We start from the raw sequence: 55776 nt of genomic DNA on the forward strand, positions 1-55776 counted from the left end.
TGGGTTGGGATACACTCGACGAACTTCTAGCGCAATATCATGACTTTGATATATTTACTGACGACTCCTTAAAAGTGAAGCACCTTAGACCAACAGGTAAAGCATATAACGCTAAAGCCAAATTACTACAAGGCGAAGCCATGTACACCATGGGCTATGGATATTGGATTACCTTTATCGCCTCCTTAAAAATGGCTTGGAAATTAAAGAAACGGAATGCTTTTTTCGATAATATGGAAGGATTTTACAATGCTAGAGAATCACAAAAACCGTTGCTTGTGACCAAAGATGAGGCCGATTTTATTCGAAAGTACCGTTGGCAGAGTATTAAAAAGAAACTATTTTAAATAAAAAATGCCGCTCAAAGAGCGGCATTTTTTTTATAAGTGTAATACTTTATTATATTCCTAATTCTGCCTTCACATCAGCTAAAAGGTTTTTACCTTTAGCAACGATTAAGCCACCACCAACTTGTGCATCGATCACATAATCGAATCCTTGTGCCGCTGCTACTTTTTCAATAGCCGCTTTAGCCTTATCTGAAATTGGTGCAAAAAGTTCACCTTGCTTTTTCTGAAGCTCTCTAGAAGCAGCTTGTTCAGCTTCTTGGATGTTTTTTTGAACACCTTGAAGTTCTAAAGCTCTTTTTTCATTCTCTTCTTTAGATTTAGCCGCCGCTTCATTTTGATATAAAGTAGCTTTATTTTGGAATTCAGCCATTGAACTTTCTATGTCCGCTCTATACGTTTCAGATAACTTTTTTAATTCAGCTTCTGCTGATTTCATTTCTGGCATTGATGTCAACAATTGAGTTACATCAATATGGGCAACTTTGCTCTGTGCATTTACAAATCCGGTTGCAGCGATAAATAATACTAGGGCTACCGCTATTTTCTTTACTTGTTTCATTTGAGTATACTATTTGAGTGTTAATTACTTGTGGTTAATTATTAAAATTTAACTATCGTCTCTACTTTCCGAATCAGAATCGTCTTCATCTTTATCTTTATTACGTTCTGCTTCTTTAGCATCTTTCTCTGCTTGTCGCTCTTCTAAGAGCTTCTGTCTACGCGCTTCGTAAGCTTTCTTACGTTCTTCACGCAATTTTATTTGCTCAGCTCTCCTTTCATCAGCCGTTTTGGCTCGAGCTTCCTGTGCTTGTTTTGCCTTTTCCTGTCGCTCAATTAAAGCTTCGCTTATCCTTTCTTCTTCTCCTTCAACATCAAATTCATCCGCACGACTCTTACTAGCTTTCTTCTTAGGTTTGCTTACTTTTCTAGTTCTAGCAATGCCTCTTAGTATTAAATCGCTAATATCGTGCCTTTTTTCGGAATACAACATTACAACATCCGCAGATTTATCAAAAATAAAATCGTACTTTTTATTAGCACCTATCTTCTGAACCTCATTGAACACCTGATCTTGTATCGGCTGAATCAACATTCTCTTTTGAACTACTAGATCTCCTTGTGGTCCAAAACGGTCTTGTTGATACTCCACCATTTCCTTTTCAGCAATCGCAATTTCCTCTTCACGCTCAGAAATTAACTCATCAGTTAAAAGAACACGTTCAGACATTAAATCTTTCTTCATCTGTTCAACAGCACTCTGCTTCTGCTCTACTTCAACTTTCCACTTCTGAACTTTATTTTCTAGTTGTTCAGTAGCATCACGATATTCTTCTACATTCTCTAAAATGTATTCCATATCTACATATGCCATTCGAACTCCACGTGCTTGCGCTATAGCATTCGATGAAAACAGCACTATTGCTAAAAGTAAAAGAACGTTCGATTTTGTCTTCATTTCTTAATCGGTTTAAACTAAAGAAAATATCGTGCCAAATTTACTAAAACTTTTAAAATGAAGCATTTAGCATATGACAGGATTAATTTTCTGAACTAATTTTTATGTTTAGAACTGTTGACCAATTATGAAGTGCGTTTGTAATCCACTTGGACCGCTGGCGCCAGAAGTTAGATCCTCATCAAACCCATAGCCAAAATCAATACCCAATAGACCAAACGCTGGCATAAAAATGCGAAGCCCCACACCAGCCGACCGTTTTAGTTCAAACGGATTAAATTCCTGAAAATTGTTGAAACCGCGTCCTCCTTCTAAAAAAGCTAGTCCATAAATGGAAGCAGAAGGCTTTAAAGTAAGTGGATATCTTAATTCCAGCGAAAACTTATTATATACAATTGCACCTTCCTGACTGCCTGTAATCTCATCTACAGGGGTAAGTGCTTGATTTTCATAACCTCTTAATTGCACAACATCTCTACCATCTAAGGTGAAATTACCTAGTCCATCACCACCAACAAAGAAACGTTCAAAAGGAACATCACCTATATCGTGATTATAAGCTCCTAAAAAGCCAAACTCTGCATTTGTACGCAATACCAAATCTCCTACAAGGGTAGTATACCAATCGCCTTTAAACTTAATTTTATAGTATTCAAGCCAATTAAAACGCTCTTCTTCTAAGGCTTCACGTTCTTCAGAAAGTGCTTCATAAGTAGTTTCATAAGTAGCACTTGAAGTATCTAATGCACTCAATTCCGTCAACAACTCCGTACTTCTTTCACTTATCGCAGCAAAATCTTTATTGCTAAACAAAGAATATGGTGGTGTTAACTTTGCAGTAAATTCAAAGTTAGAACCGCCCCTTGGAAAGATTCGTCCACCTGTTTGAGAGTTTCTTGAAAGTCCAAATGTATATGTAAATGAATTTGACTTACCATCTCCAAAACTAAACAACCCAATATTGTAATCGTTGAAATCATACAACTGATATCCAATAGAGTGCGAAATGGTAAAGAAATCATCTGGCCATTGAACTCTTTTTGCTAAACCTAAAGTTATACCTGTAATTGAGAAGCCACGATCCGGATCTCTAACAATATTACCACTTGTATCATAAGAGGCAGCAAATTGTTTTGTTTGCGAAGCATTAACACTAAAACGCACCGGTTTCTTCCCTCCTAACCAAGGTTCTGCAAAATTTAAGCTATAAATTCTGTAGGTTCTACTTGCCTGTAGTCGCAAAGCGAAAGTTTGACCATCACCCATAGGTACTGGCTTATATTCCTCGCCTTTAAACAGATTCTTCATAGAGAAATTGCTGAATGAAAGTCCAAGTGTACCTATAAAACCACCACCACCGTAGCCACCTTGTAATTCTATCTGGCTAGATCCTGCTTCTATTAAACCATAATTAATGTCCACAGTTCCCTCATTCGGATTAGGATTTAAAACATCAGGCTTAATTTGTTCAGCATCAAAATACCCTAATTGACCCAATTCACGAATACTTCGAATGATATTCGATTTATTATATTTTTGACCAGGTCTTGTACGTAATTCTCTAAAGATTACATGGTCATTTGTTCTGTCATTACCTTCAACAGTAACGTGATTTAAAAAGGTTTCTTTACCTTCTATAATTCTAATTTCGAAGTTAATTGTATCATTGGCAGCAGAAATTTCTACTGGGTTTATACTAGAGAATAAATATCCATTATTCTGATATAGATTTGTAATGTCTTGCGCATCGGGATCAGAATCATCAGCAATTCGCTTTCTTAATTCAACACCGTTATAGGTTTGACCTTTTTTTATACCCAATACTCGAGCTAAGTCTCTATCAGTATAAACACTATTACCCACAAAATTAATATCACCGAAGTAATACTTATTTCCCTCTTCTACCTTTATCTTTAAAGCAATATTATTATCATCCACGGAGGTTAGCGAATCGTATATTACACGAGCATCACGATATCCGTTTTCGGCGTATTTATCAATTAATAAATCTAAATCGTTCTGATAATCTTCTTCAATATATTTTGACTTTTTCCAAACACGCCAAAACCTTTTCTCTTTGGTTTTTTTCATAGCGCCCTGCAATTTTTTAGCAGAAAGCTGTTCGTTACCTACAAAATCTATTCTTTTAATTTTAACTTTATCCCCGCGGTCAATGTTTACAACCATTTTCTGGGTATTCGAATCTATCGTGTCTTTAGTTGTAATTATATTAACCTTGGTATTTAAGTAACCATCTTTTTTGTATTTATTCTGAAGATAGTTCTTTGTATTTGCGATAAGACTTTCTGTAATCTTCTTTCCTTTCTTAAGATCAGTATCTTCTAATATCTTTTCAACTTTTCGAGGTTTTATACCATTAACCTTTACAGAAGAAAGTGTTGGGCGCTCTTTTATTACTAGTTCCAAGAAAATTTTATCACCTTCAATATTAGTAGTGTAAAAGTCAATAGCACTAAAAAGCTCAAGCCCCCAGAGTTTATTGATAATTGCACTAATTTGATCACCAGGAACGGTAATTGGTTGGCCTTCTCTTAGCCCAGTATATGTTTTTACCGTTTGTTCGTTATAACTTTGCAATCCGGTAACTTCCAGACCCCCCAGTATATAGCGCTTACCTTCGTCATAGGAGCTTTCTTGAGCTACTATGCCGGATACGGCAAAAAACATTAAAATTGTGAATAAAAGTTCAAATGGTTTGAACTTTGTCGAGTAGTTAATTGAGTTGTTCGCTAGTTTTTCCAAATCTTCGTTCTCTATTCTGGTAATTCTTAATGGCTTCCGCAAGATGATGCTCATTAAAATTGGGCCAAAATACATCAATAAAATATAATTCTGCGTAGGCTATCTGCCAAAGTAAAAAATTGCTTATCCTTTGTTCCCCACTGGTACGGATAAGCAAGTCTACGTCTGGCAAATTTTGCGTGTAAAGATGAGTATTAATAATGGTTTCGTCAATATTTTCAGGTGAAATTATATTATTTTTAACTTTGATGGCAATCTCCTTCATAGCAGTAGTTAGCTCTTCACGAGAACCATAACTCAGCGCCAAAGTAAGCGTGAGACCTGTGTTTTCCTTTGTTTTCGCTATAGTCTCCTCTAATTCTATTTGAGCTTTTTTAGGTAAGGACTCAATATTGCCGATTGTATTCAATCGAACGTTATTTTTGTTAAAAGTTTTAAGTTCTTTTTTTAAAGAAGAAACCAAAAGCCGCATTAACGTATCCACTTCTAGTTTAGGTCTGTTCCAATTTTCTGTAGAAAAAGTATATAATGTAAGGTATTCCAACCCCATTTTTACACAATTTTCAACTGTAACGCGAACTGTTTTAACACCATGTTCATGACCAAAAACTCGCAATTTACCTCTTTCTTTAGCCCAACGACCATTTCCATCCATAATAATGGCTAAATGACGGGGCAACTTCGTCTTATCAACATCTTCGATAGTAATCATACCTTGTAGACTTCTTACTGAAAACAATCTTGACAGGGTTTTCTGCCAAAGGTGTAAGTTAAGGTTAATCCGGAGAAAACATACCAGTCATCACTAAAAATATTACCAAATGCAACATCTAGTTGGTTGCTTATTAAATTTGATTTTTCTGGATTACTAGCATCTAAATTATCGGTAAAAGTATACCGAGCCCCTATTTCTGCACCTAAAATTAAAAATTGATTTAATCTATATTTTGCACCAACTGTCATTGGTATTGCCATAGAACCATCAGTTTGATTGAAATTAATAAACTGGCCGGCATCAAAATAATTATAATCGTATCTAAAATAAGTAACCCCAGTATATAAATAAGGTGTAAAAGCAGGTCCTAACTTATGCAAGTTATATTCTACAAAGTTAAACTCCAGCCCTATTGACGCTTCCGTCATTCTATTTTTTACAACGTAACCACGTTGTTGACGCGAAGAAATGCTCGATTTAGTATCATCTGCTTTAAATTTACCATGATAAACACTAGCGCGCCATGCGTATCTTTTACTCTTATTCCATTTAAACAAACCTCCGTATGCAAAACCTGAAGGCAAAATAAAATTGGTTCGCCCAACATCTCCTATATTATTAGCACCACCAGCAAAAACACCTACCTCATAGGTCTGCGCTGAAATTTGACTAACAAGCAAAACAAAGACTATAACGATTAATCGTTTCATGAAACTTAAAAATTTGAAAATATAACGATTGCCCTGACCTTAGAAATAATCGTTTCATTCAGGTTCTCAAATGATAAACAGGTTTTGTACTTATTTATTGTTTTGGTGTAGTTCAATTCCGGCGATCTTCACCCCATAATAATTTGTTACGAAGTGTTTTTAAGAAGCTCTCAGAAGTATACTCAATCATCTTTATTGTAAAGTCGGCTCGTTTTACCATTATTTCTTGGCCATTTTCAATAGACGCTAATCTAGAGTCCAGTGAAACCAAATGGTTTTCTTCTCTACCGGACACCTTAAGTCGTATTTCCGTATCATCAGAAATTACCAATGGTCTTGCGTTTAAATTATGTGGTGCTATAGGAGTTAAAACTAAAGATTTTGCCGAAGGAACAATTACAGGACCTCCACAACTCAACGAATATCCAGTTGAACCAGTTGGTGTAGAAATTATTAAACCATCGGCCCAATAAGAGGTTAAATATTCATCATCCAAATAAGTTTCTATGGTAATCATAGAAGTAGTGTCTTTTCTACTAACACTTACTTCATTAAGTGCAAAATTCATTGTTTCAAATTCTGGTATTTCAAAACCAGCAGAAACTTCAACTAAACTGCGCTCCACTACTCTATACGACCCGCTTAAAAACTCAGTCACCACTTTACGTACATCTTCTTTTTTAAAAGTGGATAAAAATCCCAATCGACCTGTATTCACGCCCACTATTGGTATTCCTAAATCCCGTACAAAAGTTGTAGCCCGCAATATAGTACCATCACCACCAAAACTTACGAACATGTCAAAAGAACCATCTAAGCCAGTTGAGGTTGTAAAAGTGTTGTGATTAATGGATGTATTTCTTGAAGCTAAAACCGAGTGAAAATCTTCCTCTATCCAAACTTCTGAATCATCTTTTTGAAGTTCATTTAAAAGCTCTTCTACTGCGTCTAAGGCATCATCCTGATTATTCAATCCATAAATGGCAACTTTCACAAATAGCTAATTTAAACGTTAAGATATTTTTCTAGATAATCTGATCGCTGCTTTAAGTCTTCCAAAAATTGATCGTCATTATTACCAAATAGTACATTATAATTATAACGTCTGAAAGTCTGCAGCACTTCATTTAAATCTGTAGTACCTATTTTTAAAGTTATTTGAATAACATCGTTACGAATATCGGTAATAAAAGCTCCTATTACCCGTGTATTATTACTTTCAACAATTTGCGCAATTTCACTAAACGAATAATCTTTAATTCCGCGAGCTAAAACAATAATACCACCTGGCTCGGTAAAGAAAGGTTTATCAATAAAAAAGGCACAGATATCAGTTAAATCATAATAACCCAATACTTCAGAATCATCATTAAGCACTGGAATAAGATTGGCTTCATTTCGCGCAAATGTTTCCAAAACATCAAGCCAATTCGTATCTTTTTTAACAAAAAAAGTCTCTAAGCTATATCTATAATCCGCAATATATTTTCCTTCTTCTAATTCATGAGCATCATCTTCGCTCATTATTCCCACGAACTGACCTTTATCAGTAATAGCAACATGCGAGAATGTACTATCATGAAAAAAATCAACGATTTTAGCAATTGAATCCGTCACCGTAAATACGGCAATATCATCAATTATGTGATTTCTTAAAGGCATATTTAATTATATTGGTGCAAAGTACTAATTAAAATATCAAAAGGTGTGCCCAAGAGTGTGTTTTAAACTATATAAATCATTTTTTTCAAACTCTTTTAACACATAACCCCGTTATAATTTTAGACTTAAGCACTGCTATACCGAAAAATTATGCCTAATTCTACACTAAAATAGTCCATAAAAAACCTATTCATACACCTCAAAATACCTTCTGATTCGTAATTTTGCATACACAATAAAAGTATAACGCATTTATGACAAAGCTTAGTGTTAATGTAAATAAAATAGCGACCCTTCGAAATTCTCGTGGTGGCAATGTACCCGATTTACTTAAGGTAGCTGCAGATATTGAATCTTTTGGAGCCGAGGGCATCACCATTCACCCGCGTCCAGATGAGCGACATATTCGATATCAGGATGCTAAGGACTTAAAAAAAATAGTTACTACAGAATTTAATATTGAAGGTAACCCAATTCAAAAATTTATTGATTTGGTTTTAGAGGTTAAGCCTACTCAAGTAACTCTTGTACCCGATGCCGTTGATGCTATTACATCTAATGCCGGTTGGGACACCAGAAAACACGCAGATTTCCTCACCGAAGTTATTGCTACTTTTAGAACAAACGGAATTAGAACCTCAATTTTTGTTGATGCTGATACCAAAATGGTGGAGGGTGCAGCGAAGACAGGTACTGACAGGATTGAACTATACACCGAAAGTTTTGCCCAAGCCTTTTCCAAAGGAAACAAAAAAGGCATTGAACCTTTTGTAAAAGCTGCTAAAACCGCTAATAAATTAGGGGTAGGTATAAACGCCGGACATGATTTAAGTTTAGAAAATATTAAATTTTTTAAGGAGAACATACCAAATCTTTTAGAAGTATCTATCGGGCATGCACTTATTTCAGAAGCCTTATATTTAGGTTTAGATAACGTAATAAACATGTACTTAAATCGATTAAAATAATGAAACTCTTGCATTCTAAAATAATTGGTGAAGGCCAACCATTACTTATATTACATGGCTTTCTTGGAATGTCAGACAATTGGAAAACTCTTGGTAACAAATATGCTGAAAAAGGGTTTCAAGTGCATTTAATTGATCAACGCAATCATGGTAAAAGCTTTTGGTCAGATGAATTTAATTACGAACTATTAGCATCAGATATTGTCGCATATTTACATCACCACCAAAAAGAAAAATGCAGTATTATTGGTCATTCTATGGGTGGTAAAACTGCAATGCAATTTGCAAGCTCTTACCCCAATTACCTGGAAAAAATAATTATTGCCGACATAGCTCCGAAATATTACCCACCGCATCATCAAAATATCATTGACGCTTTAAACATGCTGAATTTATCAGAAATTGATTCTAGATCAGGAGCGGAATCAGAATTAGAAAAGCATATTAGTGAATTTGGAATACGTCAATTTTTATTAAAAAACCTGTACTGGATAAACAAAGGAGAATTGGGTTGGCGTTTTAATTTAAGTGTACTTTCAGAAAAGATGGAAGAAATTGGTGAAAATATAGCATCAAGCTCAATTTTCGAAGGGCAAACCTTGTTTCTAAAAGGTGATCGATCAGAATATGTAATTGCTGCGGATGAAGGCAACATAAAAAATCATTTTCCAAATGCTCAAATCGAGACCATAGACAACGCCGGACATTGGTTGCATGCAGAAAATCCTGTGCAATTTTTTAAAAAATCGCTAAGCTTTTTAAAATCGTAAGACAAACAGATTACCTTTAACACTATAAAATTAGAATATTATGAATCTATTATTAAGAGTTTTGCTAAGTGCAATTGCTGTTGTTATTTTATCTAAAATATTACCTGGAGTTGGCGTTGATAGTTATGTAACTGCTATAATAGTGGCAGTTGTACTGGGTTTATTAAACTTCATTGTAAAACCGATATTGGTAATTTTAACCCTACCAGTAACCATAATAACTTTAGGTCTTTTCTTACTAATCGTAAATGCCTGCATCATTTTATTAGCTAATTATTTTGTTGATGGTTTTAGCGTTTCTAACATTTGGTGGGCTATAATTTTTAGTTTGCTTTTAAGTCTTTTTCAATCGATTCTTTTTTCATTCCTTAAAAAGGATAAATAGCAATAGAAACCACGTAAATACATTGGCAACTAGCTAATTAAAAACTTGCTCCACTAGAGAAAATATACTAATTTTGCATCCCGCTAAAAATGGGATTTAGGAAAAGATATATGAATATTACGAAAGAACAAGTCGACGAGTTGAATGCCATAGTAAAGGTGGCTATTACAAAAGACGATTATAAAGATAATGTCGAAAAAATTTTAAAAGACTATAGAAAGCAGGCGAATATTCCTGGTTTTAGAAAAGGACAAGTGCCAATTGGTCTTATAAAAAAACAATATGGCAAGGCTGTTTTAGTAGACGAGGTTAATAAATTACTACAAGACAATCTTAACAAATACCTAACCGAAGAAAAACTTGATGTTCTAGGTAATCCTTTACCTAAACAACAAGAAAATTTTGATTGGGATAAGGAAGAGTTTGATTTTGAATTTGAATTGGGTCTTGCACCTAGTTTTGAAGTTTCTTTGAAGACCAAAAAACCAATTACACGTTATAAGATAGTAGCTGATCAAAAAATGATTGATGAGCAAGTAGAACGTATTCAAAAGCAATACGGTAAATTGGTTAGCAAGAACGAAGTTAACAAAGTGGACGAAATCAACGGTATATTCAAAAACGAAGCCGAAGAAATCGAAAATAAATTTGTTATAGAACTTGATAAAGTTAAAAGCAAGAAAGCAATTGATGCTTTAGTTGGTAAAAAAGTAGGTGATATTGTTTCACTTAAAACTAAAGGTCTTTTTAAAGAAGACCATCTACTAACCCATGCTTTAGGCTTAACTGCTGAAAAAGGAGAAGGTTTAAATATTGATGTTGATTTTGAAATACAAGAAATTAACGAACGTGAGCCTGCAAATCTAGATCAAGAATTATTTGATAAGCTTTTCGGAAAAGACGAAGTAAAGTCTGAAGATGAATTGAAAGCTAAAATAAAAGAAGATTCTGAAAAACAATTCGAGCAACAAGCAGATCAGAAGCTTCTTAATGATATTACAGAATATTTTATTGAAAACACGAAGTTTGATTTGCCTGTAGAATTCTTAACCAAATGGATTAAGATGACTGGCGAAAACCCATTAACGGAAGATCAGGCAAGCGAAGAGTTCGAAAAATCGGAAAAAGGATTGCGTTACCAACTTATTGAAGGTAAAATTATTCAAGAAAACGATATTCAGGTACAATTCGAAGAATTGAAAGAATTTGCTAAAGGCTTTATTAAGTCACAAATGGCGCAATACGGTCAAATGAATCCGGAAGAAGCTGAGCTTGACGCCATTGCAGCAAGAGTAATGGGCAACCAAGATGAAGTTAAAAGGCTTTCTGAACAACTTATGAGTCAAAAACTTCTTACTTTATATAAAGAAAAAGTTAATTTAAAGACGAAAGAACTTACATATGATAAGTTTGTAACTGAAGTTTACGGCTCGTAGATTCAGTTTATCGAATTAATCTGTGCTTCGCCTTTTTATAAGCACTTTTGAGTACTACAAAAAAGGCGATCTTATATAAATTAGTATCTTTAACGTGCCGAACATTATGCTTCGGCACCTTTTTTTATTAAAATATCACTCAAATATTACATGGACTACGGAAAAGAATTTAAAAATTTTGCCATAAATCACCAAGGTATTAACAGCACTTATTACGATAAAATAATGAGTAGCATGTATCCGGTGAATATGACACCAAATATTATTGAAGAAAGGCAAATGAACGTTATTGCTATGGACGTTTATTCAAGATTAATGATGGATCGCATTATTTTTCTTGGCACTGGTATTAACGACCAAGTTGCAAATATTGTTCAAGCACAATTACTGTTTTTGGCAAGCGTAGACGCTACTAAAGACATACAAATTTATATTAATTCACCAGGTGGTAGTGTTTATGCTGGTTTAGGCATTTATGATACCATGCAATTCATCTCACCAGATGTAGCTACAATTTGTACAGGTATGGCAGCATCAATGGGAGCAGTATTGCTTTGTGCGGGTGAAAAAGGGAAGCGTAGTGGATTAAAACATTCACGAGTAATGATTCACCAACCAATGGGTGGAGCGCAAGGTCAGGCTAGCGATATAGAAATTACCGCAAGGGAAATTCTAAAATTAAAAGATGAATTATATGAAATCATCGCACAACATTCTGGCCAAACCGTTAAAAAAGTACATGAAGATAGTGATCGTGATTACTGGATGAAAGCTGAAGAAGCTAAAAAATACGGTATGATTGACGAATTATTAGTAAGGGAGAAGGAATAAGGTAGACCAAGATAGTATGGCAAAAGAAAATTTAGAATGTTCATTCTGCGGAAGGAAGAAACCAGAGACTAATCTATTAATAGCTGGTCTGGATGCTCACATCTGTGACAGATGTATAGAGCAGGCACATGGTATAGTGGCGGAGGAATCGAAGCAATCGAAAACAAATGATTTGTCTTCAGAATTGATTCTAAAAAAACCCATTGAAATTAAAGAGTTTTTGGACACATTTATTATTGGCCAAGAACGAACCAAAAAAGTAATGTCGGTGGCAGTTTACAACCACTATAAAAGATTATTACAACCTAGTTCTAACGAAGATGATGTTGAAATACAAAAAAGTAACATTATCATGGTTGGGCAAACTGGTACAGGTAAAACCTTAATGGCGAAAACCATTGCTCGTATGTTAAACGTACCATTAGCTATTGTTGATGCTACCGTTTTAACGGAAGCTGGTTATGTAGGTGAAGATGTCGAAAGTATTTTAACGAGGCTATTACAAGCTGCTGATTACAATCTTGAAAAAACGGAAAGAGGTATCGTATTTATTGATGAAATTGATAAAATTGCACGTAAAAGCGATAACCCTTCTATAACTAGAGATGTTTCTGGTGAAGGTGTTCAACAAGGTCTTCTTAAATTATTAGAAGGAACAGTGGTAAATGTTCCGCCAAAAGGAGGAAGAAAACATCCCGACCAAAAATTTATTGAAGTAAATACTGAAAATATATTATTTATCGCTGGAGGTGCATTCGACGGTATTGAACGTGCTATTTCTAAAAGATTGAATTTACAATCAATAGGATATAGTGCTTCTAAAGCGGAAGATAACCTGGATGATACTAATATCTTGCAATATATTATTCCTAAAGATTTAAAAGACTTCGGATTAATTCCTGAAATTATAGGAAGACTTCCTGTGTTAACTCATATGAATCCTTTGGATGAGAAAACATTGCGAGCAATTTTAACAGAACCTAAAAATGCTATTATAAAACAATATGAGAAACTATTCGCTATGGATGGTATTGTATTTACAATTACCGATCAAGCCTTAGATTATATTGTTAAGAAAGCTATTGAGTACAAGTTAGGCGCGAGAGGACTTCGCTCTTTATGTGAAGCCATATTTACAGATGCCATGTTTGAAATGCCTACCAGTGGAGAAAAGGAATTTAAAGTAAGTAAGCCATATGCTGAAAGCAAACTAAATTACGAAACTATTAAAAAGCTAAAGGCGGTTTCATAAATATATTAAATGTAAACCATAAAAAAACCTCGTCTATTCATAACAGACGAGGTTTTTTAGTATATCTATATGCTACTTTTAGACTACTTTTCTTTTCTTGAATTTCACCTTAGTTACATTGGCCAATAAATCTTGACAAACTTTACCGATAATTTTTTCATCTGTATAAAGTTCATGTCCAAAATTTGGTATTATCTCTAATTCAGTACCAACCTTTTCAGCCCAATCTTTTTTAGGCATAAAAGAATCGTTACCTCCATAAATTAAATTCATTGGACAATCTGGTTTTTGATTTTCTTCACGAATTCTTGTCGCTGAAACCGTATATAAAGATTTTACTGGTAAACCCTTTAATGCAGCTTTCCAAGCAATTGTACCTCCCGTGCTAAATGCTAAGTAATGTGAAGCTGTTTTCTCTTTTCGAATTAAATGTGCAACCGCTGTATCAATTCCACCTTCTACAAATGCCTTATGTAAATTCTTTTCATCATTCACAGCTAAATCAATATGAGCTAACTGTTGCACATCGTAGAAAACAATATCATAATACTGTTGAAGATACCCTAAATATGAGGTAATCCATAATCCTTTTTTAACTCCCCACATATCCGATAAGACGACTAGTCTTTCTGCCATAATTTTGTATTTGTTTGTGTGTATAATAAGATTTAGATTGGCAAATTGAACATTAAACGCCTGAAAACAGCATTTATTTGTTTATCGGAAGTAAAAATTCGATATAGTAAGCGATTACGCCTAAATATAGCCAATTACCTGAATGATAATTACACTTTAAACGTTTATAGAGAGTAATTCTTCGATATAATCTCGTTGATTAGAAAGTCGCGGAATCTTGTGTTGTCCACCTAATTTGTTATTAGATTTCAACCAGTCATAAAATAGATTTTCTCTAGCAATATGTACTTTAGGCAAGTTGAGAGTAATACTATTATAGCGCTTTGCTTCGTAGTCGGAATTCAAAGATTTTAGAGCATTATCTAGAAGCTCAGTAAAATAATCTAAATCTTCTGGTGGTCTTCTAAATTCTATAATCCATTCGTGAGCCCCTTTCTCTTTTCCAGCCATAAAAACAGGACCCGCAGTGTAATCTTTAATTTCGGCACCGGTCTTTTTACAAATACTCTTTAACGCTTCTTCAGCATTTTCAATAATTAATTCTTCACCGAATACATTAATATGATGCTTTGTTCTGCCTGTTACCTTTATACGATAAGGATTAGTAGAAGTAAAACGAATTGTATCGCCTATTTTATACCGCCATAAACCGGAATTGGTAGTTATGATAATGGCATAATTTCTACCTATTCGAACTTCCCATAATGGTATTGCTTGTTGTGCTTCAGTGCCATATTGATCCATTGGAATAAATTCATAAAATATACCATAATCTAACATCAACAATAAGTCATCGGCACCATTGCGATCTTGAATAGCAAAAAAGCCTTCAGATGCATTATAGATTTCATAATATTTAAAACTCTTTCGAGGCAGCAGTTTCTTGTATTGTTCTTTATACGGATTAAAACTAACGCCTCCATGAAAATAAACCTCTAGGTTTTCCCAAACTTGGAACAAATGATCTTTACCAGTATCTTCAATTACATCATTTAATAACACCAACATCCACGAAGGGACCCCCGCTAAGCTAGTTACATTCTCTTGAGTACTTTCATTAATGATAGCCTTTAGCTTATGCTCCCACTCACTCATTAAAGAAACCTTATTACTTGGCGTACTACTAAATTCTGCCCAAAGCGGCATATTATCAATTAAAATGGCCGATAAATCACCAAATAAGGAACCATTATCTTCATAAAGCTCTTTACTGCCACCCAAACGTAAACTTTTACCCGTGAACAATTGTGAGTTTTCATTATTATTCAGATAGAGACACAACAAATCTTTACCAGATTTATAATGACAATCTTCAAGTGCCTCGGCACTAACAGGAATAAATTTACTTTTGGCATTTGTGGTTCCGCTGCTTTTAGCAAACCATTTTATTGAAGTAGGCCAAAAAATATTTTGTTCGCCACGACGCGTTCGTTCAATACTAGGTTCTATTTCTTCATAGGACTGAATTGGCAAACGCTCGCGAAAGGTTTGATAATTACTAATAGATTCAAACTCATATCTTTTACCAACCTCTGTTTCGTCTGCTATTTCAAGTAATTGACGCAATACCTCCTCTTGAACTTCTTCTGGATATTTTAGAAAAAGTTCTATCTGATGATAGCGCTTTTTTAAAAGCCATGAAGCAATAGAATTGAATAATGGTATTGACATTTTTAGGTATATTTAGCCTTCTAAAATAATGTATTAAACTATCATTTTCAAATAACAATTTAAGGCATGCAATACGAAGGTGTACTAAGAAAAATGCAAACCGAATTCGGGAGTCCCATTCAATATTATATGGTTTTTGATAATGATTTTTTAAACGTTAATCAAATACTTGACAAACAACTAAGTATCGCTTTTATCAAATATCAATGTCTAAACTGTGGAAAAGACAAACCTATTTATCGACAAGGATTTTGCCAGAGTTGCTTCTTCGAAACACCGGCTGCAGGGGATTGGATTATGAGACCTGAATTAAGCACAGCGCATTTAGGAAAAGAGGATAGAGACCTTGAGTATGAGAAAAGAGCTCAATTACAACCCCACATTGTTTATTTAGCAAATTCAAGTAATGTAAAAGTAGGCGTTACTAGGAAAGCACAGGTGCCTACACGATGGATTGACCAAGGAGCACATGAAGCCATAGAAATTGTTGAAGTACCGAATCGATATTTGGCTGGTATTACAGAAGTAGCTTTAAAAGACCATGTTGGAGACAAAACGAATTGGCGTAAAATGTTAACAAATAAAGTTGACGATGAAAACTTAGTAGAATGGCGCGCAAAACTTAAAGAATTCATACCTGCTGAAGCCCTAGAATATTTTATAGAAAATAATACAGAGACGAATCTTGATTTTCCCGTATTACAGTACCCAGAAAAAGTGAAAAGCCTTAATCTTATTAAAACTCCACACTATTCTGGTGTTTTAAAAGGCATAAAAGGCCAGTACTTTATTTTTGAAGACAATACTGTATTCAATGTTCGTGGAAGCGAAGGCTATTATGTGGGCTTAACTATTAGTTAGTATCACTTTTTTTCTTACCTAAAATACCACCAAGAATACTTTTAGCTTTTTCTTTTACAGCTTCTTCGGTCTTAACTTCTGTTACTGTATCCTTATTTTCCTCGGTAGCTTCTTCTTTTTTACTTCCTAATATTCCGGTTAAAATCTCCTTAGCTCCATCTGTTGTTTTTTCCTCTGTAGTAGCAGAATCGCTTTCAGCTGTTTTATTTCCTAATATACCGGTCAATAAATCTTGTGCTTTATCTTTTCCTTTGCTAATCAGCTTTTGTTTTTCAATTTCAACTAGCTTGGTTGTTAAGCTTTTTACGCCACCTGTTAGGTCTGTAGACACATCTGGACTCGTATAATTACCTCCAATATTAGCAGTAACGGGTACCGTTAAATCCTCTAAAGAACTATCATCTATTTTCGCAATTAAACTATTTACATCACTACCCAAATATTTTGCAGGCACATCAATAGTTGCCGCATAATTCAGCTTTTGATCGAAGGTATGACTACCCGAAATATTCATATCAATATCCTGATACTTCACAGTAAACGGTTTCACTTTAACCGCTCCATTTTCAAAAGTTAATGCGGTCTTCAATCCTTTTAAGTCTAAATTTTCTGGTTTTAGAAAAGTTAACTTCTCCCCTACTTTATTTAAAACAGCTGTCTTTTTAGGGTCCAATTCTGTTTGCATTAACTCAGCTAATACATCACCTGAAATAGTTGCCATGTCAGGTGTAAAATCATCATTTAATTTTCCAGAAATTTCAATCTCTGAATCTAAAACCCCACGTAAAGCACCAGCAACAGGAGCTAGCGTTTTAAACAATTCAAAAGACTCGAAAGTTTCACTGATATTAAAATTCTTCATATCGAGCTTCATTCCAAAATCTGGAACTTCATTCTTAGTAGAAACTACACCATTAAAGGCCATTTTTCCATCAAAAATAGAAGTTGTCATATTTTGTAATGTTGCCTTTTCATCTTTAATCAAAAGCGTTCCCTTAACATCTTTTAAAGTGAGATTATCATATAATACAGTTGACGCATAAGCATTTATATTACAATCCAAAAATGAAGGAATCTTTAGCGATTCTTCACCAGTAGGCTCTGGTGCTGATTCCGAATCTTTCGGCTGCTCTTCAACATCAGCAGTCATAAAATCGTTCAAGGAAAAAGTATTCGATTTTAAATTAAAATTCCCTTTTACTTTCTCATCATTAAACATATAGCCTAACAAATTATCAATAGTACCTGAAGCATTAAAATCAGTTTTACCTGTACTACCTTGCAATTCATTTAAACTAACTTTATTTGGATTAAATGTTAATTTTGTGGTAGCAATCTTTACCGGATTAGCCATTTCTTCTGAATTGTATTCAAAATCTTTCAGGCTAAACGTACCGTCAATTTTTGTGTTCTCGTATTTATTATTTTCAACTGATGCCATATCGAAATTAGCCGAAATATCCGCATCTAAAAAACCTTTCAAATTTAAATCATGTGGTACAGGATAGGCCTGAGAAATATTAGCCAAATTCATATTACCATCTACATGAGCATCCATTTTCATATTACCCATTAAATCTCTAATCTTAGATACCATATTAAATTTATCCTCATCAATCATAAATGACAGCTTATTGATGTCAACATAGGTGTCTTCCGTAATTCCAGTTGCATTATTTATTGCTACATCAATAAAAATATTTCGAACCGACTTTGGTAAATCTGGATATTTAAAAGATGCATTTGTAGAATTCAATTTAATATTGAATGTAGGAATATGTGTTTCATCTACAATTCCCTTAAACTCACCAGCTACTGTAAAATCACCCGTAGTTTTAATATTATCTAAGTTTTTAGAATATTCCTCTGGTATTACCGCTAAAAAGTTTTTAAACTCTGATGAAGGTGTTTTAAAGTTCACATCCACTTCTTGATTATCTTCATTTAACTGAATAAATCCATCAAATACCAATGGTAATTGATTAATTAAGGCTTCATTTTTTAGAAATGAAAATTTCATCTTTTCTAAATCTAATCCAATAAGCGCATCCAAAGCCAAATTATGATTGTTTAGATAATTCGTGCTATCCATTCCAAAAGATACAAAGGCGGTAGTTTTAGTATCTAGTTCAGATGTTGCTAATGAAAGATCTCCACTACCAGAATGATTTAATTCGGTAATCGTCAAGTTCATATTTGTACTGCGGTCGTCATAAACAATTTTAGAATTTTGTATACTATATTCATCCATTGCGAGAGTAAAACTAGATTCACTAGCTGTACTTTCTGTTTCAGCACTTCCATCTTCAAGCGCAATGTCATAATTCGCACGCTCTTCCGTGTCTACTTTGACATTTACATTCGCACCCTCAACAAAAAAACGGTCTATTTTAATAGGTTCATCGGATTCTTTAAAAAATTGACTGATTCCTAATTTTAATTCTACTTCATTGGCAGCAAATAGCGTATCCCCCTCAAATGGCGCTTTATTAACTAGGGAAACCTTTTCGAGAGTTACTGTGGCATTTGGAAAATTACTAAACAAACTTAAATCTGCATCGACAAAATCTAAAGTAGCATTAACATTTTCGTTGACTTTATTTTTGATGATATCATCGATTTTACCTTTTAAGAAAAAAGGAGTGGCGATTAATACTACAATCAACAATACTACAACGATACCAAGTATCTTAAAAATTTTCTTCATGCAATGGATTTTATGGTAAGAAGCAATTCATACTTTTTTAAATGCATAAAAAAGTATAAATCACTCCATTATATAACTTAAAACGGGAGACATTATTTTAACCTAAAGGTTAAGAATATTCTAAATTTCGAGGTTAATTTCTTCTCCGATTTTTAGTCCGAATCTTTTTCTTAAAAGATATACGAAGAAATAGAGTAAAGGGGTGTCGAGAAATGCTATAAAAATCTTAAAAAGAAAGCCAGAAACTACAAGTCCAAAGAATAAATGCCATGGAAGCACCTTGAAAATACACAAAAGGCCTACAACTACAAAGGTGTCTATAAACTGAGATAAAAAGGTCGAAAAATTGTTACGCAACCACAGGTGCTTACCATTGGTTAGTTTTTTCCAAAAATGATAAATAGCGATATCTATATATTGAGCTGTTAAATATGCCAACATAGACGCCAAAACTGCTAATGGAGATAATGAAAATACTTGGCTAAAAATTTCATTACTTAAAGGTGAAGAAGGTATTGCTGGTGCCACATCGGCTACCAGAATTATACTCATGGAAAAAAAAGAAGCAAAAATACCTGCCGTTACAATCTCATTCGCCTTTTTCTTTCCAAAAATCTCTGATATTAAATCGGTAATTAAAAAGGTAATTGGATAAGGCAGTACACCTACAGAAATCTCGAATAACGAAACGCCAAACACCTCAACATCTCCAAAAGGATTCCAATAAAAGAATTTCTGAAATATTAAATTTGATACAACCAGAGAAGTAATAAAAAGCGCACCCAAATACAAGTAAATGCGATAGGCCAACTTTTTATCTTTAAGGGTCATTTTTTCAGTCATTAACTGATTATTTAATCTCTAATATAAAAGGCATTCTCGCTTGAACTCCATTTTGCTCCATCACCGATTTAAATTGTTTAAAAATAGCATATGCCTCCACCCCTACTTCTTCTTCTATAAATTCTTGTTTAACTTTTGCACTAGCGCCACCGAAATCTTCCATAAACTGTTCTAAGCCTGTTTTATACTTTGGATATTTTCGAATTCCGTATTTCTCTAGATTACTCATTTTAGCAGCTTCAGCAATAGCATCGTCTAAATTTCCAAGTTCATCCACAAGACCTAATCTTTTCGCATCCACCCCACTCCACACTCTACCCTGTGCTATACTATCTGCTTGAGCTACAGTAATATTTCTACCACCTGCTACTCTTGATAAAAAAGTTTCGTAGGTTTCTTCAATACCATCTTGCATTATTTTTCTAAAACTATCCGACATTGGTTCGAATAGCGAGTAATCAACCGAATTTTTATTGGTCCCTACTTGCTCTGCATTAACACCAATATCTTCAGCCAGTTCTTTAACATTAGGAATAGTTCCAAAAACACCTATAGAACCTGTAATCGTTGTTGGTTCAGCAAATATTTTATCTGCACCAGCTGCTATATAATAGCCTCCAGACGCAGCTACATCTCCCATGGAAACTACAACAGGTTTCACCGCTTTTGTCAATTCAATTTCGCGCCAAATAATATCTGAAGTTAGCGCACTACCTCCTGGAGAATTAACACGAAGAACAATAGCTTTTATTTTATCATCTTCTCGCGCTTTAATTATCGCTTCATTAATAATTCCTTGTCCAATAACATCAGGGCCACCTTCGCCGTACATAATTTCACCTTGAGCAAAAATTACTGCAATTTTATCATCTCCAATATGACTTTTCTTGGCATTCGACCGCACAACATAGTCATCTAGCAATACGGTGTTTAAATCTTTATCATCTTCTAATTCTAATGTTTCACGAAGTTTCGCTTCATATTCATCATAAAATAAGGTATCATCTATAAGACCTGAAGCCTTGGCATATTCCGTTGTTCTGCCTCCTAAGGTGTCAGCAATAATATTCAGATTTTCGGGGCTGATATTTCTTCCTTCCGAAATATCTTCAATCATAGAATTCCACAAAGAACCTATCAATTCTTTAATTTGAGTTCTGTTTGCATCACTCATTTCGTTTGACAAAAATGGTTCAACAGCGCTTTTGTATTTGCCATGCCGAATGACTTCCATTTTAATGCCGGTCTTTTCCTGTAAATCTTTATAGAAAAGAACTTCTGTAGCCAACCCTTTGAAATCTAACACACCAACCGGATTCAAATAAATCTTATCCGCTACGCTAGCCAGATAATAATCTTTTTGCATATAAAAATCCGCATATGCGTAAATAAACTTCCCACTCTCTTTAAAATCTAACAAGGCTTTACGAATAGCTTGTGTTTGCGCTAAACCTGCTAAAAGAAAATTATTTTTAATACTTATGCCTTTAATATCATTGTCGTCTTTAGCGATTTTAATGGCGTGTAAAATCTCATCTAAGCTCTGCGATTCTTCGAAAATCCCAGCAAATGGATCTACTTCATTATTTCCTGTATAATCACTAATTGGTCTATTTAGTTGTAATTCTAATATTGAATTATTTTTTATAGATACGTCTTGCTCCGTGCTACCTAAAACTGTAACAAAGATGAAAAACATAACGAAGACAATTCCGAATGCAATAAGACAACCAAAAATAGCAGCCAATAGATTTCTCAGAAAATTCATAGATTCTTTATTATTAGCTGGCAAAGATAACTATTGTGAAATTCTTTTTAATTAATTTGGTTTCCTATTATGAAGGACACAAATACCGTTTATCTCTCTTTAGGCAGCAATCTTGGTGACAAACTTAGTATGTTACAAGAAGCTATTTACAACATTGACAAGCTGGCCGGTACTATAAAAACTGTCTCTCCGGTTTATCAAAGTGCTGCATGGGGATTTGAAAGTGATGATTTTTTTAATATCTGCTTAGAACTGACTACACCACTAACAGCCCCTAGACTTCTTAAGCAATTGATGGAAATTGAAACTGCAATTGGTCGAAGACGTTCTAGTGAAACTGGGTATGCCGCTAGATGTATTGATATTGATATTCTGTATTTTAATAGATTGATATTAAATAGTGCGCAATTAATTATTCCACACCCAAGATTAGAAGAAAGACGCTTTGTATTACGACCACTAGCCGACATTGCTCCTCAATTCTATCATCCGATTTTAAAAAAAGACACGCGAAATTTATTACAAGAATGTAAAGATGAAATTTTGCCTAAGAAAACTAACTTGGTACTTTTTAAAAATAGGTCGGAGTTATTTTCTCAACTTCAATTCTTAGCTATTGAAGGTAATATAGGTGCTGGCAAAACAACACTAGCGAAGCGCATTGCTAAAGATTTTAATGCAAAACTTATATTAGAACGATTTGCAGACAATCCATTTTTACCAAAATTTTATGAGGATCAGGGCAGATATGCATTTCCTTTAGAAATGTCATTTTTAGCAGATCGTTATCAGCAATTTATTGATGACACCAACCAATTAGATTTATTCAAAAAATTTATGGTTAGCGATTACGACATTTACAAATCTTTAATTTTCGCTAAAATAACCTTACAAGATGTTGAATTTTCACTGTATCGAAAGATATTCGACTTTATGTACCGAGAAGTAAAAAAACCAGATGTTTATGTTTTCCTGTATCAAAATACACACCGCCTTTTAGAAAATATTAAAAAGCGGGGTCGTGATTATGAACAAGATATTTCATTTGAATATTTAGATAAAATAAACAAAGGATATTTGGAATATATTAAAAGTCAGTCAACTGAAAATAGTTTAATTATTGATGTTACAGAATTGGATTTTGTAGAAAATGAGAACGACTATGAAACCGTAATGAATCAAATACAGCAATATGTAATGAATTGGTCTTTTTAAATATTTAATTTTGACCAAACATCCCATACAGTTACTCCAACGCTAACCGAAATATTTAAAGAGTGTTTTGTTCCAAATTGAGGAATTTCAAGCACCTCATCACTGACATCAACAACTTCTTGTTGCACACCTTTCACTTCGTTACCAAAAATTAACGCATATCTTTTTGATCTATCAATTTCGAGCTTATTCAAAAAAGTAGCATTTTCTGCTTGTTCAACAGCAAGAACATGGTAGTTACTACTTTTTAAGTTGGTTACCAAATCAATGCTATTTTCAGCATATTCCCATGCAACACTATCGGTAGCTCCAAGGGCTGTTTTTCTTATATCTTTATGTGGTGGAGTTGCCGTAATTCCGCACAAATATATTTTTTCAACTAAAAACGCATCAGCAGTACGAAATACTGAACCTATATTGTTTAAACTACGAATGTTATCTAGGACAATAACGATTGGTGACTTTTCTACCAACTTAAATTCATCAGTTGTAAGTCTATCTAACTCTTCGTTTTTAAGCTTTCGCATTATTTAGTTTCAATTTAAATTTAAGGCAGTAATGAACAAGTACTTTTGAACATTAAAAGTTATTCCAAAATATCAACGATCTCGGATTACACCAATCAAAAATGGTATTTTCGTTTGCAACAAAAATAAACGAAATCTACCGGTTTGGCTAGCACAAAAAAAATCAAGAAGGTAACTCCTTTAATGAAACAGTACAATACCATCAAGACTAAATATCCTGATGCTTTATTACTATTTCGCGTAGGTGATTTTTATGAAACTTTCGGTGAAGACGCTGTAAAAGCCTCGAAAATTCTTGGCATTATTTGCACGCATAGAAACAATGGTGGTGATCGCACCGAATTAGCAGGTTTTCCACACCATTCCTTAAATACATACCTTCCTAAATTAGTAAAAGCAGGTCAGCGCGTAGCCATTTGCGACCAACTTGAAGATCCAAAATTAACCAAAACTATCGTTAAGAGAGGTGTTACCGAATTGGTGACGCCGGGTGTAGCCTTAAATGATGATATACTCTCAGCTAAATCTAACAACTTTCTTTGTGCCGTTCACTTTGGTAGAAAATTATTAGGTATTTCATTTTTAGATATTTCTACAGGTGAATTTTTAACAACCCAAGGAAGTACAGAGCAAATAGACAAACTTTTACAGAATTTCTCGCCTAATGAAATTCTTATTTCGAAAGCGCATCGCAATGAATTTCATGACATTTTTGGATCCAATTACCATACTTTTTTAGTAGAAGATTGGGTATATCAAGAAGACTACGCCAATGAAACACTTAATAGCCATTTTAAAACTACAAGTTTAAAAGGCTTTGGAGTAGATCATCTGCAAGAAGGAATTGTTGCCTCCGCGGTAGTTTTGCATTATTTATCAGAAACACAACATCGGCAATTACAGCACATAAATACACTGCAAAGAATTGCAGAAGAGGATTATGTTTGGATGGATCGCTTTACCATTAAAAACCTAGAGCTTTATCATTCAACAAATGCCAATGCTGTAACACTTATAGATATTATTGACCGCACATTATCACCAATGGGTGGTCGGTTAATGAAAAGGTGGCTTGCATTGCCCTTAAAAAATGTTGAAAAAATAAAACGAAGACATCAAGTTGTTTCGCATCTTTTTAAAGATTCAATCGGTCATGATAACCTAAAAGGTTGGATAAAACCCATGGGCGACATTGAACGTTTAATTTCAAAAGTAGCAACAGGCAAAATTAATCCGCGAGAAGTTGTTCAGCTTAAAAACTCTTTGGTTTCTATTACTCCAATCAAACAATTTTGTGAAGACAGCGAAAATGAAGCGCTGCAATTAATAGGTACTTCTTTAGATACTTGCAAAGTATTACAAGATAAAATAACAGGAATGCTTAGCGAAGATGCTCCAGTTAATATTCTTAAAGGCAATGCCATTGCTAAAGGCTATTCTGAAGAATTGGATGAACTTCGTGGTCTAGCTTTCTCCGGTAAGGACTATCTGAATAAAATGTTAGCCCGTGAAACGGAGCGCACAGGAATAACATCACTTAAGATAGCCTCTAATAATGTCTTCGGCTATTATATAGAAGTCCGTAATACTCATAAAGATAAAGTTCCGGAAGAATGGATTCGCAAACAAACTTTGGTCAATGCTGAACGCTATATCACAGAAGAACTAAAAGAATATGAAGCGAAAATTTTAGGTGCGGAGGAGCGTATTTTAAGTTTAGAGCAACAACTTTTTGCACAATTAATAGTCTGGATGCAAGAGTATATTGTGGTGGTACAGCAAAATGCACAGCAAATAGCGAATCTAGATTGTTTAAGTAGTTTTGCCCAATTGGCAAAAGACAATAACTATGTTGCCCCAGAATTAGATGATTCTACCGCATTAGATATTAAAAATGGGCGACATCCTGTAATTGAAAAACAATTACCTCCCGGTGATACTTATATTCCCAATAATGTATCACTTAACCGTGATGCTCAACAAATAATTATGATTACGGGGCCTAACATGAGTGGTAAATCTGCTATTTTAAGACAAACCGCGCTTATTGTACTCTTGGCCCAAATGGGGAGTTTCGTTCCTGCAGAATCGGCAAAAATTGGGTATGTAGACAAGATTTTTACACGTGTAGGAGCAAGTGATAACATTTCTATGGGTGAATCTACATTTATGGTTGAAATGAATGAAACAGCTTCAATTCTGAATAACTTATCTGACCGAAGTCTAGTATTACTTGATGAAATTGGCCGTGGTACCAGTACTTATGATGGTATTTCTATTGCTTGGGCTATATCTGAATACCTTCACGAACATCCAGCAAGAGCAAAAACACTTTTCGCTACTCATTATCACGAGTTGAATGAGATGGCAGAGACATTTGAGCGAATCAAAAATTATAATGTTTCCATTAAAGAGCTTAAAGACAAAGTATTGTTTTTACGAAAATTAGTTGCCGGTGGTAGTGAACATAGTTTTGGTATTCATGTAGCTAAAATGGCTGGAATGCCCCAACAAGTAATACACAAGGCTAATAAAATACTTAAGAAACTGGAAAAATCGCACTCTAGTGAAGAACTAACAGATAAATTACAAAGTGCACAGGATGAAATGCAACTCAGTTTTTTCAATCTAGACGACCCCTTGTTGGAACAGATTAAAGAAGAAATAACTCATTTAGACATCAACACACTTACTCCTGTTGAGGCACTTATGAAACTAAATGAAATTAAGCGATTGCTTACAAAAAATAAAAAGGCCACCAGTTAATTTACAATCAAGTTATTTTTAAAAGAAATTCCTTTGCGTTTTATAGAATTGTATTAAATTTGCATCCGCATTACGAAAGAAATGCACGTTCTTTTAAAGCCTGTTTATAGACAGGCAAGTTTAAAAATCACACGCGAAAGTAGCTCAGGGGTAGAGCATCACCTTGCCAAGGTGGAGGTCGAGGGTTCGAATCCCTTTTTTCGCTCTGAGAAAACGCTGCTGGTCAGCGTTTTTTTATTCATGTACTAACGAGTACATTGAAGCTCGAGTGGTGGAATTGGTAGACACGTTGGACTTAAAATCCAATGGACATTAGTCCGTATGGGTTCAAGTCCCATCTCGAGTACTTTAAACCCTGTTAATCAAATGATTAGCAGGGTTTTTTTATTTTTACTTTACCGATATCTTACCGACAAAATTAGTTTTAGTCTTTTATAAGTTCTAAAACATCTATATATAAATCTAAGGTTTCAATTATTTTCTATTTGAATTTCAAAATTCCATTCAATCAGATTTAACTTAAGTCTAAAAATAACAATTTAGTTATTCGCTAATATTATCAGAAAGCTTTTTAATTCATATCAAAATTCAAATAATCACAATTTTTTGTTTCAAAATGCATTTTCGCAAGTAATAGCCAATTAATATTTGGATATTTACTTCTCTAAGTCTAATTAGAAAATAAAAACACAAAGTCTAATACGAATGAAAAGTATCCTCCTACTATTACTTATTAGTGTAACACTTTTTAGCTGCACGAATACTTCTGATCAAAAACAAAACAGTACTACCGAAACAAGTTATAAAAAAATAACTTCTAGTTGGGAAAACCTTTCTACTGAAGCAAATTCTATTGGGAAACCCGAATGGAGACCGATGCTTCAATATGTCGCAGAGTTACACAAAAAAAGTACGCATCCTGCGAAATGGCCTTTTGATTATGAATGGGAAGAAATTGGACCTGGCTATATCTATGGTCCTGCATTTGGCCATTGGGATATTGTTAATCAAGCAATCGATGTTGTGAATTCTCATCCAGAACACGCAATCAAGCAAATGTTTAACAATATAAAAAACCAAGAAGCGGACGGTTTAATTCCTGGCTCAATTTGGATGCCCAATGCAGAATCTGATACCGTAACATGGGATAAAAAAATAGGACATCCGCCGTTCTGGCCTTTTGCAATTGAAGATTATAGAACAGTAACTGGGAATGATTCTATTATAAACCAGTTCTATTCGCCATTAATTAGACAAATTACCTGGTTCGAAAATAACAGAAAAGCAGAAGGTGAAGGATTTTTTTATAATGATATTCTGCTTAAAGAATGGGAAAGTGGCATTGACGAAGGAATTCGGTTTGACGACACTAAAGATGGAAAATTTGCATGTATCGATGCTACATGCCATGTTTATTTCATGTATGAAATGGCTAGTAAATGGTCTAAAGAATTAAAATTAGACCCTACTTATTTTGAAAAAAGAGCTAGCGACTTAAAGCGTTTTATTCAAACTAAATTATATTCTGAAAAAGAAGGTCTATTTTATGATTCTTGGGCTATGGAAGACCCAAAGCTTAGAAGTTTAGCTTTCGAAACTTTATTTCCTTTGGTTTTCGGCGTGGCAACACAACAACAGGCAGATCGGCTAATAGACGACTACCTCTTAAATACAGAATATTTTAACACCACCCACCCTCTTGCTACTGTTGGTAAAAAAGATCCAAAATTTGAACTAAGAATGTGGCGTGGCCCTTCATGGAATAGTATGACCTATTGGATTGCTCGTGGTTGTGCAACATACGGGAGAGAGGATGCCACTAAAATACTTTTGGAGAAAGCTTTAAATGAAAGCTCGAAACAGTTTAAAGAGACAGGAACCATATGGGAATTCTACAACCCTTTAGGGGGAAGTCCAAAAGATGTTTTACGAAAACCCCAAACTGAGAAAAACGAACCGTGTGTTGATTATCTTGGACATAACCCTTTAATAGAGATGTCTAGACTTTATGATAAAGTGAAATAATTTTAAATTCTGTGTTAGGTTAAAGTAATCATATTAGATTTACTATTGATAACAAAACATTTAAAGTTTATGCTCTAATGCGTATATGGAACAGTACCAGTTTCGTCAACTGTATAACCCCATTTTTCTATATATGCTAAGCCAGCTAGAAACTCGTCTCCGGTTTCTTCTAACCTTGTACTAAGCTTACTATCTAGATCATTTTGGATTGAAGCATAGGTTGCATTGCCTACTAAATTATTCATTTGAAATGGATCTTTATCATTATCAAACAATAACCAAGGTCCATTTAAATCACGAGCATAGGTATATTTCAAAGTTTTAAGCGCCCTATATTCACGTCCTCCATATTTTATACTGTTCCATTGACCAAAGGGTTGTACGCAGGTGAGTAACGTTGATTTTCCAATATCCTCTTTTCCCTCTAGATAGGCTCTATAATCTAACCCTTCAACCGTATTGGGAATTGAAATTTCACATAAACTTAAAAGTGTTGGCATTATATCTTCAGAATTTATTAAAGCGTCTCGTTCACCCTTTTTAATCTTATATTTTTCTGGTAGATAATACAACATAGGTACTCGAGCTGATTCTTCGTAAGGTTGTTGTTTTTTATAGGCGCCATGCGAACCTAACAAATCGCCATGATCTGCAGTAAAAACAATAATTGTATTGTCTAATTGACCTGAATCTTTTAGATTTTTTATCACCTTCCCAATCATGTCATCAATGGCAGCAATATGAGCGTAATAGCCAGCCAAATCTTTTTTAGCCTTTTCCTTTAAATTTTCGGGTACGTTTTTGCGAAGTTTAATTTCTTCAGCATTAAATCGATTTCTATATTCTTCAGGTGCTGTATGGTATGGAGCATGTGGAGTACCGTAAGATAAAATCATTAGAAATGGATTTTTCGAATCCTCCTTATCTTTAATATAGTCTATAGCAGCATCTGTTTGTTTAAATGTATCATAACCTTCCCAAACTTTTCTATTGGGGTCGTCATTATCATAATAAACCGATTCATTATAATCATGTGTACATTCATTCCCTTTCCAAAACTGAAAACCCTGTCTTCTTTTTCCCGGCGCTACATTCTGTAAGCGACCATGACCATCTAAATGCCATTTACCTATATAACCTGTATCATAACCTTCTTTGGCAAAAACTTTCGCCATAGTTACAGCATTGGTATCTAGTTGCACATCATTCATAAAAACACCATGCGTAAGAGGTCTTTGCCCCGTTATTAATGATGCCCGAAAAGGTGAGCACACCGGCATACCAGAAACCGCATTTTTAAAATTTACGCTATTGCTTGCCAAACTATCTAAATTAGGTGTATGCACATTCACATCACCAGCATAACCAGTTGCCTGTGCCCGCCATTGATCCGTTAATAATATTAAAACATTAGGAGGCGATTCTATTTGATTGTCAATTGATTTTTCATTTTTAGAATTACAGGCCCATACACTAGCACATACAGTTATTAGCAACACTAAGCTTTTAGTACATTTCATTCTATAATTTTAAATTATTTCGCAACAAATGAATAACTTCTAGAATAACTTGAAAGTCTATTATCTTGATCCCAAATGCGTACTTTCCAAAAATAAGTAGTTCCCCTTTTTAAATCACCTTGCACGTGCTCTATAACTGAATTATTCTCAATTTTCACCTTCTTACTATCCCATACATCTCCAATATTATTTATACTATTTTCTTCAGACGAAGACACTACTATTTGATAAGCGGTTTGCGAACTAATCTTTTCTGGCTTTACCCATTCATAATTTGGCCTTGGAGATTTCGTCTCAACATTTGTTTTAAAAACAACCTGTAAGCCTTTCGGCCCTTGCGAATATTCATCAGAAAGTTCAACAATTAATTCGTTGGTTTTTTTACGGAATGTTTTTAACCTATTCAAGTGAAATGGGTCTTTGGCAAGATTATTTATCTCTTGCGGGTCATCATTTAGATCATACAATTCCTCAAAAGATTGGTCATTTACATATCTAAAATACTTCCAGTCTTTAGTGCGAACTCCCTCACTAGGTGGAATATCTTTAAACTCCCATAAATGCTCTATTAATACGGTATCTCTATTAAAATTATTATTTTTAGCAGCTACAGGCATTAGGCTTTTACCTTGCCAAGAACCTGGTTTTTTAAGGCCTGCCAAATCTAATATTGTAGCTGGTACATCTATATTTAAAGCTAAGACATCGCTATCTTCTTGGCTCTTAATTCGTGGATCATAAACTATTAAGGGTACTCGAACTGAGTTATCATACAACAACCATTTACCTGCCAATTGTCGCTCTCCCAAAAAGTAACCGTTATCACCCATAAGAATGATTACTGTGTTTTTATCTAAACCCTTTTTCTTTAACTGCTCTCTTATTTTTGTTATTTCACGATCAACTCCAGCAATCATTCTATAATAGCCTTTTACACTATGCTGATATTTTTCAGGCGTATCATAACGCCATGTCCATCGCAATCGATTAAAACCATCACGTACAAATTTGGGTTGGGCTTCAAAATAAGTATCATCACTTATTTTCGCCGGTGGTATTTTTATATTCTCAAGAAGTGTATTAGATTCTTGTTGCCAAAAGTACTGGTCTTTAGCTCCATCATGTGCATGAGGCGCACTGAAACTAAGTGACAAACAAAAAGGTTCGTTATTATTCGTATTCTCAATATAATCTATAGCCCTTTGACCCGTATATCTAGTCAAGTGCACAGTATCTTTTCCTAGCGTTTTAAAGTAATACCCACGTCGGTCTTTAAATTTATTATTTCTATCGTACGATTCAAATTCATCAAATTGTTTATCGAGACCCTTATATTTAACGCCATACTTTCCAAAAAAGGCCGTTTTATATCCGTTTTCTTTTAAGATTCTAGGATATGAATCTGTCATATAAGATTCTCGAATATTGCCTGTTTGAAAATTAAAACTATGAGTTCTTTCGTACAACCCTGTCAAAATACTTGCCCTACTCGCCGCGCATATTGGCGTGGTAACCATAGCCTTTTTAAAGTATGTACCTTCTTCCGCCAACTTATCCATTTCAGGCGTAGAAATGAGTTTATTACCTGCGTAACCCAGTGCATCAAAACGTTGATCATCCGTTAGAATGAAGATTATATTTGGTTTTTGATTTTTTTGCTCGTTCTGCGTCTTTTGTGCTTTTATAGGGAGTATGCACAAGATTAAAATAATAATACACGAAATTCTAGATCTCATAAAATTGTTCTTAATTAAGTTGGTCACAATTATCCGTTTAACGTTATGATCAATACTCACATACATTATTAAAGGATATCCCTGTAATTTAAACAATTTTAAAAATGCTAGAAAATGTTATTTTCAAGTTTGAAAGTAAGATCTACTTATTTAGCTTATGTAGCGCCTCTAAAACTTCTGAAGCCCTCATTCTCTCCGTATAATTTGCTTCTACATGAGCAGCCTCCACTATACCATCTTTATTTATTATAAATGTAGCAGGTACGGGTAAAGTAATAGAACCATTGCCATTTAACAAGGATAAATCTCTACGATTGTGGTAATCTTCTCCTGGATCAAATTGCAAGTTATATGCTTTTATTACTTCTTGGTTAGCATCACTTAGCACTTCAAAGTCTAGTTCATTTTTCTCTTTTGCTGTTAATGCACTATCCGGATTCTGAGGACTTATTGCCAATAATGAGGCACCTAAAGATTTAATTTCTGGCAATTTCATCTGAATTTCGCGTAAATCCAAATTACAAATCGGACACCACTCTCCACGATAAAATTTAATAACCACAATGCCCTTTTTTAATTCTTCAGAAAGTAACACTTCCTTCCCAAGCGCATTTGGCAACTTAAAGTCAGGTGCTTTCTCACCAACCTTCAAACCTCTTACTTCACTTGCATTCGCAATTACTAATTTCTGAAAATCTTGTAACTCACTCATTTATATAAATTTAAATAATAATCTAACTTGGCGATAGTTTTTACTTTTAATACAACTACAATAAAAATTAAGATGCAATCACCAACATCCGCTATCTTTCAAGTAGTTACTTAGTATTTGAAAATCAAATTTACCAATTCTTTATCACCAGTTATGATAATAAAATCATATAATTGAAAAGTAATTTTTTTATGGAATATCTTTTTTTATACCCAATTTAAGAAGTATGGTCTCCAACAAACACCATTTAGTGAATGCAGACTGTATTAAATTAACGCCAATAAAAACGGTAAACCATAACCAGTTTATATTTACGTACACCGCCATTACCACACTAAACAAAACGAATGTGCCAACTAAAACTCTAAAATATGTATTTAACATTATAATTATTTTTAAGATTAAATCGATTTTTCAATGGGAACAACAACTGCCTTAATTGGGTTATTAGTTTCCATATTTTGATTGAATGTTTTGATGAGTTCGAAAAGCGCATAAATGTTTTCTTCTTCAGTAAAAGAGAAAAACATACTGGATTCCACACCGCTTTTTTTAGCAGGAAACCAGCTAGCTGTCCGCACTAATGCCGTTGAATTTTTATATCCATCAATGTCGGAGCCACTATAGCTCTCAAACTTTACCTCTTTAAAGAGTTGAAGAATTTCTTTCTCATACTCTTCTACGACCGTGACAATAAGTAGTTTCATTTTTTTTATCTTTAATTTCACAGTGCTCATTTGAAACGAATTTCAAGAATAATAATTTCGTGCTTATTCACCCTTCAATCCATTACTGAACTACATCAGTTCCACCTTGAGGGGTTAGCGGACTTTCTGGATACTTCTTGCGTTCTATCATATAATACACCAATGGCACTACTAATAGCGTCAATACAGTTGACACGATAGTACCGCCCATTAATGAAATTGCTAATCCTTGAAAAATTGGGTCAAAAAGAATAACGAATGCTCCAATTACAACCGTTCCGGCTGTCAATAAAATAGGGGTAGTACGCACTGCACCAGCCTCAATGGCTGCTTGTTTCAGCGGCACACCTTCTGCCAAGCGCAGATTTATAAAATCGATAAGTAATACCGAATTACGAACCATTATTCCTGCTAATGCAATCATACCAATAAAAGATGTTGCGGTGAAAAAAGCACCCATAATCCAATGTCCTAGAATAATTCCTATTAATGATAAGGGTATAGCTACCATCATCACAATTGGTGCTTTAAAGTTTTGAAACCAACCTACAATCAAAATATAAATTAATATTATGGCTCCCAAAAAAGCTATTCCTAAATCACGAAAAACTTCGAGTGTTATTTGCCATTCACCATCCCATTTAACAGTATAATCATCTTCAAATTCGGGCTGTCCTAAATACATTTCATTAATTTCATAACCCTGAGGCAATGTTATTTCTTTTAGCTTTTCTTCCATCCCTAAAATCGCATAAGCCGGACTCTCTAATTCGCCTGCCATATCTGCCATTACGTATACCACACGTTTTTGATTTTTTCTATAAATACTTTTTGCACTAGTAGTTTTAACGATATCAACCAAATCCGCAATAGGCACCATACTACCTTGTTTTGAGGTAACTTTTAATTGCGAAATATCATTAATTGTTGATTTTTCTTTCTCATCTAAAGCTAAAATCAATCCAACTTGATTGTTGGCATCCTCATCATACAAATTATTTATTGGTCTGTTCGAAAGTGCCATATTCATGGTATAGGCAATTTGTTTTGGAGCTACACCATAAAGCATTCCTTTTTCTTTGTCTATATTAAATTGATACTCCGTTTGGTCTGCTTCAACCATCCAATCTATATCTACTACATCATCTGTATTTTTCAATATATTCTGTACGCTACTCGCAATTTTTATTTGTTCTTGGTAATCTGGGCCATAAACTTCGGCCACAATTGTAGACAAAACTGGTGGTCCTGGTGGTACCTCAACTAATTTTACATTTGCATTATACTTGGCTGCTATTTTTTGAATATCAGGTCGCAATAACTTGGCTATATCATGGCTTTGTGCAGAACGCTCACCTTTATCAATAAGATTCACCTGAATATCAGCCATATTACTTCCACCACGTAAGTCGTAATGACGAACCAGACCATTAAATGTTATTGGAGCAGAAGTGCCTATATAATTTTGATAGTTTACAACTTCTGGGCGCGTAGATAAATATTGTGCTATTTCTTGTGCGACCACTCCAGTACGTTCTAGTGTAGTGCCTTCTGGCATATCAATTACAACTTGAAATTCATTTTTATTATCAAAAGGCAACATTTTTACAGCCACCGATTTGGTGAAAAACAACACCATAGACCCCATAAGCAACAAAAAGGTAAACCCTAAAAACAACCAACGCTTTCTACTATTTTCAATTAATGGTCGTTCAAATTTGTTGTAAATCTTGTAGATATACGTTTCTTCTAAAGGCTTTTCTTTCTTTTCAACTTTTCCCTTCTTCTCTTTTTCTTTCAAGAAAATATAGCCCAAATATGGCGTAATTGTCAAAGCAACAAATAAGGATAAAATCATTGCTATGGAGGCACCAATAGGCATTGGTGCCATATATGGCCCCATTAAACCAGATACAAATGCCATTGGTAATACCGAAGCGATTACAGTAAAGGTTGCCAGTATAGTTGGGTTACCAACTTCGTTAATAGCATACAATGCAGCTTGTTTAAATGGCAAGCGTTTCATTTTAAAATGCCTATGCATATTCTCGGCGATAATAATGGAATCATCAACGACAATACCAGTTACAAATACTAGAGCGAAAAGTGTTATTCTATTCAGGGTATAATCTAGCATATAATAACTCAATAAGGTCAACGCAAATGTTATGGGAACAGACAAGAAGACAACCAAACCACCACGCCAACCCATAGCCAACATCACCACAAGTGTCACAGCAATTATAGACCCTATTAGGTGTAATAATAATTCTGACACTTTATGTGAAGCAGTTTCTCCATAGTTTCTAGTTATTTCTACATTGACATCTCCAGGAATTAAAGTTGTTCGTAAATGGTCTACTTTATTAATAACTATATCAGCAATTTTCATAGCATCGGCACCTTTTCTTTTGGCTACCGATATTGTAACAGCTGGATATTCAGATTTATAATCTGTACTTTTTTCACTCGCCTGTCCAAACCCTAAAGACACATAACTTTGTGGAATCTCTGGCCCATCAATAATATTGGCTATTTGTTTTAAGTATATAGGTTGGTTCTGTTGCACACCAACAACTAAATTTTCAACATCAGTTACCGAAGCCAAAAAGTTACCAGTATTTACTAAAAATTCAGTATCATTTTTATCGAAACTACCGGAACTTAATTGGGCATTATTTGCCTTTATCATTTCAGAGACGGTCATAAAATCTAGTCCACTTGCAGCTAACTTGTCCTTATCTAAAACTACACGTAATTGACGGTCTTGATTACCGATCTTATGTGTAATAGCAACGTCATTTACTTTTTTAATCTCACTCTCCAACTCTTGTGCCATTTGGCTTAACTGGTACCCATCATAATTTTCGCTCCATAATGTAAGTCCTAACATTGGAACATCATCAATAGCTCGCGTTTTAACCAATGGAAATGTTACACCTTGCGGCATAATATCCATATGCTTATTAATTTCATTATATAATTTAACAAAAGAGCGTTCGATATCTTCACCTACATAAAATTGTACGATTACCATACCTTGTTCCTTCATCGCAGTGGAATAAACGTATTCTACCCCTTTAATGTTTGAGATTAATTTCTCTAATGGTTTTATCACACGTGACTCTACTTCGGTAGGACTCGCACCTGGATAACCCACAAAAATATCTGCCATTGGCACATCAATCTGTGGCTCTTCTTCTCTTGGAATAAGAAAAGAACTGTATACCCCAATGACCATAAAAACTATCATTAGAAGCACCGTTAACTTACTGCCTATAAACATCTTGGCAATCTTGCCTGCTAAACCTTCCTTCATTCTTTCTTGTTATTTAATTTGGGCGTATCGCCGGGCTTTTCACTTTTACTCCTCGCTCGCTTTGGTAGTTGTGAGGTAACCGTTCAATCCCTGACGCAGACTTTTTTATTGATTAGCTATTTTAGCACCATTGAATAATTTTCCTTCCGCTGAAACTATATATTGCTCATCGGCAGAAAGACCAGACAACACTTCTACTTTATCACCATAAGTTCTCCCTAAGCGCAACCAACGCAACAACGCTGTGCTGCTTTGACTTACTGTATAAATTCCTGTTAATTGTCCATTATTCACAACCGCTTCAATCGGTATCATAACTACTGAACTTTTAGTTTTGTTTGTAATCGGAAATTGCACCGTAGCATACATACCCGATAATATTTGAGCACCTGTCTTCTCTAAAACTACTTTTACCAAGTATTGTCCACCTGTATTTTTAGAAGAAGTACTCACTTCGGTTACGTTTCCTTTGACATCCTGTTGTAAGGCCTTTAATTGCACTATAACTTCTGTGTTCTTTTTTATATCAAGAATTTCTGATTCAGGAACAAGTGCCAAGACTTGATATTGTTCGGGAGATTCCACTTCCAATAATGGCATACCAGGGTTGGCCATATCACCAGCATTAATAAATTTATTAGTTACAACTCCCGAAAAAGGTGCGCGTATGTTAGCATAACCCATTTGTGCATTAGCTCCATTTTTCATCTGTTTCGCTGACTCTAAACGTGCTTTTGCCATATTATAATTAGCTGTATTGTCATCCAACTCTTTTTGAGAAGCACTATTTTCTTGAAATAATATCGTAAATCGGTTGAAGTCTTTTTCAGCATTTGTGAAAGCTGCCTCTGCTTCTACTATACCAGCATTTACTTGAGCTAATTTGGCAGAAACATCTGCATTATTAACACTCATTAATAACTGTCCGTTTTGCACTTTATCACCTACCTTAACATAAATCTTATCTACATAACCCATCAACCGTGTACTAATATTGGCGCTTTTTGTTGCCTCAATTTTACCACTAACTGATAAATTAGAACTGCCATTATCCTCACTAACAGTTTTGACAACAACGGTAACTGCGGGGGAATTATCAGCTACTGTTTTCTTTTCTTTATTTCCACAACTAGTTATAATTAATGTGGCACCTAATATTGCTGTTATTATGTATTTTCTATTTTTCATTGTTAACTATTTTTTATTCCAAATTCGGTGAATATGGAAATCTTATATTTTATTTTTTTAATCTATTGCGCTAATTAATAACTTTTGTTCTATTTTATTCTTTAGTTAAAAATTGCACATAAGCCAAGGCATAATTGTATTGAAAAACAGTAGCGAAATAAGCTAACTGCTTTTCAGAAAATTGTGTTTCAGACATTAATAAATCCGTAGTTTTTTCTAATCCTTGTTCAAATCTGTTGGTACGAATACGCAATGCCTCTTTAGATTGTTCTAATGCTAATTTTGTAAGTTTTAGTTTATTTTTCGCGTCTTGAAAACCTCTATTTGCTTTACTCAGCTCTAACTGACTTTCAGATTTATATTGTTCTAATTGTAATTTAGATTTGTTGTATTCCGCTTTACTCTTTTGTGATTTTCCAAAACGTTTACTGCCTTCGAAAAGACTCCATTCAAGCTCTGCTCCAAATAGATAACCATTTGCACTGCCCTGAAAAATTTCATCATCATGCAGTTCATAAGTCCCAAATGCATTTAATCGCGGTAAGAAAGACATTTGGTCTGCTTTGTGCATTTGTCGATATGCCTCGGTAGCAGAATTCATCGCTAAAATATCCTTGCGGTTTTCAGACAACTTAACTTCAGTTACTACTTTATTTTTAACCAATAAGGAATCTGCAGGTTTAAGAATTTTATTACTATCATCATTCATTAACACCGACAAATAGTTACTGGCATTTAGAATACTACTATTAGCATATTGCAATTGATTTTCAATTTCAGTTACTCGTACCTCTATGGCCAAAACATCTGATTTTTGTAAATATCCCTGCTTAAAACTATTAGCTGCAATACGTTTATTTTCAATTGCTGTTTCCATGGCTTTTTCTAAAACTCCAACTGTTTTATAAGCAAGTTGTAATTGCATATAGGCTTTTTCAACCTCAAGATAAAGGTAATCTTGCGTACGTTCAGACTGCAATTCGGTGGCATTCCATTTTGCTTTTGCTGCTTTTCGCTGATATATTCCATCAAAATTAACTAGTGGCTGTTGCACCTCTATTCGTGTTGCATAGTCTTCAATTTGACTGGGATTGTTTAATAAATCAGGATTGAAATCTGCTGCTGTTAAAATCTCTTGGTTTAGTTTAGAACCAAATGCCATTAATGGATTTGTAGTAGCTATACCCGTATGAGAAACACTTATATTGGGTAATATCACAGTATTTGTTTGATTATAATCACCTTTAGCTGCTAACACATCTTCATGTGCCATTTTAATGGTATTGTTACGCTCCTTAACTTTAGCTATAACTTCTTCCTTAGTTATCGGAACAAGTTCTTGAGTATAACCTAAATAAAAAGCAAAAAATGCTAACCACATTAATATATACTTCATCGTATTCATTTATTTACGACAAAATTAAAGCGGTAAAACATCCCACACAGTAACCTATGTTACCAAAGAAAAATTGATAATAAAAAAAGGCACCCCCCATCACAAAGGTGCCTTTTACAACCAACCAAATAAGCTGTACAACAGCATATTTCTCTTAAATATTTTACGTGAACATCAGGTATTCTAAATCATATAAATAATCTTTGTTTAGTATATTTAGTTCTTTGCCTCTCTAGTGCCACCATGACCTCCAGCCACAATCACTAATATTTTAATACTTAACCAAATAAATTTAAAAAACTGAATGATGGGGTTCATCATATAAAAACGTTTCGATTTTGATATCCTTTGTGTCATCACGTGGCAGTTTTATGATTCTATTTTTTATTTAAATTTTATTTCAATCTTTACCTATTCAGGAATAAGCCACCAAAAAGGCTTCATCTTTGCTTTAAAAATAAAAGCATAGTGCAGTGCCAATTTTAACCAATGGCCTGCCAACCCTATTTCTCCGAAAGTTTTCCCTAATTTTCGACCTTGAGTATCGGGATATTTATTGTAATCTGGGACGATAGGAAAAGTAGTAATACTAACACCACTACCCTTTGTCATACCATAGCCAGCTGAAGCAATGCATGCAGCTCCCATGTTTCCCATAGACCCTTTATGATGCAAATCTTTATTCCCGTTTATAATATCTATAATATTATCGGCCACTAATTTTGCTGTTATCCCTGATGGCATTCCTGTACGTGGTGGAGCTGGTGATATTATAGTGCCATTTTTACTAACCCTTGGTTTTGAAATTGCATGCGGAGGAGCAAATGCAATTCCTGGCGCAAATATATTTTTATACGAAGGGTTTTGATACGTCTCGGGCCAATCTTGCACACTCCACTCTTCATAAGGTTTAGGGGTATAGTCTGCATCAACCAACATAAAACCTTTAAAAAGTTTATCGGTAATGTCGCTATTATTTTTATCATACGCTTTAAAACCATGACCTGAAAAAGCTGGAATCAACATCGCAAAATCATAGGTTTCAGATTTATATTCACCCTCCAATGTTTCATAATGGGCTACACCATCTTCAATTTTATTAACACCAGCACCTATAATCCATTTTATTCCGCGGTCTTCGAATACCATCTCGACCATTTCGCTAGATTTCATAATATTGTTACCATAACTTAGTAACATCCCATCCATTCCGAAATCACCCAATTGATGCTCGTTAGCAATCCAAATAACTTCTGCATTCTCACGTACATTATGACGTCTTAATTCTTGCTCTACATTTAAAATGTATTCAAAAGCTGCACCCTGACAAGTAGATTTTGCATGACCAGTACCAATCAAAATCTTTGCTTTTTTACCTTGTTTCATTTGCTGAATCAATTCATTTAAGGCATTCCACGCATGTTCGGCATGTGAATAAGTACAAACAGAATAGGCTTTATTAGTTCCTGGATTTAAACCCTCGGTCATATCAAATGCCAGTTTCGGACCGGTTGCATTTATAAGATAGTCGTAGGTTACCTTTTCACTAACACCCTTTTTATCACCAACTACGTATTCAACATTAACAAAAGGCTCCGTAGTTTCTATATCTCCTTCAGGATAAAATGAAGTCACCTTTGCTTGCTTGTAACTAATACCTTTTTTCTTGTATAAAGGTGGTAATGGAAATAAAATCTCTTTAGACTTCATTCTACCGATACCTACCCATATATTTGAGGGAATCCATTGGTAATTACTATTAGGAGAAACCACCAACACCTCATGATTTTTGGATAATTTTCTTCGCAAATGCGCAGCAGCTACATGTCCTGAAACTCCCGCTCCGAGTATAACTATTTTTGACATTTTCATTCAGAAATTTATATAACAAAAGCATCAATAAAAATGACTTTTATCATTTAAATAATAATTGTTTTAATACATCAAAAATCGAAAATTTAGCTACATGGTACAGCAACTAATGTTACATAAGAACAGTAGAATTGTATAAAATTTATTTTTGGGATTGACGAAATAATAATATGACTAATATCATTTTACCTCTATAGTGTGATACCTAGTTTTGAGTACTTATTTAAACAACAAAGACATGAGAGGTGATTCAAATACCATTATCTATATAATTGCTGGCATAGTGGTTTTGCACTTTGTTGTTGGATTTATTTGGCTTTTTTACAAGCTAAAGAATAAAAAATAATAGTATATTTTTTGTTTGAGCAATCAATCTGAATTAAATAACAAATATCTGCAGCTAAATAATTTCTATTACTTATTAAACTTGGTATATAGTTTTTTTACTAAAACTAGACCTAGAGCGCCACCTAAAGCTGACACCATTAAATTAATAGCTAACAGAATACTCTCATAATCATTACTATTAATTATAGCCCAAGCATTAAACCCTAATCTTCCCAAGGTCTTAATAAAGAGTATGCTTCCAAAAACACCAACTAATGTGTTTCCTGTAAATCCAAAAGAATATTTATTTTTAAAATAACCCAATACATTAGCAGCAATAATTCCGATTAAAATACTTACTAATGAGATTAGTGAACCTGTCATAATAATGTAGTTTTCAACTAGTGATCACCATAACCTACATCATCCATTTTCCCTTTAAAGATGCTGTACTGTATTACCATATAAACGGCAACTAAAACTGCAGCAATCGCAAACCAGTATACTCCTACCGATAGACCATATTCATGTGCAGCCACATTATACAATGTTAAATCAGGATTTACATTATTAGTCGATGGCAATACTTTTGGAAAGATAGATGCTACCGTTGTAGTTAAGCCTCCAAATAAAAACAAAGAGGAAAATAAAAATCCCAAACCATGCTTTTCAAAAGACTTTACTTTAAAAAGACCAAACAAGCCTGTTAAGGTAGTTATCGGAAAGATCCATAGCCAAGGTTTGTCTAAAAAATTATGAAATGGCTTCGGCTCAATTACATGCCAAACTAAAAGCGAGATAACTACCAATGCAAGCAACACTATACTAAGGTTAAAAACTACTTTTTTCAACTTTTCGTTTAAATCGGAATTGGTTTTGAAAATTATCCAGTTCGCTCCATGTATGGCTAAAGACACTACACCAACCACTCCCAACAACACTGTAAACCAATCTAAAATTCCTAACTGCTCTGCTTGCGGACTAAAGGTTGGGTTCCAGAGTGGTAGAAAAAAATAGTGAGCCTCATGGGTTGAAACACCATCAATAACACCTCCTAAATTTACTCCACGAACTATATTCCCCAAAGCGACTCCAAAAAATAACGCTAATAACAAACTTGAAATTCCGAAAGCCTTATCCCAAATTAACTCCCACATTTTATTGTGCACCTGACCTCTTAATTCTAAACCTATAGCCCTAAAAATAAGCAACCATAAAATCATAATTAATGGTAAATAAAAACCACTAAAAGATGAAGCATACAAAGTTGGAAATGCAAAAAACAAAACTCCCCCAGAAGCAATTAGCCATACTTCATTAGCATCCCAAAAAGGACCTATGGCATTAGTAATTGCCTTTTTATCCTTTTCTGTTTTCGCGTAAAACAAATGTATTATTCCCGCTCCAAAATCGTAACCATCTAAAATTACGTAAATAGCCAACATGGTCATTAAAACGATATACCAAAACAATTCCATAATTAGTGATTTTCTAGTTGAGGTCCCTTATTAATTATTTTACCAGCAAGCATTAGAAACAGCAAACCTAATAGCAAGTACAAACCTATAAAACCAAGTAACGTAAATAAAGTATTGCCTGCAGACACCGTTGGAGAAGCTCCCTCTGAGGTTCTTAACAAATTATACACCAACCAGGGCTGTCGTCCAAGTTCTGCAGTATACCAACCTGTTGTATTGGCGATATAGGGAAAAGGAATCATAAACATTAATGACCACAAAACCCATTTAGTTTTATATAGTTTTTTACGCCATAGTTGAAAAGTTGCTAGTGCTAATAAGGCAATAAAAATAGTTCCTAAACCTACCATAATATGATAGGCATAATATAGCCCAGGAATATTTGTAGGATAATCTTTTTCATCAAACTCATTTAATCCTTTAATTTCTGCATCCCAGTTTTGATAGGTTAAGAAACTTAGTATGTTAGGTACGGCTATTTTGTTATCCAACTTTTTATTTTCCATATCAGGCTGCCCAATTAATACAATTTCAGATCCGCCATCTTCAGTTTCGAAAATTCCTTCCATAGCAGCAAAGGTTACAGGCTGAAGTTTTACCACATTTTTAGCAGCCCAATCACCTGTTGGAAAAGCCACTAGTATCGATGAGATTAATCCGAAAATGACACCTGTTTTAACAAATAGCTTTCCGAATTCATTATGCTTATTGTTTAATACATAAAATGCACCAATACCAGCAACAACAAACGAAGCTGTAATAACTGATGCCAACTGATTGTGTAAGTACGATGGCAAAAGCCATGGATTACTAAAGAGCGCAGAAAAATTATTTAGAACAAACTTTCCGTTTTCAAGTATTTCAAATCCTACCGGATGCTGCATCCAAGAGTGGGTTGCAATTATTAAATATCCACTCGCCCAAGACCCAAGGAATACCAAAAATCCAGTTAAAAAATGTAGTTTTTGCCCCATCAATTTTTCTCCAAAAAGAAAAAGCCCCAAAAATGAGGACTCTAGAAAAAATGAAAACATACCTTCCATCGCCAAGGTTTGCCCAATTATACCTCCTGTTAATTCGGAAAATTTAGCCCAATTGGTGCCAAATTGAAATTCCATAGGAATTCCTGTCACCACTCCCATCGCGAAATTCAGAGCGAAAATTTTCATCCAAAATTTTGCAGCTTCATTATAATTTACATCTTGAGTCCGCAGAAACTTCCACTTAAAATATACAATCATTAATGAAAGACCCATGGTTAACTGAGGGAACAAATAATGGAACGTAATCGTGAACGCGAATTGCATACGATCATAGAAAAGCATGTCTTCCATAGTCTAATTTCTTTTCAATGTTTTAGATGATTACAAAAATAGGCAACGTGTGATTTCTATACGTAACCCTGGTTACATATTTTAAAAATAAGTTCAATGACTTTTGATTATAATTTCATGTTGAAGAAGATTAATAAACTACTAATAATGTACCATTAAAAAATAATCCAACTCTATTTTAAAATTTTAAATGAGCTAAATTCTTGGCATTATTTAGGATACTATTTTCCTGCCTACAAATCGAATTACGGAAGCTATACCTTGGTGAAAAGACCCTTCTTTTAATTCTATGTTTGTTTCTTCAAGTTGTGTAAAATTCAATCCCTTAAATTCATTGAGTACTTCAGAGATGGAGAAAAGCATCTCTTTATTTTTTGGTCCACCCGAGGTTTTACCTAATTGATTTTTTGAGAAAGCTTCAAAAATTACAACTCCATTTGGTTTAAGAAAATTAAGCAAATGTTGAATAGCCTTTTCACGAATTGAAATCGGAAAATGAGCATAACAAAGAACAATAACGTCAAAACTTTCATTACTCTGAAAATCTAAAACATCCAAAACTTTATATTCGAATTGTAATCCCAAACTTGCGGCAAGTTTTACTGCCTTATTTTTGGCAGCTTTACTATAATCAAATGCTTCTACACTCCAGCCAGTTTTGGCAGCATAAACGGCATTTCTACCTTCACCTTCAGCAGCAAACAAAACAGAACCTTTAGATAATATATCTAGTTCTTTTTTAACAAATTCGTTTGGTAACATACCGTAGGCATAGAAATCCCCTTCATATCTTTCGTTCCAAAAGTCCTTCATAAGATTCCATATTTATATCGACTAAAAACCTCATACTACCCGCATCTTATCTAGTAAATACTATTTCGACGTACTTTCCTCATCAAAATTTATTACCCAGATACCACGAACTTCATTCACATTATAACCTATAGCTTTATCCGAAGGATATAATTTTCTCAACGTTTCTAGTGTTTCTATTTTCATTTGTTCTTTTGGCGTTCCATGACATTGTAAACACATCGTATTGGTAGTAATAGGATAGTAAAAATTAATTTCTCCATTTACAGGTTGTACAATTGGTTTAATTTCAACACCAGCAGATACTGCTTTTTTAAAATAATTTATAAATCCTAATTCTTCCTCATTTGCCAAATTCTGTGGATTCCTAGGTTTATCTGACACCCTCTTTATTATAGCATTTTTCATTACCGACATACTATCAGTCAACTTCAGCGCTTTTGTATTACAAAACTCAATAGCAGCTACAGTACCATTTTTGTTGATGGCTTTCATAAGATTTTTACCTAATTCCGCCTTAGTTGCTAGCGCATAACCAAGGCCTATATCTGCATAATCAATTGCTGCATCCTTTGTTTCTTGGGTACTACCTTCTACCAAACCATTACCATGCTCTTTTGCATAATGTGCATCAAACCATTTTGGCTTTTCAAGATCATAGTCATACATATATTCCGCAATCATTTTTACGGTTTCTTCTGAATAAGGCAAATAGGGCATCTTACCAAATTTCTCTTGTGCCATAGGCATTTTAGAAGGTGCTTCAGGATTATTTATCCACAACATTAAAGCTTGGGTAAAAGAGTCTTTAGTTGTATTCGAATCTATATAGAACTTTTTTATTGCAATCATTGGTGGTGCAATCATACTAGATTCCGATGCTTTTGGATTATGGCACATATAGCATTCTGTTTCCATAATCTTTTTTCCAGGATGCTGTTGACTGGCTAGTCCTGTTTCATCCTTAGTTGAATCTTCAATTGGTTTGGATTCTGATTGTTTAGCATCTTTACAGCTTGCGAATATCAGCAACACTGCCACTAGTATAACATTCTTCATTACTTTGAAATTTTACCGGTTGCACAACTTACATATGATTTAGCTTTTGATAAAACAGTATTTTTAGCATCGATGGACGGATAACCAATAGCCTGTAATTTCTCTTTAACCAAAATGGCATCGTTAACATCGGCACAAAGAAAAGAGACTGATGAATCATCAGGATTAACCTCTACATCAGAAATCGAACTTAATTCTACTAATTTAGATGTAATAGTTTTTGCACATCCCCCACACTTTAAATTTTGAACAATGATTGTCGTTCTCATATTCTGAAGTTTTCTAATTAAACAAAGTTATTTAGGGAATATTTATCCCCATTGCATATATCCACCTTTAAGATCATATACCTTAGAAAAACCCAAGTTAATTAACTTTTTTGCAGCTTTTCTACTTCGTGCGCCAGATCTACAATACAAGTATATGGGTTTTTGCTTATCGAATTTATTAAAAGAACTTTCAAAATTTGAAGGATTGAAAAAATCAATGTTATTCGCATTTTTAATATGACCACCACCATATTCACTGGCAGTTCGCACATCAACTAACTGAACGTCTTTAACCATTATAGCATCAGCAAATGCTTCTCTATTTAATACTTCAATGTTATCTGAATTCTCTTTTTTAATCCCAAACAGGGTTCCTAATAATGACATGTTTATTTAATTTGTAATTCAATAATAATTTTAAAAAAAAAGGAAACGGCCCGATTGAAAATAACCGTTTCCTTAAAACAACCAACCAATAAATTAGTTTAAACTCTTTTTGGCTAAATACCAATCAACTTTTTCTAGACTATCATCTGCTAATCTCGCATTTAAATCATCTAAGGTTTTAGGCGGTGATACAATTACCTTATCACCCTTTTTCCAATCTAAAGGCATCGCCACTTTATATTTATCTGATGTTTGCAATGCTTCTAAAGCTCGCAATATTTCATTCATATTTCTACCCACGTTTAACGGGTAGTACATGACTAGTCTAATCTTCTTTTCCGGATCAATAAAAAATACTGCACGTACTGCAGAAGTTTCACTTTCGTTAGGTTGCAACATTCCATACAATTTGGACACCTTCATATCAATATCTGCGATAATTGGAAAATCGAAATACACTCCTGTATTCTCTCGAACGTTTTGTACCCAACCCAAGTGAGCATGAACACTATCTATACTTAATCCCAACAACTCAGTATTTAATGCATCAAATTCAGGTTTGCGAATAGCAAAGCCACTCATTTCAGTAGTACACACCGGCGTAAAATCGGCTGGATGCGAAAACATCACCACCCATTTATCCTTAGCAAATTCTGATAATTTAATTTTACCTTTTGTTGTTACTGCCTCAAAATCTGGTGCTGTGTCACCAATTCTAGGCATATTTATTACTTCTTCTTTTGTAGTTTCCATTGTCTTATTATTTACATTAAAAGTACCCCAGAAACTAGGAACAGAAAGTAACCATTGTTACACATGATGTTAAAAATTACTAAAAAAAAGCGGCCTTAAAAAAGACCGCTCTAAATTTCCTATGTATCAATATTACTCACAGTGTTGAAGGACAAACATATTCCGAAACTGGAGCACCAGAATCCTTTATTTCCTTAAAACCACCAACGACATCAATTAAATTATGAATACCTCGACTTTTTAAAATTGAAGAAGCAATCATACTACGATAACCACCAGCACAATGAACATAAAATATTTTATTATCAGGAAACTCAGCCAAATGATTGTTTAAATAATCTAGTGGTGTATTTACTGCTGAAAGTAAATGTTCAGATAAATATTCACTTTTCTTACGTACATCAAAAACAGGAACTTCATCAATTTTCAATAAATCACTTAAAGCTTTAGCACTTACTTGACTTACCGTATCGTATTCCATTGCACTATTTTTCCAAGCTTCAAATCCACCTTCTAAAAAACCAAGTGTATTATCAAATCCAACCCTAGAGAGCCTAGTAACAGCTTCTTCTTCTCCTCCTTTTGGAGTAACTAATAATATTGGTTGTTCAACATCGGCTATTAATGCTCCTACCCAAGGAGCAAAATCTCCATTTAAACCTATAAAAATTGAGCGAGGTACATGACCCTTAGCAAATTCATCCTGATGTCTTACATCTAAAACTATTGCACCCGTTTCATTAGCTGCAGCTTCAAATGCTCTTGGCGAAAGTGATTTAGTACCTCGCTTTAAAACCTCTTTAAAATCTTCGTACCCTTCTTTATTCAATTTCACATTTAATGGAAAATATTGAGGCGGAGGAAGTAATCCTTCCGTTACCTCTTCAACGAACTCTTCTTTTGTCATATTCTCACGCAAGGCATAATTCATTTTTTTCTGATTTCCCAGCGTATCAACAGTTTCCTTCATCATATTCTTACCACAAGCTGAACCAGCACCGTGAGCTGGATAAACCAATATGTCGTCGGCTAATGGCATAATTTTATCTCGTAAACTATCATATAACATTCCCGCTAAATCCTTTTCGGTTAGTTCACCCATCTTTTGAGCCAAATCTGGTCTACCTACATCACCTAAGAATAATGTATCACCACTAAAAATTGCGTAATCTTTACCATTTTCATCTTTTAGAAGATATGTAGTACTTTCTAAGGTATGGCCAGGTGTATGTAGCACGGTAATAGTAAGTTTCCCTAATTTGAATTCTTGATTATCTTGAGCAATAATTGCATCAAACGACGGGTTAGCACTAGGACCATAAATAATCGGAGCTCCTGTCTCTTTTGCTAAAGTAACATGACCGCTAACAAAATCGGCATGAAAATGCGTTTCAAAAATATATTTAATTTTAGCATCATCTAGCTTAGCCCTATTGATATATGGCTTAACCTCTCTTAGTGGATCAATAATAGCAACTTCACCATTACTCTCTATATAATATGCTCCTTGAGCAAGACAGCCCGTATATATTTGTTCAACTTTCATACTTGTACTTTTAGTAGTTACAAGCGTAAAATTACAATGAAGCGTTGAGCTACACAGTAACTTTGGTTACATTATTAAACAAAAAAAACCCACCGATAATATGGTAGGCTTTTTTTAATGGTTAGTGATACTTTATAATAATGTAGTGGGGCATACGTAATCCGTTTTAGGAATTTTAGTTTTTGACAATTCATCAAAACCACCTATAACATCAACAAAATCGTCCCAGCCCCTTTGTTTCAAAATAGATGCAGCTATCATGCTTCTATAACCCCCAGCACAATGCACTACAAATGGTTTATCTTTTGGAAATTGGGCTAAGTGCTCATTAATCTCATTTAAAGGAATATTAAGAGCACCTGAAATATGTTCTGCATTAAATTCACTTTTTTTTCGAACATCAATTAATAATGGTCTTTCTCCATTAAACGCCTTTTCAAAATCTTTCGCCGTAATTCTTCCAATAGAATCATAATCTTTATCTGAGTTTTTCCATGATTGAAAACCACCCTCCAGATAACCGATAGTGTTGTCATAACCAACTCTAGACAAACGTGTAATTGCCTCTTCTTCTTTACCTGATTCGGTAATTAACAGTATTTCTTGCTTTACATCGGGTATCATTTCACCAACCCATTGTGCAAAACTACCTTCTAAACCTATATTTATACTATTTGGAATAAAGCCTAAAGCAAAATCATTAGCAGCTCTAGTATCTAACACTAATGCGCCAGTCTCGTTCGCTACCGTTTCAAAAGTATCGGGAGAAAAAGCAGTTTTTGCTTTATCCATAACCTTATCAAGACTTTGATATCCCTTAATGTTCATTAAAACATTTTGCGGAAAATAACCAGGAGGTGCTGTAAGTCCGGTTAAAACCTCTTTTATAAATTCCGCTTTGGTCATATCGGCTCTTAAGGCGTAGTTTACCTTTTTTTGGTGTCCAAGTGTATCCGTAGTTTCTTTACTCATCTTCTTACCACAAGCTGAGCCAGCACCATGGTTAGGATATATAATTAATTGATCACTTAAAGGCATGATTTTATTTCTTAATGAATCAAATAAATGCCCCGCTAGTTTCTCTTCAGTTAATTCTGACACCACATGTTGCGCAAGATCTGGTCTACCAACATCTCCTATAAAAAGCGTATCACCAGTGATTAAACCATGTTCATTTCCATTTTCATCAATTAAAAGATATGTAGTACTCTCCATTGTATGTCCAGGCGTATGTATAGCTTTCACTTTATAAGCGCCAATTTCGAAAATTTGACCATCTTTTGCTATAGTAGCTTCATAAGCTGGTTTTGCACCAGGACCAAAAACTATTGCTGCTCCGGCTTTGTCGCTAAGATCTAAATGACCACTTACAAAATCAGCATGAAAATGTGTTTCAAAAACATACTTGATTTTTGCATTATCTTTTTTAGCTCTATCTAAGTAGGGTTGTACTTCCCTTAATGGATCAAATACTGCCGCTTGCCCATTACTTTCTATATAATAGGCAGCATGCGCCAAACACCCTGTATAAATTTGTTCTATTTTCATGACAGTAGAATTTAAATTTCAATGCCTAAAATTATTAATCTAACATGAGGTAAAATGTGACTTATGTCACATAACGCCATTTTTTTTCGATTCTAGAGAAATCTTTTTTTCGATTGCTGATTTTTGACGTAAAGATGTACAATGTTCAAAGGCTTCATTTGTTTTTACGAATAAGTTTTCCTTTCCTATATCATTAATTAATCCACTTGAATATAAAATATCTCGTGTTGGACCAATAGCCCCCGCAACAACAAATTTTATGTTTTTTTCTTTCAGGTCTTTAATTACCTGTCGTAACATTTGTACAGCACTGCTATCTATATAATTTATGGCCTCTGCATTTAGAATTAAATATTCAACTTGTCCCTTCTTAGCATCTAAGGCTTTAAATAATTCATGTTTAAAATACGCTCTATTGCCGAAATACAATTGTGCATCAAACCGGACAATTAGAAAATCAGAAAAGACTTCAGTTTCATTAGGAAAACGTTCCACATTTTTAAAGTAATCTGTATTTTTTATTCGCCCAAGTACCGCTATATGGGGCCTTGAAGTTCTATAAACTAAAAGAAGCAAGGAAATAAGAACTCCCAATAATATACCTTCCTTTATTCCAACGGTTAACGTTATTAAAAAAGTTAATAGTAAAAGAAAAAACTCATCTCTTCTATTTTTAAATAACTGCATTGGATATTTTACATCTATTAAACCAAAAACTGCTACCATAATAATTGCTGCTAAAACTGCATTCGGTAAATAATAAAACAAAGGTGTGAGAAATAATAATGTTAGACCTATTACTAGCGCACTCACCATTGGAGCTATACCTGTTTTTGCACCTGCTTGATCATTTACCGCCGTTCTTGAAAATCCACCTGTTGTTGGGTATGACTGAAAAAATGAACCTATTATGTTTGAAGTGCCTAATGCTATTAATTCTTGATTGGAATCTAGTTCGTAATCGGTATGCTTCTCCTCAACTGCTTTGGCAACAGAAATTGCCTCCATAAATGCAATTAGTGATAAAGTCATAGCTATTGGAAATAAATCGGCTATTCTCGAAAAATCTACCGTTGGAACTTTAAGAGATGGTAATCCGCTTGGTACTTCACCAACAATTTTAACCCCCAAATTATTAAGAGCAAAAAAATAAATTAAAACTATACCCAATACCACTACTAATAATGCTGAGGGTATTTTTTTACTAATCTTCTTTAAAATACTAATAATTACTATCGCAAGAATGCCTATAACAAATGTTATTAAGTTTGTTTCTGATATTGTTATAAAAGCATTTTTTAATAAAACATGCACTTGATTACTTCGCTCAATTGAGGTGCCTAGCAAATGTTTTAATTGACTCATTCCAATAATTATAGCCGCTGCCGATGTAAAGCCACTTATAACTGGTTGTGATAGAAAATTTACGAAAAAACCCATTCTGAGTAAACCAAGGGTTAGTTGTATAACTCCCATAAACAAAGCCAAAAATATCGCCATACTAATATATTCGTCCATCCCTGTGAGGGCAAGTGCCCCTAGACCTGAGGCTACTAATAGAGAATCCATAGCTACAGGACCTACTGCAAGCTGTCGTGAAGTACCTAAGAGTGCATAAATTACTTGTGGAATTAATGACGCATAGAGACCAAAAACTGGAGGCAAACCAGCTATCATAGCATAGGCCATACCCTGCGGAACAAGCATAACTCCTACAGTTAAACCTGCACTAATATCACCTGATAAATACGATTTTTTATATGAGGGCAACCATTGTAAAAAGGGGAAATAGCGCTTTAGCATGAAATTAAATTTGAAATCAAATTTAATTAGCAAAAAATACGCTTGCAGTAACCTAGGTTACAAAACAATTAAAGTGATAAAATCTTTATATAGTTTCGATGTAATTCAATTTTCCCCATTTGCTCCAATTTTTTAAGAAGTCTAGAGATAACAACTCGGGAACTATGTAAATCGTATGCAATTTCCTGATGTGTGTTTTTGATTATATCACCCTCATTAATTCTTGCCTTTTCTTTAAGGTAACTAATTAGTCGCATGTCCATTTTATCAAAAGCAATACTATCTAATGTGTTTAGCAGTTCGTTAAGTCGATTGTGATAACTTTCGAAAATAAAGTTTCTCCAAGATTTATACTTTGCAGCCCATTCATCCATTTTTTGAACAGGTACCATTATTAATTTAGTATCCATTTCTGCGATTGCCCTTATTTCACTTTTCGCATCACCCATACAACAAGTTAAAGTCATCGAACAAGTATCTCCCTTCTCTAAATAATACAACAAAAGTTCATCACCATCTTTGTCTTCACGGAGCACTTTTATTGCTCCTGAAATCAACAACGGCATACCTCTAACGTATTCTCCAATATCCATCAATTTATAACCTTCAGAAACTTCTTTAAAAGTACCTACTTGTGCAATTTCATTTATTAACGCCTCTTCAAAGATATGTCCGTAACCTTGTTTTAATTCTTGAATCATGAGAACATTTATTTATTTTTCTGTGCTATTGCTTTATCATATTTAAAAAAAATATTAGCCCATATTGATTTTGAAACTGCTCCAATATATGGCATTGATAGAATAAGGCCAATTACAATAGCAATAAAAAGTTCAAGCGGACTCAAATTCAAATTAAATATTAAAGTTAAGACAAATATTGCAACTGCAACAGCAATACCAACGGCATAAGAAACATACATAGAACCGTAATAAAAGCTTGGTTCTATACTATACTTCAAATCACATTTATCACAACGCTCTTTCACTTTATTAAACTGACTTAAGACGTAAGGATTAGCTTCAAGAAAATCACCCTCATGACATCTCGGACATTTTAAAAATAAAATACTGTATAACTTAGTGCCTTTACCAAACATTTTGTTTTTAGTACAAACATATACTACAGCACCGTAATTTAAGGTAACAAAGGTTACATAGAAAAGTAATTCACCAGCATAAATATTGATTAACAATACAAAAAGTACCTTCGCATTCTCACCATTTATAATGATTAATCCTTTTTAACCATAGTATTTAAAACAAGTGCAACAATTATCATAATTAGGCCCAAAAAGCTATAAAAAGTATAAACCTCATTAAACCAAATTACTCCAATTGACATCGTAAAAATCACTTCAATATATTTTAAAGGAGCAACCAAATTTGTTTGTGCTATTTGAAACGCTCTAGTCATATAAAGTTGTCCCATAAAACCAAACAAACCTAACAGCAATAAGAATATCCATTCAACTCCTTTCGGCTGAACCCATACTGAAATGGCTAATAAACCACCTATAACTGTACCAACAAACATAAAATAATTAACCACAACTGCAGGGTGATCGGACTTAGCAATTTTTCTAAGTACAACGTAGACCATTCCACTAAAAACAGAAGCTATTAGTATTAATGACAGCCCTGTGGTATTTATATTGCTATCAAATCCTTTCAACACCAAAACCCCTGCAAACGCTACAACAAAAAATAGCCACTGAATGTTTTTTAATTTTTCTTTTAATATAAAAATCGCAAAAATTGCTGCGAAAATAGGTGCAATATAACGGAGTGAGACCGCTGTGCCAACTGGCAAATGTTTTAACGACAAAAAATAAAGTGTCATAGCTGTTAAGCCTATTACAGCTCTTAACACCATTAACTTTCGCTTATTACCAAGAATCGGAATTCCCTTTATTAAAATATATGATGTCGCCAATAAAAAGGAACCTAAACATCTAAAAAACACAATTTGAAAAGAAGGGATTCTATCTAAGTATTTTACAGAAACATTCATTAATGCAAATGAAAAAGTGCTGATAATCATAAAAAGCACAGCCTTTTTAAAATCTAAACCCGAATGTTTTTCTAACTTAAAGATTGACACTATTTATCTGTTTTACGGATTGCAAAAAGTGAACATGACATCTTAAAAATCCGTATTTAAAATATACTTCGCAAGTTAGAACTTAATGAACCCATAGACTATTTTTTCTATTAAATGGTTTAATGTTTTTTTTTACATAACTAGCATAAATAATTAGTAAACTAAAAACCATCCGTATTATAGGATGGTTCTTAATTAAAATACTGTTTTTCTGTTCGGCATAATTAAAGCATCAACTTTCAAACCTATCGCTGAAAGTTGACACAGTTTAATTATTTCCTAATTATCAATTTATGTTTGGTCGTATTATTATCACTCGTAGTAATTGTTATATAATACATTCCGCTTTCAAAACTAGAAATATTAAATACAAACTCCCCATCACTAACCTTGTGATAATACCCATCGTAAGTTCTAATCAAACGACCACTTAAATCGTAAATTAAAATTTGAGAGATATCTAATGTTGCATTGCTAAGCGAAACTTTAATATCTACTATAGCCGGATTTGGTAATATTTGAATTTGATTTGGCACCACTTTTAAAGCGGTATCATTATTAATAGAATTTTCTAATACACCTTCAGCTATTGTTGGCAAGACATCTTCGACTACACCTTTATTACTATTATTACAACTAAAGTCAGTACCACCTAATCCACTAGGAACAACACCAGTTTTGGTTACATAAAGTTTATCAAGACCTACACCTTCTTCACGATGAGCAAAATCTATAGTATTATTACCATCTTGTAAATTTAAGGTCACGAATACATTTCTTCGTTCTCCATCATGTAATTGTCTCCAACTAAAGTCACCATCGCTTAATATATAATTCCATTTAAGCCAAGACCCACCATTTATACGAACCCAAAAACTATCATTATTACCTGTAGGCGTATCAGTCAATGCATACAGTCTATAAGTTCCTGATTCAACATTCAGGTTAAATTTCAACCATGAATCCTCGTTGGAAGGAGCTCCATCAAAATTATTACCAGATGGCGACATAACATATTGTCCTCCTGAAGTTGAATTATCATTAATAATAGACCAATTCGAACCAACATCTGCACATTCAGCTTCTAACCAAACTTCATCTCTAATAACTGGATTAACAGTGACAACAACATCATCGGTACCTTGCTTGTTTTCATCATCAGTAACTGTTAATCTGAAAACGTAAATACCCTGTGCTAGATTACTAATATTAGTATTAGCGCTTGTCGCATTCGCTATTCCCGCATTTGTTGGTCCATCAACCTGTGACCACATGTACGTAACAATTCCACCATCAGGATCGACTCCAGAACCATTTAAGGTTGAAGTATTATTTGGCAATGTAACTATTACCTCAGTACCTGCATTTGCAATTGGTGCAATAGTTTGAACTTCACCAGAACCAAGAATTTCAATAGCATTTATTATAGGATGTCTTGTACCACCATTTGCCGCTAGTGATGAAAAGTCAATATCTAAATTACCACCAGTTACAGTCACAACGTGTGTTTTAACCAACATAGTTTGTGCTCCTCCTGCTTGGGCAAATACATCCAAATTATCTTCGACTAAAGCACCTTCAATATTTAC

48 protein-coding genes, 2 tRNA genes and 1 pseudogene are annotated in these 55776 nt (G+C 34.1%); 13 read left to right on the forward strand and 38 right to left on the reverse strand.

The window, feature by feature from the left end:
* Window positions 1-347 (forward strand): annotated as a pseudogene (locus ABJF52_RS15835) (glycosyltransferase family 2 protein); the annotation flags it as partial.
* 52 nt (window positions 348-399) lie between these two features.
* Here the strand turns inward: ABJF52_RS15835 and ABJF52_RS15840 are convergent.
* The 7 genes from ABJF52_RS15840 to ABJF52_RS15870 all read right to left on the reverse strand — a co-directional run bounded on the left by ABJF52_RS15840 (window position 400) and on the right by ABJF52_RS15870 (window position 7656).
* Window positions 400-909 carry an OmpH family outer membrane protein gene (locus ABJF52_RS15840; protein WP_348152411.1) on the reverse strand — a complete coding sequence of 170 codons (510 nt, stop codon included), beginning with the start codon at window positions 907-909 and terminating at the stop codon, window positions 400-402.
* Window positions 910-957: 48 nt separating this feature from the next.
* Complete coding sequence (locus ABJF52_RS15845; protein WP_348152414.1) at window positions 958-1806, reverse strand: OmpH family outer membrane protein; 849 nt, start codon at window positions 1804-1806, stop codon at window positions 958-960.
* 108 nt (window positions 1807-1914) lie between these two features.
* Window positions 1915-4494 carry an outer membrane protein assembly factor BamA gene (gene bamA / locus ABJF52_RS15850; RefSeq protein ID WP_348152530.1) on the reverse strand — a complete coding sequence of 860 codons (2580 nt, stop codon included), beginning with the start codon at window positions 4492-4494 and terminating at the stop codon, window positions 1915-1917.
* Between the two features lie 46 nt (window positions 4495-4540).
* On the reverse strand, window positions 4541-5281 hold the full coding sequence (locus ABJF52_RS15855) for an isoprenyl transferase (protein ID WP_348152417.1): 741 nt from the start codon (window positions 5279-5281) through the stop codon (window positions 4541-4543).
* A gap of 14 nt (window positions 5282-5295) precedes the next feature.
* Complete coding sequence (locus tag ABJF52_RS15860) at window positions 5296-5994, reverse strand: DUF6089 family protein (RefSeq protein WP_348152419.1); 699 nt, start codon at window positions 5992-5994, stop codon at window positions 5296-5298.
* Between the two features lie 112 nt (window positions 5995-6106).
* Window positions 6107-6988 carry an NAD kinase gene (locus tag ABJF52_RS15865; RefSeq protein ID WP_348152422.1) on the reverse strand — a complete coding sequence of 294 codons (882 nt, stop codon included), beginning with the start codon at window positions 6986-6988 and terminating at the stop codon, window positions 6107-6109.
* An 11-nt stretch (window positions 6989-6999) separates the two neighbouring features.
* Window positions 7000-7656 (reverse strand): CBS domain-containing protein, encoded by a 657-nt coding sequence (locus ABJF52_RS15870; RefSeq protein WP_348152425.1) that lies wholly within the window; start codon window positions 7654-7656, stop codon window positions 7000-7002.
* A gap of 254 nt (window positions 7657-7910) precedes the next feature.
* Between ABJF52_RS15870 and ABJF52_RS15875 the strand changes: the two genes are divergently transcribed.
* The 6 genes from ABJF52_RS15875 (at window position 7911) to clpX (ending at window position 13298) form a co-directional block, all read left to right on the forward strand.
* Entirely contained in the window at window positions 7911-8624 is a 714-nt protein-coding gene (locus tag ABJF52_RS15875; RefSeq protein WP_348152428.1) for a pyridoxine 5'-phosphate synthase, read from the forward strand.
* Complete coding sequence (locus ABJF52_RS15880; RefSeq protein WP_348152431.1) at window positions 8624-9394, forward strand: alpha/beta fold hydrolase; 771 nt, start codon at window positions 8624-8626, stop codon at window positions 9392-9394. The genes ABJF52_RS15875 and ABJF52_RS15880 overlap by 1 nt, the downstream gene beginning before the upstream one ends.
* A 40-nt stretch (window positions 9395-9434) precedes the next feature.
* Window positions 9435-9779, forward strand: a complete 345-nt coding sequence (locus ABJF52_RS15885) for a phage holin family protein (protein WP_348152433.1) — start codon at window positions 9435-9437, stop codon at window positions 9777-9779.
* A 110-nt stretch (window positions 9780-9889) separates the two neighbouring features.
* On the forward strand, window positions 9890-11215 hold the full coding sequence (tig, locus tag ABJF52_RS15890; RefSeq protein WP_348152436.1) for a trigger factor: 1326 nt from the start codon (window positions 9890-9892) through the stop codon (window positions 11213-11215).
* Window positions 11216-11365: 150 nt separating this feature from the next.
* The gene (clpP, locus tag ABJF52_RS15895; RefSeq protein ID WP_348152439.1) at window positions 11366-12046 is read left to right on the forward strand and encodes an ATP-dependent Clp endopeptidase proteolytic subunit ClpP; all 681 of its coding nucleotides are present in this window, start codon (window positions 11366-11368) and stop codon (window positions 12044-12046) included.
* Between the two features lie 16 nt (window positions 12047-12062).
* On the forward strand, window positions 12063-13298 hold the full coding sequence (clpX, locus tag ABJF52_RS15900; protein WP_348152441.1) for an ATP-dependent Clp protease ATP-binding subunit ClpX: 1236 nt from the start codon (window positions 12063-12065) through the stop codon (window positions 13296-13298).
* Between the two features lie 78 nt (window positions 13299-13376).
* Here the strand turns inward: clpX and ABJF52_RS15905 are convergent, their stop codons facing one another.
* Both ABJF52_RS15905 and ABJF52_RS15910 read right to left on the reverse strand, forming a co-directional pair.
* Window positions 13377-13934, reverse strand: a complete 558-nt coding sequence (locus tag ABJF52_RS15905) for a hypothetical protein (RefSeq protein WP_348152444.1) — start codon at window positions 13932-13934, stop codon at window positions 13377-13379.
* Window positions 13935-14090: 156 nt separating this feature from the next.
* A complete protein-coding gene (locus tag ABJF52_RS15910) occupies window positions 14091-15605 on the reverse strand; it encodes a GH3 auxin-responsive promoter family protein (RefSeq protein ID WP_348152447.1) in 1515 nt (504 codons plus the stop codon).
* A gap of 66 nt (window positions 15606-15671) precedes the next feature.
* Here ABJF52_RS15910 and ABJF52_RS15915 point away from each other — a divergent pair, with 66 nt between their 5' ends.
* On the forward strand, window positions 15672-16466 hold the full coding sequence (locus ABJF52_RS15915) for a DUF2797 domain-containing protein (RefSeq protein WP_348152450.1): 795 nt from the start codon (window positions 15672-15674) through the stop codon (window positions 16464-16466).
* Here ABJF52_RS15915 and ABJF52_RS15920 read toward each other — a convergent pair.
* The 3 genes from ABJF52_RS15920 to sppA form a co-directional block, all read right to left on the reverse strand.
* Entirely contained in the window at window positions 16459-19173 is a 2715-nt protein-coding gene (locus tag ABJF52_RS15920; protein WP_348152453.1) for an AsmA-like C-terminal region-containing protein, read from the reverse strand. The genes ABJF52_RS15915 and ABJF52_RS15920 overlap by 8 nt on opposite strands.
* A 120-nt stretch (window positions 19174-19293) precedes the next feature.
* Complete coding sequence (locus ABJF52_RS15925; RefSeq protein ID WP_348152533.1) at window positions 19294-20004, reverse strand: queuosine precursor transporter; 711 nt, start codon at window positions 20002-20004, stop codon at window positions 19294-19296.
* A gap of 19 nt (window positions 20005-20023) precedes the next feature.
* Window positions 20024-21784 (reverse strand): signal peptide peptidase SppA, encoded by a 1761-nt coding sequence (sppA, locus tag ABJF52_RS15930; RefSeq protein WP_348152455.1) that lies wholly within the window; start codon window positions 21782-21784, stop codon window positions 20024-20026.
* 69 nt (window positions 21785-21853) lie between these two features.
* On the opposite strand from sppA, the gene folK reads away from it, so the two are divergent.
* A complete protein-coding gene (gene folK, locus ABJF52_RS15935; RefSeq protein ID WP_348152458.1) occupies window positions 21854-22999 on the forward strand; it encodes a 2-amino-4-hydroxy-6-hydroxymethyldihydropteridine diphosphokinase in 1146 nt (381 codons plus the stop codon).
* Here folK and ABJF52_RS15940 read toward each other — a convergent pair.
* Window positions 22996-23526, reverse strand: coding sequence for an RNA methyltransferase (locus ABJF52_RS15940; protein WP_348152461.1), 531 nt, complete (start codon window positions 23524-23526; stop codon window positions 22996-22998). The genes folK and ABJF52_RS15940 overlap by 4 nt on opposite strands.
* 183 nt (window positions 23527-23709) lie before the next feature.
* On the opposite strand from ABJF52_RS15940, the gene mutS reads away from it, so the two are divergent.
* From mutS to ABJF52_RS15960, 4 genes are all read left to right on the forward strand, one after another.
* Window positions 23710-26292 carry a DNA mismatch repair protein MutS gene (gene mutS / locus ABJF52_RS15945; RefSeq protein ID WP_348152464.1) on the forward strand — a complete coding sequence of 861 codons (2583 nt, stop codon included), beginning with the start codon at window positions 23710-23712 and terminating at the stop codon, window positions 26290-26292.
* Window positions 26293-26425: 133 nt separating this feature from the next.
* Window positions 26426-26497, forward strand: a tRNA-Gly gene (locus ABJF52_RS15950).
* Window positions 26498-26554: 57 nt separating this feature from the next.
* A tRNA-Leu gene (locus ABJF52_RS15955) sits at window positions 26555-26638 on the forward strand.
* Window positions 26639-26997: 359 nt separating this feature from the next.
* Complete coding sequence (locus tag ABJF52_RS15960; RefSeq protein ID WP_348152467.1) at window positions 26998-28317, forward strand: trehalase family glycosidase; 1320 nt, start codon at window positions 26998-27000, stop codon at window positions 28315-28317.
* Between the two features lie 74 nt (window positions 28318-28391).
* On the opposite strand, the gene ABJF52_RS15965 is transcribed toward ABJF52_RS15960, so the two are convergent.
* From ABJF52_RS15965 to ABJF52_RS16085, 25 genes are all read right to left on the reverse strand, one after another.
* Window positions 28392-29837 (reverse strand): sulfatase-like hydrolase/transferase, encoded by a 1446-nt coding sequence (locus tag ABJF52_RS15965; RefSeq protein WP_348152470.1) that lies wholly within the window; start codon window positions 29835-29837, stop codon window positions 28392-28394.
* A gap of 14 nt (window positions 29838-29851) precedes the next feature.
* Window positions 29852-31573, reverse strand: a complete 1722-nt coding sequence (locus tag ABJF52_RS15970) for a sulfatase (protein WP_348152472.1) — start codon at window positions 31571-31573, stop codon at window positions 29852-29854.
* Window positions 31574-31715: 142 nt separating this feature from the next.
* Complete coding sequence (locus ABJF52_RS15975) at window positions 31716-32285, reverse strand: peroxiredoxin-like family protein (RefSeq protein WP_348152475.1); 570 nt, start codon at window positions 32283-32285, stop codon at window positions 31716-31718.
* A 189-nt stretch (window positions 32286-32474) separates the two neighbouring features.
* On the reverse strand, window positions 32475-32669 hold the full coding sequence (locus tag ABJF52_RS15980) for a DUF2892 domain-containing protein (RefSeq protein ID WP_348152478.1): 195 nt from the start codon (window positions 32667-32669) through the stop codon (window positions 32475-32477).
* 17 nt (window positions 32670-32686) lie between these two features.
* Complete coding sequence (locus ABJF52_RS15985; RefSeq protein WP_348152536.1) at window positions 32687-32992, reverse strand: hypothetical protein; 306 nt, start codon at window positions 32990-32992, stop codon at window positions 32687-32689.
* Between the two features lie 82 nt (window positions 32993-33074).
* Window positions 33075-36311, reverse strand: coding sequence for an efflux RND transporter permease subunit (locus ABJF52_RS15990; RefSeq protein WP_348152481.1), 3237 nt, complete (start codon window positions 36309-36311; stop codon window positions 33075-33077).
* A gap of 105 nt (window positions 36312-36416) precedes the next feature.
* Window positions 36417-37499: an efflux RND transporter periplasmic adaptor subunit gene (locus ABJF52_RS15995; RefSeq protein ID WP_348152484.1), complete on the reverse strand. Its 1083-nt coding sequence runs from the start codon at window positions 37497-37499 to the stop codon at window positions 36417-36419.
* A gap of 94 nt (window positions 37500-37593) precedes the next feature.
* Entirely contained in the window at window positions 37594-38895 is a 1302-nt protein-coding gene (locus ABJF52_RS16000; protein WP_348152487.1) for a TolC family protein, read from the reverse strand.
* 216 nt (window positions 38896-39111) lie between these two features.
* The gene (locus tag ABJF52_RS16005) at window positions 39112-39252 is read right to left on the reverse strand and encodes a hypothetical protein (RefSeq protein WP_172976396.1); all 141 of its coding nucleotides are present in this window, start codon (window positions 39250-39252) and stop codon (window positions 39112-39114) included.
* Window positions 39253-39306: 54 nt separating this feature from the next.
* Window positions 39307-40761, reverse strand: a complete 1455-nt coding sequence (locus tag ABJF52_RS16010) for an FAD-dependent oxidoreductase (RefSeq protein ID WP_348152491.1) — start codon at window positions 40759-40761, stop codon at window positions 39307-39309.
* A gap of 420 nt (window positions 40762-41181) precedes the next feature.
* Window positions 41182-41478, reverse strand: coding sequence for a hypothetical protein (locus tag ABJF52_RS16015; protein WP_348152493.1), 297 nt, complete (start codon window positions 41476-41478; stop codon window positions 41182-41184).
* Between the two features lie 17 nt (window positions 41479-41495).
* Window positions 41496-42572, reverse strand: coding sequence for a cytochrome d ubiquinol oxidase subunit II (gene cydB / locus ABJF52_RS16020; RefSeq protein ID WP_348152496.1), 1077 nt, complete (start codon window positions 42570-42572; stop codon window positions 41496-41498).
* 2 nt (window positions 42573-42574) lie between these two features.
* Complete coding sequence (locus ABJF52_RS16025; protein ID WP_348152499.1) at window positions 42575-43906, reverse strand: cytochrome ubiquinol oxidase subunit I; 1332 nt, start codon at window positions 43904-43906, stop codon at window positions 42575-42577.
* Window positions 43907-44119: 213 nt separating this feature from the next.
* Window positions 44120-44719 carry a class I SAM-dependent methyltransferase gene (locus tag ABJF52_RS16030; protein ID WP_348152502.1) on the reverse strand — a complete coding sequence of 200 codons (600 nt, stop codon included), beginning with the start codon at window positions 44717-44719 and terminating at the stop codon, window positions 44120-44122.
* A 60-nt stretch (window positions 44720-44779) separates the two neighbouring features.
* Window positions 44780-45778, reverse strand: a complete 999-nt coding sequence (locus tag ABJF52_RS16035; protein ID WP_348152504.1) for a DUF3365 domain-containing protein — start codon at window positions 45776-45778, stop codon at window positions 44780-44782.
* Complete coding sequence (locus tag ABJF52_RS16040; protein WP_348152506.1) at window positions 45778-46047, reverse strand: heavy-metal-associated domain-containing protein; 270 nt, start codon at window positions 46045-46047, stop codon at window positions 45778-45780. The genes ABJF52_RS16035 and ABJF52_RS16040 overlap by 1 nt, the downstream gene beginning before the upstream one ends.
* Window positions 46048-46089: 42 nt before the next feature.
* Window positions 46090-46434, reverse strand: a complete 345-nt coding sequence (locus ABJF52_RS16045) for a rhodanese-like domain-containing protein (RefSeq protein WP_348152508.1) — start codon at window positions 46432-46434, stop codon at window positions 46090-46092.
* 93 nt (window positions 46435-46527) lie between these two features.
* Window positions 46528-47187, reverse strand: coding sequence for a peroxiredoxin (locus ABJF52_RS16050; protein WP_348152511.1), 660 nt, complete (start codon window positions 47185-47187; stop codon window positions 46528-46530).
* 136 nt (window positions 47188-47323) lie between these two features.
* On the reverse strand, window positions 47324-48733 hold the full coding sequence (locus ABJF52_RS16055; protein WP_348152512.1) for an MBL fold metallo-hydrolase: 1410 nt from the start codon (window positions 48731-48733) through the stop codon (window positions 47324-47326).
* 132 nt (window positions 48734-48865) lie between these two features.
* On the reverse strand, window positions 48866-50281 hold the full coding sequence (locus ABJF52_RS16060; RefSeq protein WP_348152515.1) for an MBL fold metallo-hydrolase: 1416 nt from the start codon (window positions 50279-50281) through the stop codon (window positions 48866-48868).
* A gap of 66 nt (window positions 50282-50347) precedes the next feature.
* Window positions 50348-52084 (reverse strand): sulfate permease, encoded by a 1737-nt coding sequence (gene sulP, locus ABJF52_RS16065; protein ID WP_348152517.1) that lies wholly within the window; start codon window positions 52082-52084, stop codon window positions 50348-50350.
* Between the two features lie 68 nt (window positions 52085-52152).
* The gene (locus tag ABJF52_RS16070; RefSeq protein ID WP_348152520.1) at window positions 52153-52785 is read right to left on the reverse strand and encodes a Crp/Fnr family transcriptional regulator; all 633 of its coding nucleotides are present in this window, start codon (window positions 52783-52785) and stop codon (window positions 52153-52155) included.
* 8 nt (window positions 52786-52793) lie between these two features.
* Window positions 52794-53279 (reverse strand): DUF983 domain-containing protein, encoded by a 486-nt coding sequence (locus ABJF52_RS16075; RefSeq protein ID WP_348152522.1) that lies wholly within the window; start codon window positions 53277-53279, stop codon window positions 52794-52796.
* 38 nt (window positions 53280-53317) lie between these two features.
* Window positions 53318-54187 carry a DMT family transporter gene (locus tag ABJF52_RS16080; protein ID WP_348152524.1) on the reverse strand — a complete coding sequence of 290 codons (870 nt, stop codon included), beginning with the start codon at window positions 54185-54187 and terminating at the stop codon, window positions 53318-53320.
* 272 nt (window positions 54188-54459) lie between these two features.
* The coding region (locus tag ABJF52_RS16085; protein ID WP_348152527.1) for a T9SS type A sorting domain-containing protein at window positions 54460-55776 on the reverse strand (1317 nt) is incomplete at its 5' end.

The organism is Aurantibacter sp. (assembly GCF_039941195.1).
Classification (GTDB): domain Bacteria; phylum Bacteroidota; class Bacteroidia; order Flavobacteriales; family Flavobacteriaceae; genus Aurantibacter_A.

Excerpts from the sequence above, each read along its gene's own strand:
- ABJF52_RS16025 (WP_348152499.1), bottom strand. The coding sequence starts at position 43,906 with ATGGAAGACATGCTTTTCTATGATCGTATGCAATTCGCGTTCACGATT.
- ABJF52_RS15925 (WP_348152533.1), bottom strand. The coding sequence starts at position 20,004 with ATGACCCTTAAAGATAAAAAGTTGGCCTATCGCATTTACTTGTATTTG.
- ABJF52_RS16030 (WP_348152502.1), bottom strand. The coding sequence starts at position 44,719 with ATGAAGGACTTTTGGAACGAAAGATATGAAGGGGATTTCTATGCCTAC.
- tig (WP_348152436.1), top strand. The coding sequence starts at position 9,890 with ATGAATATTACGAAAGAACAAGTCGACGAGTTGAATGCCATAGTAAAG.
- ABJF52_RS16060 (WP_348152515.1), bottom strand. The coding sequence starts at position 50,281 with ATGAAAATAGAACAAATTTATACAGGGTGTTTGGCGCATGCTGCCTAT.
- ABJF52_RS16040 (WP_348152506.1), bottom strand. The coding sequence starts at position 46,047 with ATGAGAACGACAATCATTGTTCAAAATTTAAAGTGTGGGGGATGTGCA.
- ABJF52_RS15880 (WP_348152431.1), top strand. The coding sequence starts at position 8,624 with ATGAAACTCTTGCATTCTAAAATAATTGGTGAAGGCCAACCATTACTT.
- ABJF52_RS16070 (WP_348152520.1), bottom strand. The coding sequence starts at position 52,785 with ATGATTCAAGAATTAAAACAAGGTTACGGACATATCTTTGAAGAGGCG.
- clpX (WP_348152441.1), top strand. The coding sequence starts at position 12,063 with ATGGCAAAAGAAAATTTAGAATGTTCATTCTGCGGAAGGAAGAAACCA.
- ABJF52_RS15845 (WP_348152414.1), bottom strand. The coding sequence starts at position 1,806 with ATGAAGACAAAATCGAACGTTCTTTTACTTTTAGCAATAGTGCTGTTT.
- ABJF52_RS15855 (WP_348152417.1), bottom strand. The coding sequence starts at position 5,281 with ATGATTACTATCGAAGATGTTGATAAGACGAAGTTGCCCCGTCATTTA.
- ABJF52_RS16000 (WP_348152487.1), bottom strand. The coding sequence starts at position 38,895 with ATGAAGTATATATTAATGTGGTTAGCATTTTTTGCTTTTTATTTAGGT.
- ABJF52_RS15985 (WP_348152536.1), bottom strand. The coding sequence starts at position 32,992 with ATGAAACTACTTATTGTCACGGTCGTAGAAGAGTATGAGAAAGAAATT.
- ABJF52_RS15980 (WP_348152478.1), bottom strand. The coding sequence starts at position 32,669 with ATGTTAAATACATATTTTAGAGTTTTAGTTGGCACATTCGTTTTGTTT.
- ABJF52_RS15905 (WP_348152444.1), bottom strand. The coding sequence starts at position 13,934 with ATGGCAGAAAGACTAGTCGTCTTATCGGATATGTGGGGAGTTAAAAAA.
- clpP (WP_348152439.1), top strand. The coding sequence starts at position 11,366 with ATGGACTACGGAAAAGAATTTAAAAATTTTGCCATAAATCACCAAGGT.
- ABJF52_RS15875 (WP_348152428.1), top strand. The coding sequence starts at position 7,911 with ATGACAAAGCTTAGTGTTAATGTAAATAAAATAGCGACCCTTCGAAAT.
- bamA (WP_348152530.1), bottom strand. The coding sequence starts at position 4,494 with ATGTTTTTTGCCGTATCCGGCATAGTAGCTCAAGAAAGCTCCTATGAC.
- ABJF52_RS15970 (WP_348152472.1), bottom strand. The coding sequence starts at position 31,573 with ATGAGATCTAGAATTTCGTGTATTATTATTTTAATCTTGTGCATACTC.
- ABJF52_RS16005 (WP_172976396.1), bottom strand. The coding sequence starts at position 39,252 with ATGACACAAAGGATATCAAAATCGAAACGTTTTTATATGATGAACCCC.
- ABJF52_RS15885 (WP_348152433.1), top strand. The coding sequence starts at position 9,435 with ATGAATCTATTATTAAGAGTTTTGCTAAGTGCAATTGCTGTTGTTATT.
- ABJF52_RS16015 (WP_348152493.1), bottom strand. The coding sequence starts at position 41,478 with ATGACAGGTTCACTAATCTCATTAGTAAGTATTTTAATCGGAATTATT.
- ABJF52_RS16050 (WP_348152511.1), bottom strand. The coding sequence starts at position 47,187 with ATGGAAACTACAAAAGAAGAAGTAATAAATATGCCTAGAATTGGTGAC.
- ABJF52_RS15920 (WP_348152453.1), bottom strand. The coding sequence starts at position 19,173 with ATGAAGAAAATTTTTAAGATACTTGGTATCGTTGTAGTATTGTTGATT.
- sulP (WP_348152517.1), bottom strand. The coding sequence starts at position 52,084 with ATGCTAAAGCGCTATTTCCCCTTTTTACAATGGTTGCCCTCATATAAA.
- ABJF52_RS15840 (WP_348152411.1), bottom strand. The coding sequence starts at position 909 with ATGAAACAAGTAAAGAAAATAGCGGTAGCCCTAGTATTATTTATCGCT.
- folK (WP_348152458.1), top strand. The coding sequence starts at position 21,854 with ATGAAGGACACAAATACCGTTTATCTCTCTTTAGGCAGCAATCTTGGT.
- ABJF52_RS15990 (WP_348152481.1), bottom strand. The coding sequence starts at position 36,311 with ATGAAGGAAGGTTTAGCAGGCAAGATTGCCAAGATGTTTATAGGCAGT.
- ABJF52_RS16055 (WP_348152512.1), bottom strand. The coding sequence starts at position 48,733 with ATGAAAGTTGAACAAATATATACGGGCTGTCTTGCTCAAGGAGCATAT.
- ABJF52_RS15910 (WP_348152447.1), bottom strand. The coding sequence starts at position 15,605 with ATGTCAATACCATTATTCAATTCTATTGCTTCATGGCTTTTAAAAAAG.
- ABJF52_RS15915 (WP_348152450.1), top strand. The coding sequence starts at position 15,672 with ATGCAATACGAAGGTGTACTAAGAAAAATGCAAACCGAATTCGGGAGT.
- sppA (WP_348152455.1), bottom strand. The coding sequence starts at position 21,784 with ATGAATTTTCTGAGAAATCTATTGGCTGCTATTTTTGGTTGTCTTATT.
- ABJF52_RS15870 (WP_348152425.1), bottom strand. The coding sequence starts at position 7,656 with ATGCCTTTAAGAAATCACATAATTGATGATATTGCCGTATTTACGGTG.
- ABJF52_RS15975 (WP_348152475.1), bottom strand. The coding sequence starts at position 32,285 with ATGAGTGAGTTACAAGATTTTCAGAAATTAGTAATTGCGAATGCAAGT.
- ABJF52_RS15960 (WP_348152467.1), top strand. The coding sequence starts at position 26,998 with ATGAAAAGTATCCTCCTACTATTACTTATTAGTGTAACACTTTTTAGC.
- mutS (WP_348152464.1), top strand. The coding sequence starts at position 23,710 with ATGAAACAGTACAATACCATCAAGACTAAATATCCTGATGCTTTATTA.
- ABJF52_RS15940 (WP_348152461.1), bottom strand. The coding sequence starts at position 23,526 with ATGCGAAAGCTTAAAAACGAAGAGTTAGATAGACTTACAACTGATGAA.
- ABJF52_RS16035 (WP_348152504.1), bottom strand. The coding sequence starts at position 45,778 with ATGAAGAATGTTATACTAGTGGCAGTGTTGCTGATATTCGCAAGCTGT.
- cydB (WP_348152496.1), bottom strand. The coding sequence starts at position 42,572 with ATGGAATTGTTTTGGTATATCGTTTTAATGACCATGTTGGCTATTTAC.
- ABJF52_RS15965 (WP_348152470.1), bottom strand. The coding sequence starts at position 29,837 with ATGAAATGTACTAAAAGCTTAGTGTTGCTAATAACTGTATGTGCTAGT.
- ABJF52_RS15995 (WP_348152484.1), bottom strand. The coding sequence starts at position 37,499 with ATGAAAAATAGAAAATACATAATAACAGCAATATTAGGTGCCACATTA.
- ABJF52_RS15860 (WP_348152419.1), bottom strand. The coding sequence starts at position 5,994 with ATGAAACGATTAATCGTTATAGTCTTTGTTTTGCTTGTTAGTCAAATT.
- ABJF52_RS16010 (WP_348152491.1), bottom strand. The coding sequence starts at position 40,761 with ATGTCAAAAATAGTTATACTCGGAGCGGGAGTTTCAGGACATGTAGCT.
- ABJF52_RS16045 (WP_348152508.1), bottom strand. The coding sequence starts at position 46,434 with ATGTCATTATTAGGAACCCTGTTTGGGATTAAAAAAGAGAATTCAGAT.